The 57671-nt window shown below is 42.6% G+C and carries 53 protein-coding genes and 4 tRNA genes (1 of these 57 only partly in view); 44 read left to right on the forward strand and 13 right to left on the reverse strand.

What is annotated here, in order from left to right; all coding sequences use genetic code 11:
• From AC58P7_RS10170 to glpX, 4 genes are all read left to right on the forward strand, one after another.
• Nucleotides 1–1206: the 3' portion of a four-carbon acid sugar kinase family protein gene (locus tag AC58P7_RS10170; protein WP_497342367.1), read on the forward strand. Its footprint begins 225 nt before the window's first position; only the last 1206 of its 1431 coding nucleotides appear in the window; the start codon falls outside the window, past its left edge; its stop codon occupies nt 1204–1206.
• A gap of 111 nt (nt 1207–1317) precedes the next feature.
• Nucleotides 1318–2151: a class II fructose-bisphosphate aldolase gene (locus AC58P7_RS10175; RefSeq protein ID WP_497342369.1), complete on the forward strand. Its 834-nt coding sequence runs from the start codon at nt 1318–1320 to the stop codon at nt 2149–2151.
• A 53-nt stretch (nt 2152–2204) separates the two neighbouring features.
• Nucleotides 2205–3563 carry a GntP family permease gene (locus AC58P7_RS10180; protein WP_497342371.1) on the forward strand — a complete coding sequence of 453 codons (1359 nt, stop codon included), beginning with the start codon at nt 2205–2207 and terminating at the stop codon, nt 3561–3563.
• A 13-nt stretch (nt 3564–3576) separates the two neighbouring features.
• Nucleotides 3577–4545, forward strand: a complete 969-nt coding sequence (glpX, locus tag AC58P7_RS10185; protein WP_497342571.1) for a class II fructose-bisphosphatase — start codon at nt 3577–3579, stop codon at nt 4543–4545.
• Between the two features lie 67 nt (nt 4546–4612).
• Here the strand turns inward: glpX and AC58P7_RS10190 are convergent, their stop codons facing one another.
• Complete coding sequence (locus AC58P7_RS10190; protein WP_497342373.1) at nt 4613–6574, reverse strand: ABC-F family ATP-binding cassette domain-containing protein; 1962 nt, start codon at nt 6572–6574, stop codon at nt 4613–4615.
• A 283-nt stretch (nt 6575–6857) separates the two neighbouring features.
• Here AC58P7_RS10190 and AC58P7_RS10195 point away from each other — a divergent pair, with 283 nt between their 5' ends.
• The 8 genes from AC58P7_RS10195 to groL all read left to right on the forward strand — a co-directional run bounded on the left by AC58P7_RS10195 (nt 6858) and on the right by groL (nt 13373).
• Nucleotides 6858–7490 carry a 5-formyltetrahydrofolate cyclo-ligase gene (locus AC58P7_RS10195; RefSeq protein WP_497342375.1) on the forward strand — a complete coding sequence of 211 codons (633 nt, stop codon included), beginning with the start codon at nt 6858–6860 and terminating at the stop codon, nt 7488–7490.
• Between the two features lie 16 nt (nt 7491–7506).
• Entirely contained in the window at nt 7507–8001 is a 495-nt protein-coding gene (gene moaC / locus AC58P7_RS10200; protein ID WP_497342377.1) for a cyclic pyranopterin monophosphate synthase MoaC, read from the forward strand.
• Between the two features lie 136 nt (nt 8002–8137).
• Nucleotides 8138–8629, forward strand: coding sequence for a MogA/MoaB family molybdenum cofactor biosynthesis protein (locus AC58P7_RS10205; RefSeq protein ID WP_056608535.1), 492 nt, complete (start codon nt 8138–8140; stop codon nt 8627–8629).
• 39 nt (nt 8630–8668) lie between these two features.
• Nucleotides 8669–9682 (forward strand): molybdopterin-binding protein, encoded by a 1014-nt coding sequence (locus AC58P7_RS10210; RefSeq protein WP_497342379.1) that lies wholly within the window; start codon nt 8669–8671, stop codon nt 9680–9682.
• 45 nt (nt 9683–9727) lie between these two features.
• The gene (locus tag AC58P7_RS10215; protein WP_497342381.1) at nt 9728–10318 is read left to right on the forward strand and encodes a twin-arginine translocase TatA/TatE family subunit; all 591 of its coding nucleotides are present in this window, start codon (nt 9728–9730) and stop codon (nt 10316–10318) included.
• An 89-nt stretch (nt 10319–10407) separates the two neighbouring features.
• Complete coding sequence (gene tatC, locus AC58P7_RS10220; protein ID WP_497342573.1) at nt 10408–11148, forward strand: twin-arginine translocase subunit TatC; 741 nt, start codon at nt 10408–10410, stop codon at nt 11146–11148.
• A 238-nt stretch (nt 11149–11386) separates the two neighbouring features.
• On the forward strand, nt 11387–11668 hold the full coding sequence (groES, locus tag AC58P7_RS10225) for a co-chaperone GroES (RefSeq protein WP_028553854.1): 282 nt from the start codon (nt 11387–11389) through the stop codon (nt 11666–11668).
• Between the two features lie 76 nt (nt 11669–11744).
• A complete protein-coding gene (gene groL, locus AC58P7_RS10230; RefSeq protein ID WP_497267536.1) occupies nt 11745–13373 on the forward strand; it encodes a chaperonin GroEL in 1629 nt (542 codons plus the stop codon).
• Between the two features lie 143 nt (nt 13374–13516).
• On the opposite strand, the gene AC58P7_RS10235 is transcribed toward groL, so the two are convergent.
• The gene (locus tag AC58P7_RS10235; protein ID WP_497342383.1) at nt 13517–13840 is read right to left on the reverse strand and encodes a hypothetical protein; all 324 of its coding nucleotides are present in this window, start codon (nt 13838–13840) and stop codon (nt 13517–13519) included.
• A 282-nt stretch (nt 13841–14122) separates the two neighbouring features.
• Here AC58P7_RS10235 and AC58P7_RS10240 point away from each other — a divergent pair, with 282 nt between their 5' ends.
• The 3 genes from AC58P7_RS10240 to AC58P7_RS10250 all read left to right on the forward strand — a co-directional run bounded on the left by AC58P7_RS10240 (nt 14123) and on the right by AC58P7_RS10250 (nt 19084).
• Nucleotides 14123–14365, forward strand: a complete 243-nt coding sequence (locus AC58P7_RS10240) for a hypothetical protein (protein ID WP_171632523.1) — start codon at nt 14123–14125, stop codon at nt 14363–14365.
• Between the two features lie 118 nt (nt 14366–14483).
• Nucleotides 14484–16064: an SWIM zinc finger family protein gene (locus tag AC58P7_RS10245; RefSeq protein ID WP_497342385.1), complete on the forward strand. Its 1581-nt coding sequence runs from the start codon at nt 14484–14486 to the stop codon at nt 16062–16064.
• Nucleotides 16061–19084: a DEAD/DEAH box helicase gene (locus tag AC58P7_RS10250; RefSeq protein WP_497342387.1), complete on the forward strand. Its 3024-nt coding sequence runs from the start codon at nt 16061–16063 to the stop codon at nt 19082–19084. The genes AC58P7_RS10245 and AC58P7_RS10250 overlap by 4 nt, the downstream gene beginning before the upstream one ends.
• Before the next feature lie 64 nt (nt 19085–19148).
• Here AC58P7_RS10250 and AC58P7_RS10255 read toward each other — a convergent pair whose 3' ends face one another.
• On the reverse strand, nt 19149–21668 hold the full coding sequence (locus AC58P7_RS10255; protein ID WP_497342389.1) for an O-antigen ligase family protein: 2520 nt from the start codon (nt 21666–21668) through the stop codon (nt 19149–19151).
• A gap of 161 nt (nt 21669–21829) precedes the next feature.
• On the opposite strand from AC58P7_RS10255, the gene AC58P7_RS10260 reads away from it, so the two are divergent.
• The 17 genes from AC58P7_RS10260 to rfbC (AC58P7_RS10340) all read left to right on the forward strand — a co-directional run bounded on the left by AC58P7_RS10260 (nt 21830) and on the right by rfbC (AC58P7_RS10340) (nt 39819).
• On the forward strand, nt 21830–22639 hold the full coding sequence (locus tag AC58P7_RS10260) for an ABC transporter permease (protein WP_497342391.1): 810 nt from the start codon (nt 21830–21832) through the stop codon (nt 22637–22639).
• 7 nt (nt 22640–22646) lie between these two features.
• Complete coding sequence (locus AC58P7_RS10265; RefSeq protein ID WP_497342393.1) at nt 22647–23987, forward strand: ABC transporter ATP-binding protein; 1341 nt, start codon at nt 22647–22649, stop codon at nt 23985–23987.
• Nucleotides 23977–25404 (forward strand): glycosyltransferase family 2 protein, encoded by a 1428-nt coding sequence (locus AC58P7_RS10270; protein ID WP_497342395.1) that lies wholly within the window; start codon nt 23977–23979, stop codon nt 25402–25404. Before AC58P7_RS10265 ends, AC58P7_RS10270 begins: the two co-directional genes overlap by 11 nt.
• Nucleotides 25405–25422: 18 nt before the next feature.
• Nucleotides 25423–26334 carry a class I SAM-dependent methyltransferase gene (locus AC58P7_RS10275; protein ID WP_497342397.1) on the forward strand — a complete coding sequence of 304 codons (912 nt, stop codon included), beginning with the start codon at nt 25423–25425 and terminating at the stop codon, nt 26332–26334.
• Nucleotides 26335–26346: 12 nt separating this feature from the next.
• A complete protein-coding gene (locus tag AC58P7_RS10280; RefSeq protein ID WP_497342399.1) occupies nt 26347–27696 on the forward strand; it encodes a hypothetical protein in 1350 nt (449 codons plus the stop codon).
• A 6-nt stretch (nt 27697–27702) separates the two neighbouring features.
• Complete coding sequence (locus AC58P7_RS10285) at nt 27703–29514, forward strand: glycosyltransferase family 2 protein (RefSeq protein ID WP_497342401.1); 1812 nt, start codon at nt 27703–27705, stop codon at nt 29512–29514.
• Nucleotides 29504–31333 (forward strand): glycosyltransferase family 2 protein, encoded by a 1830-nt coding sequence (locus tag AC58P7_RS10290; RefSeq protein ID WP_497342403.1) that lies wholly within the window; start codon nt 29504–29506, stop codon nt 31331–31333. Before AC58P7_RS10285 ends, AC58P7_RS10290 begins: the two co-directional genes overlap by 11 nt.
• A gap of 44 nt (nt 31334–31377) precedes the next feature.
• Entirely contained in the window at nt 31378–32316 is a 939-nt protein-coding gene (locus AC58P7_RS10295; RefSeq protein ID WP_497342405.1) for an NAD-dependent epimerase/dehydratase family protein, read from the forward strand.
• Between the two features lies 1 nt (nt 32317).
• Entirely contained in the window at nt 32318–33061 is a 744-nt protein-coding gene (locus AC58P7_RS10300; RefSeq protein ID WP_497342407.1) for a sugar phosphate nucleotidyltransferase, read from the forward strand.
• 15 nt (nt 33062–33076) lie between these two features.
• On the forward strand, nt 33077–33622 hold the full coding sequence (gene rfbC, locus AC58P7_RS10305; protein WP_497342409.1) for a dTDP-4-dehydrorhamnose 3,5-epimerase: 546 nt from the start codon (nt 33077–33079) through the stop codon (nt 33620–33622).
• A gap of 19 nt (nt 33623–33641) precedes the next feature.
• Nucleotides 33642–34664 carry a dTDP-glucose 4,6-dehydratase gene (rfbB, locus tag AC58P7_RS10310; protein WP_497342411.1) on the forward strand — a complete coding sequence of 341 codons (1023 nt, stop codon included), beginning with the start codon at nt 33642–33644 and terminating at the stop codon, nt 34662–34664.
• Nucleotides 34661–35506, forward strand: a complete 846-nt coding sequence (gene rfbD, locus AC58P7_RS10315; RefSeq protein WP_497342413.1) for a dTDP-4-dehydrorhamnose reductase — start codon at nt 34661–34663, stop codon at nt 35504–35506. The genes rfbB and rfbD overlap by 4 nt, the downstream gene beginning before the upstream one ends.
• Before the next feature lie 73 nt (nt 35507–35579).
• Nucleotides 35580–36542 carry a glycosyltransferase family 2 protein gene (locus AC58P7_RS10320; protein WP_497342415.1) on the forward strand — a complete coding sequence of 321 codons (963 nt, stop codon included), beginning with the start codon at nt 35580–35582 and terminating at the stop codon, nt 36540–36542.
• 98 nt (nt 36543–36640) lie between these two features.
• Nucleotides 36641–37507: a glycosyltransferase family 2 protein gene (locus AC58P7_RS10325; RefSeq protein WP_497342417.1), complete on the forward strand. Its 867-nt coding sequence runs from the start codon at nt 36641–36643 to the stop codon at nt 37505–37507.
• A 6-nt stretch (nt 37508–37513) separates the two neighbouring features.
• Nucleotides 37514–38920: an undecaprenyl-phosphate glucose phosphotransferase gene (locus AC58P7_RS10330; RefSeq protein WP_497342419.1), complete on the forward strand. Its 1407-nt coding sequence runs from the start codon at nt 37514–37516 to the stop codon at nt 38918–38920.
• 82 nt (nt 38921–39002) lie between these two features.
• Nucleotides 39003–39128 carry a hypothetical protein gene (locus AC58P7_RS10335; RefSeq protein ID WP_497342421.1) on the forward strand — a complete coding sequence of 42 codons (126 nt, stop codon included), beginning with the start codon at nt 39003–39005 and terminating at the stop codon, nt 39126–39128.
• A 145-nt stretch (nt 39129–39273) separates the two neighbouring features.
• Nucleotides 39274–39819, forward strand: a complete 546-nt coding sequence (gene rfbC / locus AC58P7_RS10340) for a dTDP-4-dehydrorhamnose 3,5-epimerase (protein ID WP_497342423.1) — start codon at nt 39274–39276, stop codon at nt 39817–39819.
• Between the two features lie 280 nt (nt 39820–40099).
• Here rfbC (AC58P7_RS10340) and AC58P7_RS10345 read toward each other — a convergent pair whose 3' ends face one another.
• Nucleotides 40100–40399: a nucleotidyltransferase family protein gene (locus tag AC58P7_RS10345; protein WP_497342425.1), complete on the reverse strand. Its 300-nt coding sequence runs from the start codon at nt 40397–40399 to the stop codon at nt 40100–40102.
• A complete protein-coding gene (locus tag AC58P7_RS10350) occupies nt 40380–40805 on the reverse strand; it encodes an HI0074 family nucleotidyltransferase substrate-binding subunit (protein ID WP_497342427.1) in 426 nt (141 codons plus the stop codon). The genes AC58P7_RS10345 and AC58P7_RS10350 overlap by 20 nt, the downstream gene beginning before the upstream one ends.
• A gap of 164 nt (nt 40806–40969) precedes the next feature.
• Here AC58P7_RS10350 and AC58P7_RS10355 point away from each other — a divergent pair, with 164 nt between their 5' ends.
• From AC58P7_RS10355 to AC58P7_RS10380, 6 genes are all read left to right on the forward strand, one after another.
• A complete protein-coding gene (locus AC58P7_RS10355; protein WP_497342429.1) occupies nt 40970–42145 on the forward strand; it encodes a LolA family protein in 1176 nt (391 codons plus the stop codon).
• A gap of 175 nt (nt 42146–42320) precedes the next feature.
• Complete coding sequence (locus AC58P7_RS10360; protein ID WP_497342431.1) at nt 42321–43646, forward strand: YecA family protein; 1326 nt, start codon at nt 42321–42323, stop codon at nt 43644–43646.
• Between the two features lie 23 nt (nt 43647–43669).
• Nucleotides 43670–44860 carry an alanine racemase gene (gene alr / locus AC58P7_RS10365; RefSeq protein WP_497342433.1) on the forward strand — a complete coding sequence of 397 codons (1191 nt, stop codon included), beginning with the start codon at nt 43670–43672 and terminating at the stop codon, nt 44858–44860.
• A 216-nt stretch (nt 44861–45076) separates the two neighbouring features.
• Complete coding sequence (locus AC58P7_RS10370; RefSeq protein WP_028553892.1) at nt 45077–45358, forward strand: CopG family ribbon-helix-helix protein; 282 nt, start codon at nt 45077–45079, stop codon at nt 45356–45358.
• A gap of 3 nt (nt 45359–45361) precedes the next feature.
• Nucleotides 45362–45712, forward strand: a complete 351-nt coding sequence (locus tag AC58P7_RS10375; RefSeq protein WP_028553893.1) for a type II toxin-antitoxin system PemK/MazF family toxin — start codon at nt 45362–45364, stop codon at nt 45710–45712.
• Nucleotides 45713–45899: 187 nt separating this feature from the next.
• Nucleotides 45900–48053 carry a Tex family protein gene (locus AC58P7_RS10380; protein ID WP_497342575.1) on the forward strand — a complete coding sequence of 718 codons (2154 nt, stop codon included), beginning with the start codon at nt 45900–45902 and terminating at the stop codon, nt 48051–48053.
• 112 nt (nt 48054–48165) lie between these two features.
• Here the strand turns inward: AC58P7_RS10380 and AC58P7_RS10385 are convergent, their stop codons facing one another.
• The 3 genes from AC58P7_RS10385 to AC58P7_RS10395 all read right to left on the reverse strand — a co-directional run bounded on the left by AC58P7_RS10385 (nt 48166) and on the right by AC58P7_RS10395 (nt 49415).
• Nucleotides 48166–48597 (reverse strand): hypothetical protein, encoded by a 432-nt coding sequence (locus AC58P7_RS10385; protein ID WP_497342435.1) that lies wholly within the window; start codon nt 48595–48597, stop codon nt 48166–48168.
• A gap of 226 nt (nt 48598–48823) precedes the next feature.
• Nucleotides 48824–48988 carry a cortex morphogenetic protein CmpA gene (cmpA, locus tag AC58P7_RS10390; protein ID WP_497342437.1) on the reverse strand — a complete coding sequence of 55 codons (165 nt, stop codon included), beginning with the start codon at nt 48986–48988 and terminating at the stop codon, nt 48824–48826.
• Nucleotides 48989–49061: 73 nt separating this feature from the next.
• Nucleotides 49062–49415, reverse strand: coding sequence for a hydrolase/acyltransferase (locus AC58P7_RS10395; RefSeq protein ID WP_436238575.1), 354 nt, complete (start codon nt 49413–49415; stop codon nt 49062–49064).
• A 137-nt stretch (nt 49416–49552) separates the two neighbouring features.
• Between AC58P7_RS10395 and AC58P7_RS10400 the strand changes: the two genes are divergently transcribed.
• The 6 genes from AC58P7_RS10400 (at nt 49553) to AC58P7_RS10425 (ending at nt 52441) form a co-directional block, all read left to right on the forward strand.
• Nucleotides 49553–50026: a SprT family protein gene (locus AC58P7_RS10400; RefSeq protein ID WP_497342439.1), complete on the forward strand. Its 474-nt coding sequence runs from the start codon at nt 49553–49555 to the stop codon at nt 50024–50026.
• A gap of 19 nt (nt 50027–50045) precedes the next feature.
• Nucleotides 50046–50121, forward strand: a tRNA-Asn gene (locus AC58P7_RS10405).
• A 5-nt stretch (nt 50122–50126) separates the two neighbouring features.
• A tRNA-Ser gene (locus AC58P7_RS10410) sits at nt 50127–50215 on the forward strand.
• Between the two features lie 142 nt (nt 50216–50357).
• A complete protein-coding gene (locus tag AC58P7_RS10415) occupies nt 50358–52100 on the forward strand; it encodes a methyl-accepting chemotaxis protein (protein WP_497342441.1) in 1743 nt (580 codons plus the stop codon).
• Between the two features lie 173 nt (nt 52101–52273).
• Nucleotides 52274–52345 (forward strand) — tRNA-Glu (locus tag AC58P7_RS10420).
• 14 nt (nt 52346–52359) lie between these two features.
• Nucleotides 52360–52441 (forward strand) — tRNA-Leu (locus AC58P7_RS10425).
• Nucleotides 52442–52566: 125 nt separating this feature from the next.
• Here AC58P7_RS10425 and AC58P7_RS10430 read toward each other — a convergent pair.
• From AC58P7_RS10430 to AC58P7_RS10450, 5 genes are all read right to left on the reverse strand, one after another.
• A complete protein-coding gene (locus AC58P7_RS10430; protein ID WP_497342443.1) occupies nt 52567–53745 on the reverse strand; it encodes a tyrosine-type recombinase/integrase in 1179 nt (392 codons plus the stop codon).
• A 194-nt stretch (nt 53746–53939) separates the two neighbouring features.
• Complete coding sequence (locus tag AC58P7_RS10435) at nt 53940–54185, reverse strand: helix-turn-helix domain-containing protein (protein WP_497342445.1); 246 nt, start codon at nt 54183–54185, stop codon at nt 53940–53942.
• Between the two features lie 246 nt (nt 54186–54431).
• Nucleotides 54432–54833 (reverse strand): TubC N-terminal docking domain-related protein, encoded by a 402-nt coding sequence (locus AC58P7_RS10440; RefSeq protein ID WP_497342447.1) that lies wholly within the window; start codon nt 54831–54833, stop codon nt 54432–54434.
• Entirely contained in the window at nt 54830–57109 is a 2280-nt protein-coding gene (locus AC58P7_RS10445) for a phage/plasmid primase, P4 family (protein WP_497342449.1), read from the reverse strand. The genes AC58P7_RS10440 and AC58P7_RS10445 overlap by 4 nt, the downstream gene beginning before the upstream one ends.
• A 322-nt stretch (nt 57110–57431) precedes the next feature.
• The gene (locus AC58P7_RS10450) at nt 57432–57626 is read right to left on the reverse strand and encodes a hypothetical protein (protein ID WP_497342451.1); all 195 of its coding nucleotides are present in this window, start codon (nt 57624–57626) and stop codon (nt 57432–57434) included.
• Between the last annotated feature and the right edge of the window lie 45 nt (nt 57627–57671).

The raw sequence follows: 57671 nt of genomic DNA on the forward strand, positions 1-57671 counted from the left end.
GTTTTCTATATTTTAACCAACACACGCGCTTATCAAGCGGCCGAGGCGGAACGGATCAACCGTGAAATTGCCCAAAATGTACAGGCTGTAGCAAGTGAAACGGGTATCGACTTCGTCTTCGTCAGCAGAGGCGATTCTACATTGCGCGGGTATTACCCCTTGGAAACCGATACGTTGACGGAAGAAATTCGCGGAATGACCGGACTTGCATATGACGGGCATTTGATCATCCCGGCTTTTTTTGAAGCAGGTCGTATGACTTATCACAATACCCATTACTTAAAAGAAGGCGACGAACTGCTTCCTGTTCACGAGACGGAGTTTGCCAGAGATAAAGTCTTTGGCTATGAGCATAGTGATCTGACACAGTGGGTTGCGGAAAAAACAAACGGACGAGTCAAGCCAGAAGATTGCGTTGTAATTACGCTTGAACAAGTGCGCCGCGGACCAGATGCAGTGGAAGAAATGCTGTTGAAGGTTGAGGGAAATGTGCCGGTCATAGCAGACTGCTTATCTTACGCAGATTTGGATGTCCTTTCCTTAGGACTATTGCAAGCTGAGGGAAAAGGCAAAAAGTATATCTTTCGTACGGCAGCCTCTTTTGTTAAATCGTATGGGGGCATCGAAGATCAAGATATTTTGCCGAAAGCGAAGCTAGTGGCTAAAGGACAAGAATCACACGGAGGGCTTGTGGTGGTCGGCTCCCATGTGCAAAAGACAACAAGACAATTGGAGCAATTGCTTGCTGGCACCAACATGATTTCGTTGGAAATGGATGTAAATAAAATTTTAAATCCAGTTGAAAAGGCGAATGAATTGGAGCGGCTCATTTCGAAAGTGAATGAACACATTGCCAATGGACAAAATGTGGTTGTATTCAGCAGCCGCAAACTAGTTGCCGTTGATAACTCCGATGGAAATCTATCCATCAGCCAAACCGTATCTGAATCACTGGTTAAAATAGTTAGTTCATTGGATATTGTACCTAAATTCATCATTGCAAAAGGAGGAATCACCTCAAGCGATGTTGCAACGAAAGGGCTTGGCATTCGCAAAGCGAGAGTCATTGGACAGGCTGCAGCAGGTATTCCAGTTTGGCTCACGGGTGAAGAGGCCAAATTCTCGGGCATCCCGTATATCGTATTTCCGGGTAACGTAGGAAGCGATACAACGCTGCTGGAGACTGTTCAAAAAATTGAAGGCTAGTATTTATGGTGGCGTATATCACTGTGTTCATATTTGCGGGTATACGCCAATATGAACTTGCCAGTTTTGAAAACGAATACAAACATTCTGATATTGAAGGGGCTTATAAAGATGCTAGTGAATACCAAAGATATATTAAAAGAAGCTCAAAGAAAAAGGTTTGCTGTGGCTGCTTTTAATGTATTTAACCTAGAAACCGTTCAAGCTGCTATTCAGGTAGCTGAACATGAACATCAGCCAGTCATTATTGCATTGGGAGAACGCTACTTTCCAACGGTAAATGTTGAAGGATTTGCTGCCATGGTTAGAGCGCTGGCTTCCAAAGCAAGTGTGCCAATTTCGCTTCATTTAGATCATGCTTATGAGAAGGAATCCATCATCCGGGCCATTGAGAATGGGTTTACATCGGTCATGTATGACGGTTCTAAATACGACCTTCACGAAAATATTTGGCGGACAAAAGAAATCGTAGACCTTGCTCATCAGGCAGGCGTGTCGGTGGAGGCCGAGATCGGATCGTTGGCAAGAGGCGCTTTTTCGGACGAGGAAGAAGGGGATGGAACCCTGACAGATCCGCAATCCGCGAAACAATTCGTCGCAGCAACAGGGGTGGATTTCTTGGCAGCCGCGATTGGCACGGTACATGGTATGTATCAAGGGGAGCCTCATATTGATCTTCCGCTTCTAGAGAAAATTCGTGAAGTTGTTGAAATCCCGCTTGTCCTTCATGGGGGGTCTGGAACACCAGATGAAATGATCAGGCAAACGATAAAAAGAGGTATAAGCAAAATTAATGTCAACACGGAAGTATCGATGGCGGCAGTTACCTACTTGCAAAACCTGTCTGAAAACAAATCAATGGTACATCTTTCTACCATAATGTCAGATATGCAAGCTTCTATGGAGCCTGTGATGACTAAATTCGTCAGATTATTTTCTAGCTAAGATGATCCAAATCCAAATAGTAATCGCATACAAATAATAAGGAGGCAACAAAAATGGTTTCTTTGTTTGGATTAAGCCATGACACTAGTTTATTGCTATATGCTTTGATTTCCATCTTAGGTTTAATTGTATTGATCGCAAAGTTTAAAACTAACCCATTTATCGCACTGATCGTCGCTGCGTTGTTTATGGGATTGATTTCCGGAATGAAGCTGCCCGACATTGTGAAGTCCTTTCAAGATGGAGTTGCCAGCACGTTAGGTTTTATTGCCATCGTTATCGGACTCGGAACAATGCTCGGGAAAATGATGGCCGAATCAGGGGGGGCTGAACGTATCGCCCGAACGCTTATACGTGCTTTTGGCGAGAAGAATGTTCACTGGGCGATGATGGTCGTGGCTATCATTTGTGGAATTCCTGTATTTTTCCAGGTCGGGGTTGTCTTGTTGATTCCGCTTGTATTCGTGATTGCCAAGCATACCGGCACTTCGCTAGTTAAAATCGGTCTGTCTTTAGTTGCTGGACTTGCTGTTGTTCACAGTCTTGTTCCACCGCACCCAGCTGCGATGTTGGCGGTTGGTATTTTTCACGCAGATTTGGGTAAGACGATCTTGTTATCTATTTTAGTAGCTTTCCCTGCTGCTGCGGTAGCAGGTCCGATTTATGGCTCATATATTGCTAAGAAAGTTCTTGTAGAACCAACGGGTGAACTGGTTGAGCAATTCACGAAGGCTCAGCAAAAGGAGCTGCCTGGCTTTGGCATCACGCTGTTTACGATTTTACTTCCAGTTATGTTAATGCTGCTTGCTACACTCGTAGATGTTACGCTTCCTGCTACGAGCGGATTACGCATCGTTGTTGATTTTATTGGAAGTCCGGTCGTAGCACTCCTGATTTCACTGGTATTTGCTTTTTATTCATTTGGTTTTGCCCGCGGCTATGATAAAAACGACCTTCTAAAGTTTACGAATGAGTGTCTGGGACCTGTCGCTTCTATCATTTTGATTATTGGCGCAGGGGGCGGCTTTAATAAAATATTGATTGCAAGCGGAGTGAGTGACGCGATTGCTAAACTGGCTACTGGCGCACATATCTCGCCTCTTGTATTAGCCTTTGTCATCGCCGGCATCATCCGAGCTGCGGTTGGATCTGCCACAGTAGCTATGACAACATCAGCAGGTATTGTTGCCCCGCTTGCTGCTACAATACCTGGCACTAGCCCGGAACTCTTAGTGCTTGCAGTAGGAGCAGGTTCTATCATGCTTTCTCATGTGAATGACTCCGGGTTCTGGTTGATTAAAGAGTTCTTTAATATGTCGGTGGCCCAGACGCTAAAAACGTGGACCGCTATGGAAACCATTTTGTCCTTCGTTGCTTTTGGCATTGTTTTGCTACTTAGTTTGGTTATGTAAGGGAGGAATTCCTATCGAAAGAGAACTTGCATTAGAAATCGTGAGGGTCACGGAACTTGCCGCATTGGCAGCTTCCAGATGGATGGGAAGAGGCGATAAGAATAGCGCAGACGGGGCTGCTACTTCGGCAATGAGGGCTATGTTCGACTCGGTATCCATCAAAGGCACCGTTGTTATCGGAGAAGGGGAGATGGACGAAGCTCCTATGTTGTATATTGGGGAGCAGGTAGGCAATCAGGACGGCCCAGAGGTTGACATCGCAGTAGATCCCTTGGAAGGAACGGAACTAGTTGCGAAGGGCATCAATAACGCATTGGCTGTTGTCGCTGTTGCGAGCAAGGGAAATTTGCTGCATGCTCCGGACATCTATATGGAGAAACTGGCTTGCGGACCTTTATTAAAAGGACGGCTTCGATTATCAGAGCCATTAGAGACAACCTTGCTTAAGGCTTCTCAAATTTTAAATAAATCGATTTCAGAGTTAACGGTCGCTATTTTGGATCGGGAAAGGCATGCCAAACATATGGAAACGCTGCGAGGCTTAGGTGTGCGTATCAAGCATCTAAGTGACGGAGACGTTGCCGGAGCTATGGCGCCGGCCTTTCCTGAGTCAGGCGTTGATCTATATGTAGGTTCTGGAGGGGCGCCAGAGGGAGTGCTTGCAGCAGCAGCATTATCATGTCTTGGCGGTGAAATACAAGGCCGATTAATGCCATCTTCTCCGGAAGAAGAGGAGCGTTGCCGGCAAATGGGGCTGCAGGATCCATTAAAGATCTTGTCGATGGAAGACATGGTAGGAGATGGTGATGTCATTTTCGCGGCAACGGGCATAACACCAGGTGATTTTTTAGGCGGGGTGCTTTTTTTACCCGGACATCGTGCCGAAACACAATCTATCGTCATGCGGGCAAAAACAAAAACGATCCGCCATATCCGAACAAGTCACTTCTTGCCCAATAAACCGTTTCTAAACCATGTCTGACTGAAGTGCTGTAAATGCAAAAAAAGTTTGGTTGAATTTTCAACCAAACTTTTTTTGCATACCCGCTCTAGGCAAGGAGTGCTTCCCACTCCTCATAACAAGCAGCAAGCGCACTCTTCCGTTGATCAACCGCAGCCGTCTTTTCCTGGACAAGCACGTAGTTGTTGTACACAGCTGGATCCGCAAGTTCGGCTTCGAGAGCTGTAACTTCCTCTTCAAGTCGAGCAATATCTAGCTCCAACTGTTCTAGCTTCCGTTGACGACTGCGTTCTTCACGCTTGGCCAGCTTGTCCGCTTCGTAACTGCCACCGCTAACAGGCTCACTTTTCACAGCAGTAGCGGAAGCCGAAGAGTAGCTTCCAGCAGCTTTCTTCTCCGCCTCTTTCGCCAAACGCTTCTCTTCCATTTCAGCAAGCTCCGCTTTTTTTTCCACATAGTCGTCATAGTTACCGAGATAGCTTGTTAAGCCATCCTTCTGCAGATCCAGCATGCTCTCGGCCATCTTATTCAGGAAGTAACGGTCATGGGAGATGAAGAGGAGGGTGCCCTCGTAATCCATCAAGGCCGATTCCAGCACCTCTTTACTGTACAAATCCAGATGGTTGGTAGGCTCATCGAGGATCAGAACGTTAGCCTTCTGAAGCATAAGCTTAGCCAAGGAGACGCGGGCTTTTTCGCCGCCGCTCAAAGCAGCAATTTTCTTAAACACGTCCTCACCGCTGAAAAGAAAGCTGCCAAGTACGGTACGAATGCGCGCTTCCTCTAGGTGAGGATATGTGTTCCACACTTCTTCCAGTACGCTATTGGACGGATTTAGACCTTTTTGCTCTTGATCGTAATAGCCGATCGTGACGCCAGCACCCCACTTGAAGGTACCTGCGTCCTGCTTGTGCGCACCGATCAAGGTTTTGAGCAGGGTCGATTTCCCTACCCCGTTAGGTCCAATAAGCGCAGCGGTTTCGGAACGGCGAAGCTGGAAGGAGACGCCGTCGAGAAGACGGTTTTTGCCATCGTACGAAAGGGATAGCCGGTCTACTTGCAGGACTTCCTTACCCGAGGTTTGCTCGATTTCGAAAGAGAAGGAAGCACGTTTTAGATCGCCCATCGGCTTATCTAATCGGTCCATTTTCTCTAACTGTTTACGGCGCGACTGCGCTCTCTTGGTTGTCGAAGCACGCACAATGTTGCGCTGCACGAAATCCTCCAGCTTTGAGATTTCCTCTTGCTGCTTTTCAAACTGTTTCATTTCAATTTCATAATTCGCTTCTTTAATTTCGATAAAACGGGAATAATTGCCCGTATATCGTTTGGAAGCATGTCGCTCAATTTCATAAATCGAAGTAACCAACGCATCAAGGAAGTAACGGTCATGGGAGACGACGAGAATGGCGCCTGGGTAGCCGCGTAAATAACCTTCCAGCCAAGTTAACGTGGCGATGTCCAAATGGTTGGTAGGCTCATCGAGCATCAGTAGATCGGGTTCCTCTAGCAACATTTTAGCCAAAGCCAATCTCGTTTTCTGGCCCCCGCTAAGCGTATTAACCAAGGTATCTGGAGAGAACTGTCCGAAGCCCATCCCGTGTAAAATACCGCGAATTTTCGCCTCAATTTCATAGCCGCCATGCTCACGAAACCATTCGGAGCGCAGCGCATACCGATTCATTGTGGACTCATACTTTTTCTCATCGGAGATGAGGTCAGGGTCAGCCATAAGGGCTTCCAGCTCTCGCAACTCTCGTTCCGTCTCTAATAAAGAACTGAACACGCTGAGCAGCTCATTCCAAATGGATTTGTCCGTATTAAGTCCGCTGTTTTGCTTTAAATAGCCGATTTTGGTTTCTTTCGCTTTGAATAGATCGCCGCTATCATACGACATCTCACCCGCGATGATTTGAAGAAGGGTCGATTTACCGGCACCATTGACACCGACTAACCCGATGCGTTCCCGATTTTCAATCTGAAGCGTTATATTAGAGAGTACGGAGCGTACCCCATAGCTTTTGGAAATGTTAGAAACTTGTAATAGCATGTTGCTGCTACCTCCTGCATTTTGGCTGCGTATTCATATAAGAACCTTTTTTTAAGTTGACCTAAGGGTGCTATTTCCAGTCCCATCAATTCATTAGTATACACGAAGAATGAGGGCAACGCCTGCTTAATTTAGGCATGGAGTGACTAGCCATAGGTGAAATATAGTGTCAAATGACCTGAAATCATGCGGATTCGACAGGGTCTCGGGCCCGAGTATAGTTTTTTACTTTATTTATGTTAAAATGGGGGAAACCACTCCTCGCTAGGAAGGGCTGTAACTTATGATGAACATCCGAGAGCGGAAAATAGAATTACGCAAGGAAATGGAAATACGACGTGCGTCGATTGTTGCTGAGTCGCGTGATGAGAAGCAACAACTGATACACCAGAGAATGGTCAAGCTATGTTCAGATAAGTTGTTCGATCAAGGACCTATGCAGTCCAATCCACAGCCCACGCTGATGAGCTATATGCCTTTTCGTTCAGAGCCGGACGTTGCGCCATTAATGGAATGGTGCTGGCAGCAGGGAATTCGTGTGCTGATACCGAAGGTAGTGGCGGATACGAAGACGATGAATTTGCATATCATAAACCGTTATGAAGACCTCGAAAGTGGCGCCTATGGGATCAGAGAGCCGCGAAGTGATGTTCCGATTGAACATGATTTGGGTACGATCTCGATGATTGTAGTACCAGGGCTGGCGTTTGATCTTGATTTCGGACGTTTGGGATACGGCGGCGGTTTCTATGATCGCTTTATGCAATTGTTTGCTGCGCGTGGTCTGAAAAGACCGTTTGCTGTTGCGGCTGCTTTTGATAAACAATTGATTCCTGCTGTACCTTCTTCTTGGCATGATTTCCGGGTGGATGGCATCGTAACCGAAAGCAAGATGGTGTTCAAAACAGAAACCTAATATAGAGGTGATTGCAGTGCCCGATTCTTCACCATTGACGCATTTTAATGATCAGGGAAGAGCGCGAATGGTCGACATATCGGATAAAACGGAGACGAAACGTACAGCCACCGCGCGCTCTACCTTATTAATGAAGTCTGAAACTCTGGATTTAATCCTGCAGGGTAAAATGAAAAAAGGCGACGTCCTCGCCGTGGCGCAAGTGGCTGGCATTATGGCCGCCAAGAAAACATCAGATTGGATACCGATGTGCCATCCGATTGCCCTAACAGGGGTTGATATTCAGTTTTCGAATAACGGCATCAATGAACTATACATAGAAGCAACTGTACGAACAACGGGTCCTACAGGCGTAGAGATGGAAGCTTTAACAGCTGTATCTGCCGCGGCATTAACCGTATATGACATGTGTAAAGCCGTAGAGAAAGACATGATCATTAACTCGACCCTGCTTGTTATGAAAACAGGCGGTAAAAACGGGGATTTTTACAGGCAAGACAATAAAGCGTGATTTCACAAGCAAGACATAAGGCGTGATGCGGCTCTAATCGAGCTTCGCAAAAGCGGGGAATTTCGTGCAGTGTTCTAGCAATCACGCAGGTTAGTGGGGTTATCTCATTCAGTGAACAAGGGAGAGGTGACGAAGGATGCACTGGAAAGTTGCGATTTTGACAGCCAGTGACCGCGGTTACCGAGGAGAACGAGAAGACACTAGCGCTCAGGTAATCCGCGAGCTGATTGAAGAGGAAATTCAAGGCGAAATCATCGAGTATCGGGTCGTTCCGGACGAGATGGACGAAATAATGGCTTCCTTAATAGAAATGACTGATTATTATCAAGCTGATTTAATTCTAACAACGGGTGGGACCGGACTGGCTCCGCGGGACGTAACACCAGAAGCAACGCTGAATGTCATTGATCGTGTTGCTCCAGGCTTTGCTGAAGCGATGCGGATGATCTCGATGCAGAAAACGAAGAAAGCGATGCTTTCCAGAGCGGTTTCTGGTATTCGCGGACGTACGCTGATCATTAATTTGCCAGGCAGTCCTAAGGGTGTTCAGGAGAATTTGATGGCCATTATTGATCAACTTCCACATGCGCTGGGGATTCTGACAGGTAAAGAAGGCGATCACGGATGAAGAGCAGAGTGATGGAGATATGTCAGAAGGTGACTTGCGATGAGTAAAGACACTTCCATGTTGCGCGAGGTGAAGGTGGAAGATGCCATTGGCATGATTCTCCCGCATGATCTCACACAGATCCTCCCTGGCGAGTTCAAAGGTCGCTTGTTCCGCAAAGGCCACCAAGTGACGGAGGCTGATATCCCTGCCTTGCTGAGCATCGGCAAGGAACATATCTATGTGATGGAGCTACAGCCAGGTTACCTCCATGAGGATGAAGCTGCCTTGCGCATGGCGAAGGCGATTGCGGGAGATAACCTCAGGCTGACGGAGCCGCATGAGGGTAAAGTGAACGTGAAGTCGGAGATTCACGGCTTGGTGAAGATCGATAAGGCGTTCGTAGACAACGTGAACGCCATCGATGAGGTCGTGTTGTCGACGATTCGCAGCAACACGGTCGTTCAGGCTGGCGCTTCGTTGGTCGGTACGCGGGTGATCCCGCTGATCGTCGACGAAGCGAAGGTTGTGGAGGTCGAGCGGTTAGCCGCGGCTCGACGTGAGGAGGGCTTCACCTTGCTGGAGGTGAAGCCGTTTCGTAAGCTGCGCGTCGGCGTAATCACGACGGGCAGCGAGGTCTTCAAAGGCCGAATCAAGGATAAATTCGGCCCGGTCGTGAAAGAGAAGGTCGCGCAGCTCGGCTCCGAGGTTGTGGATCAGCGCTTCGCGCTCGATGACAGCGAAGCGATTGTGGGTGAGATCCACGCGCTGCAAGCGCTGGGTGTGGATCTGGTGTTGGTCACGGGCGGCATGTCCGTGGACCCGGATGATCGCACACCGGGTGCGATCAAGATGGCCGGCGCCCGCGTGGTCAGCTACGGAACGCCGATGCTGCCGGGCTCGATGTTGATGATCGCCTATCTGGGCGATCTGCCGATCATGGGCTTGCCGGGTTGTGTGATGCACGACCCGTACACGTCCTTTGATGTGCTGCTGCCGCGCATCTGTGCGGGTGAGCAAATCGTGCGTAGTGACATCACGGAGATGGGCTACGGCGGATTTTATCAGTGTTAGATTAGATGTGTATTCGTAACGCAACACAAAATGGAGATGAAGTCCATGTTTCAAAATATAGGATTCACCGAGCTCTTATTGATTGCGGTTGTCGCATTAGTTCTGTTCGGACCGCAGAAGCTCCCAGAAATTGGCCGTATGCTCGGCAAGACACTGCGGGATTTCAAGCAGGCCACGAACGAGCTGATGAAGGATGAGCCGAAAGCACCACAGGTATCCAATGCTCCTATTGCACCGAGTTCTCCTATCGCTCCAGATCCGATTACGCCTGTTTCGATCGCAGGAAATGATGTGGCAGATATAACGGATGAGTCGGTTTCTGAAGAACCAACGGCGGCTACTACCATGCCGTCACAAGTACAAGATTCAGTGAATGTGGAAACCTCGGCTGGACCACCGAGTTCACCCGAAGTTAAGCCTGCTGTAGCTTTCGTAACAAACAAGTCTTCCGAGGTCGTTCATGTTACCGTTTCGCCGGTTGAAGCTGTAGAAGTGCTGTCCTCATCAGCTGCAGAATCCGCCGCGCTAGCAGCAACCGATGTGTTGTCCGCCGCTCCTGCACATGCCTCGGCCCCTACCCCGGCGCCAGCGCAGAAGCCAGGCAGCACAAGCAATTCACGGCGGTTACCGGACTAAGTTTTACATTTTGCAGCATAGCAAGTGATTCAGCCGTAGAGGTTGTATTCACTAGATTAGGTAGGTGAAATAGGTTGAAAAATGAAGAAATGTCACTCGTAGAGCACCTTGGTGAGTTGCGCAAGCGAATCATGTGGATATTAGTTGTTTTGGTCATTGGCATGGTGGGTGGACTCGCAGCTGCGAAACCCGTCATTCGTTATCTTAAAAGTATCCCACCAGCGAGAGATATTGGTTGGAACGTTTTCTCGCCTTGGGATGCGCTGCGTTTGTATATGAATTTCGGCTTAGCCGTAGGTATTTTGATCACCTTACCCTTTATTCTGTATCATATATGGGCTTTCGTTAAGCCAGGCCTCCGGGAAACGGAGCAAAAGGCTTCGATTATTTATATTCCGTATGCGTTTCTACTCTTTTTAGTTGGATTATCTTTCGGGTATTGGGTTGTTTTTCCGATGGCCTTTTACTTCACTTCGTCTATTAGTAAGAGCCTTGAAATTACGGAGATGTACGGGGCAGCGCAGTATTTTACATTTATGTTTAACATCATTCTTCCGCTCGCGTGTGTTTTTGAGATGCCCATCGTAGTGATGTTTCTCACTAAGATTAAGCTTCTGAACCCGAAGCGCCTGCATAAGTTTAGAAGATATGCTTACATGTTGATGGTGGTGCTGGCCACTGTGATTACCCCGCCAGATGCGATTTCCGCCATTTTAGTTTCGGTTCCGCTCATAATTTTGTATGAATTCAGTGTGTTTATGTCTGGGTTCATTTATCGCAAACAGCTTGCAAATGATGCGGCCTGGGAGCTGGAGTTTGGTCCTAAATGAGCTAAAGTGTGAAAATAGTCTGCCTTTTGGGTGGGCTATTTTTCATTTTTATAGGGAATATTTGGTTATGAATTGGGTAGAATGAGGGGGGTGTCCTAAAGAATGAAAAATGTGTAAAAGGACTTGCAAATTACTCCCAGAATGAGTATCATAAGAGGTGTTGTTAGCACTAAACACATTCGAGTGCTAATAAATGAAATTTAACTAAGACCAATTTTCTAAAGGAGGCTATTTTTCCATGATCAGACCGTTAGGTGATCGAGTTATCATTGAAGCCGTTGCGAAAGAGGAGACTACAGCAAGTGGCATCGTGCTGCCAGATACAGCTAAAGAAAAACCACAAGAAGGTAAAGTTGTAGCCGTTGGCGCTGGCGCGTTGAAAGATGGCGTACGTGTTCCGCTTGAAGTAAGCGAAGGCGACCGCATCATTTTCTCCAAATACGCTGGAACTGAAGTGAAATACGAAGGCCGCGAACTGTTGATCTTGCGCGAAAGCGACATTCTCGCTGTATTAGCCTAAGTTAGAGCAGCATATAGATCGGCTAGACGTTTTAACAATTGATATTTAGGTTTTTAATTAGAGGAGGTTTCCTATCGTGGCAAAAGAAATTAAGTTCAGTGAAGACGCACGCCGCGCGATGCTTCGCGGGGTAGATGCTTTGGCGAATGCCGTTAAAGTAACCCTAGGTCCAAAAGGCCGTAACGTTGTACTTGAGAAAAAATTTGGCAGCCCGTTGATCACGAATGACGGTGTAACGATCGCGAAAGAAATCGAGCTTGAAGATGCTTTCGAAAACATGGGAGCTCAACTTGTTAAAGAAGTTGCTACCAAAACAAACGATGTTGCTGGTGACGGTACAACAACTGCAACGGTTCTAGCGCAAGCGATGATCCGTGAAGGTCTGAAAAACGTTACTGCAGGCGCTAACCCAATGGTTATCCGCAAAGGTATCGAGAAAGCTGTTAAAGCGGCTGTAGAAGAGCTTCAAAAAATTGCTAAGCCTATCGAAGGCAAACAATCCATCGCACAAGTTGCGGCAATCTCTGCTGCTGACGAAGAAGTAGGCGAATTAATCGCTGAAGCTATGGAAAAAGTAGGTAAAGACGGTGTTATCACAGTTGAAGAATCCAAAGGCTTCTTGACGGAGCTTGAGGTTGTAGAAGGTATGCAATTCGACCGTGGATACACATCCCCATACATGATCACAGATACGGATAAAATGGAAGCTGTTCTAGACAACCCGTACATCTTGATCACTGACAAAAAAATCTCGAACATCCAAGAAATCTTGCCTGTTCTTGAAAAAGTGGTTCAATCCGGTAAACAACTTCTAATCATTGCTGAAGACGTTGAAGGCGAAGCACAAGCAACGCTTGTTGTGAACAGACTTCGTGGCACATTCACTTGCGTAGCTGTTAAAGCTCCTGGTTTCGGTGACCGTCGTAAAGCAATGCTAGGCGATATCGCTGCTCTAACAGGTGGCCAAGTGATTACAGAAGAGCTTGGATTGGATCTGAAATCCACAACTCCTGATCAATTGGGTAGCGCTCGTCAAATCCGTGTTACCAAAGAAAACACAATCATCGTTGATGGTGCTGGTAACCCTAAAGATATCGCAGCTCGTGTTACACAAATTCGTTCCCAACTGGAAGAAACAACTTCCGATTTCGATAAAGAAAAACTTCAAGAGCGTCTGGCTAAACTTTCTGGCGGCGTAGCTGTTATCAAAGTTGGCGCAGCGACTGAAACTGAATTGAAAGAGCGCAAGCTTCGCATCGAAGATGCTTTGAACGCGACTCGTGCAGCAGTTGAAGAAGGTATCGTTTCTGGTGGTGGTACTGCTCTAGTTAACGTATACAACGCAGTAGCAAAAGTTGTTGCTTCTGGTGACGAGCAAACGGGTGTTAACATCATCCTTCGTTCCCTTGAAGAACCAGTTCGCACAATCGCAGCTAACGCTGGTCAAGAAGGCTCCGTTATCGTTGAGCGCTTGAAAAACGAAAAAGTAGGCATCGGCTACAATGCAGCAACTGGACAATGGGTAAACATGTTCGAAGCTGGTATCGTTGACCCTGCAAAAGTAACACGTTCCGCACTTCAAAACGCAGCATCTGTTGCAGCTATGTTCTTGACAACAGAAGCGGTTATCGCTGATAAACCAGAAAAAGACAAACCAGGTATGCCTGATATGGGCGGCATGGGTGGAATGGGCGGCATGATGTAAGAAGTTCTTCAGAACTTCTACATATGCGGTGAGAAAGACTCCTTCGGGAGTCTTTTTTATATTATGTTGCAAAAAAGTAGGCATTTCAGAGAGGTTATCGAATGTATGTTCGTTTTTGTGGTAAAAATAAAAGCCCCTTGGGCCTAATGCTTTTGTTTCAATAAATATAGGTCTTCTTCGGTTTTGGAGATCTTGTCCCTTTGGAAGTCTAAGCGACCATTGGTAATGTGAATCGCTTCGAGTAGTTGGTTATCTGATTCGATGTTTTCGATATGATGTGAATCCAATGTAAGCTGAATTTTGTCAACTTTAGTGTCCACTGCCTCTAGTCTTGTGTCCATAGCTTCTAGTTTTGTTTCCATTGTTTGTAGACTTGTGTCCATAGCTTCTAGTTTTGTTTCCATTGCTTGTAGCCTTGTGTCCATTGTTTCCAGCTGCAGTATCATTTTTTTAAGTAATTCTTCCATGTGCTTCACCTCTTTCTATTTTCAATGTATGAATGTCAAGGTGTGACAAGCACCTATACCTAATTATACAGGGTAATTCCAAGACTGTGAATGATAACTTATTATTACTTATGTTCACTCATAGGTATTTACCACATAGCCTGGTTACCTCAAATCTGCTTGGACATTTACCTGCTTGGCCCACGTGTATCAGCCTAATTATGGAAAGATAGGCATTGGTACACTCTCTGGACTAGGGATAGACGTATACTATCTCAAACTAACAGAGGAGTTGACTCATTCATGGCTTTACAACCGAATCAAGGAAAACAATTTCAGTGTCCACCGGCTGACCCGATAATGACTGATCCAGAAAGAGTAGTTAGAGATTTCTACCATCCGCAAAAGGTTCAAGTCATTCATCCGATTCAAATTGTGAATCGCCACCACTGTGTTCCGGTTTATGAGCATGTGTACACATGTTCCGAAACGGATGAGTATTGTGGAACGCACCCGCATCCACATCAAGGTATGCTAAGGAAGTAACGGATAGGCACTTCTCGCGAAGAATCATTTATGATTCTGGCGGGGGGTGTTTTTTTGCAAGGGGAAATAATTATATAATGAGGGAAGGAAGTTGATTGGGTAACGGGGGATAAGTATCATGCAAGAGTTAGAGATGGATTGGTCGTTCTGGCTAGAACGGATACGTCCTAAATTTGATAAAGTCATCCTCGCGAGAGGTTGGACATATTTTAACGAAGGTGCTGTAAGGGACATTCAAGTGGAAGGCACCTCGATTATCAAAGCAAGAGCAGACGGAACAAGCAGGTACAAGGTCATTTTGGATCTCAAAACCTTCACGCGGAGCAGCTGCACTTGTCCGTACGGCTACTATTGTAAACATATGGCTGCAGTGCTTTATGAGGTAGCAAAGATGAAGGGCTTCGATCCAGAAGAACTTAGATGGGGCGCCAAAAAGGTGACGCAGATAAAGCAGTTGGAACTGGATGTTCCAGTTCCAACTGCGCTTAAGCAAGCGGAGAAGCTGCCCCAACCTACAGATAGCTGTGAAATGTGGCGGACTTATTTTAATAAAAAATATGGCAATGCCAAGATTTATAACGCTTTTAGCCTAGAGGAAGTCTGCTTGCGCGCGTGGCGGGAGCTTAATAAGCTAGCGGATACGTGGGAGCCGACGATTCGAAGTTTGTATGACATTCAGGTGGCGCTGTATGTGATACGCCTGTGCGATACGATGGCGGGATCCAAGGCGATCACTTATGATTTTTATCAAAATACGGATTATTATTTCAAGCGGGTTGTTAAGCATTGTCGCGAGCAGTTGGAAGCAATACTTTATCGGATTGATGTTAACAAAGCGCTGGCACAGTATGGCGAGCATTTGGATGAGATAGCAGCTTACGTGTCTGATCTCTGTGAAAATGGCTCTTCGAGAAATCTGCCGGATTGGCTGGGTTTGTATAAATGGTTATGGTCGCAGTTGTTTCAGGATAAGGAAATGATCGAGGTAGAAACGACGAGGCTCAGACAGCTGCTTTCGGATCCCCATGCCAGTCATCAGGCCCGCCAAGTAGCTACGCTAGGTTATATCCATTTGGATATTAGCAAGGGTGAGGATGAGAATGCCTGGGAACGGGCAGAAACAGGGATGTTTGAGATTGAGCTGGATTATTGGTTCGATTATTTGAACGGATTTGTTTTTGATAGTCAGTGGGATCGTTTGTTGAATTGGCTGCGGTGGTTAAAACCGAAGATGGAGGGTGTATTTGCGACTGATTTTCTGAATTTCTGGCGATTGGCAGCGGCGCATCGAGATGTTGAGACAGAGCACAGGGAAGCGATGATTTCGCTTTTACCTGCGAGTTACGATCACTATGCGAAATTTTTAATAACGAAGGGGGAGTATCAGGCTTGGGCGGATCTTTGTCTGCTCCTGGATCTTACCACAGTACACATCGATTCAGCGCAGCTAAAGCTTGTGGAAAAAGCGAATGTTCGCTTTCTTTTGCCCATTTATCACCATGCTGTAGAAGCTTTTATTCAGGGTAAAAATCGTCCCGATTATATACAAGCTATTAAGTTGTTAAAGAAGTTGTCGGCTGCTTATAAAAAGCTGAAGCTGACACCTCGTTTCGAGGCGTACTTGGGGCAGATCGTCAAGCAATACGCTCGGTATCGCGCTTTCAATGAGGAATTACGGAAAGGAAACTTGATTCCATGATCACCTTGTCACCGATTTATATGAGAATTCAGAGGCTGCCTTCGGGGAGTTTTGCCGTATATGGAGAAACAGAGCAGGCCAATGCGATTCCTGGCTATATGCTGCGGAAGCTGTTGTTTGCTTGGCATGAGCGCTCGTTCTACGGGACGCAGCTGGAAGTGACTCGCATTGAATATGGCGATGCTATTGTGCTATCACCTGCAATGACTTTGGATTATTTGTGTGCGCCTGGCGTGCTGCTGCATAGCAGATTAACTTGGGAAGATGGTTTTGTGCAACTGCAAAAAGGGTCAGTTATTCTGAGGGAGGCGCTCGATCATAGTTGGTATGTGCCTTCTTATGAGATGTGGCGTGAGGGAAGACATGGCTGGAAGCTCCGGCTGCCTGTGGAACAGACAGAGAGATTTAATGAGTTGAGTTCTTGGAGGTATCCTGAGAGCTTTTGGCAGGGGTGGTTTAATAGCATTGTTGAAGAGCTGTTGGGGACGGATCCTGATTTTGGGTTAGCGCCGGTTTGGCAAGGATTACTGCAGATGCATCGGTTGTTGCGAGTTAACGAGCCAGAGTTCCTGGCCTTGCTAGCGGAGTCGGCTTGGATGGTGGAGGAGGACTGGCTCTTTGCGATTGGATGGCAGCAGGACCAAGCTCCTTATCGGATTTGTGTGCAGCTCGTTGAGCCATATGCGGAGACGTATGTGGATGGAACAACGACGGCTAAGGATAACGCTGCGGATTGGCGGCTGCGTTTTATTGCGCAGGATCGCCGGGATGCGAATCGATTCGTTGAATTTAGCTCAACGGGGAATGTCTTGAGCGGGCAGGTGCCTACTGCTTGGCAGGATGATATTGCGAACAAGATTCTGGAGCAGACGAAGCGATTTCTTCGGATACTGCCCGAGCTTGAGAGTGCCTATCAGCCAGGAAAAATTAATGAGCAATTGTCAGACGATGAGGCGTGGGAGTTTTTGACCGAATCGAGTTTAAAGCTAGTGGCGGCGGGGATTTCTGTTTTTTTACCGTCATGGTGGGAAGAGATTCAGAAGATGCGTCCGTTATTAAAAGCGAAGATCAAAAGCTCCGTTGGTCAGTCGCGCAAAGCGATGTTTGGGATGGATCAGATCATGAAGTTTGACTGGCGAGTGGCGCTGGGGGGCATCGATCTCTCTGAGGAAGAATTTGGGCAAATGGCATCAGAGAAGAAGCGGTTAATCTATATTCGAGGCAAATGGGTGCAGCTGGATCCTGCGTATTTGGACCAAATTCGGGATGCTATGCGGCATGTTGAAAGGAAAAGGGGACTCTCCTTCCGGGATGTGCTTGAAATGCATCTTTTAGAGGGGGAGGGAGAGTTAGCGTCAGATGGTGATGAGAAGGACAAGGCTGTGGAGGTCAAAGTAGAGCTCAATAGTCATCTGCGTGGCCTAATCAAGCAGTTAAATCAGACGAAGTCTATTCCGCTTGTGGAGCAGATTAAGGATTTAAGAGCAGAGCTTAGGCCGTATCAGGTGCAGGGAGTGTCTTGGTTGTTGTTTTTGCGAAACATGGGGCTGGGTGGATGTTTGGCTGATGATATGGGGCTTGGGAAGACGATACAGTTTATTGCTTATTTGTTGAGGGTGAGGGAGTTAAAATCAAAGTCCAAACCATCGCTCCTCATTTGTCCGACCTCTGTGCTTGGTAACTGGCAGAAGGAGTTGGCTCGATTCGCGCCTACCTTGCAAGTTTATTTGCATTATGGCACGCAGCGGGCCAAAGGGGAAGCTTTCGAGGCATCGCTTGGAGATGCTGATTTGGTGATCACCTCCTATAATCTCGCTCAGCTGGATGAGGAGGAGTTGGCTGGTGTGACCTGGGATGCGCTTTGCTTGGACGAGGCGCAAAATATCAAGAATGCTTATACGAAGCAGTCGCAGGCGATTCGTAAGCTAGAAGCGGGGCAGCGTATTGCATTGACGGGAACGCCGATTGAGAATCGATTGACGGAGTTATGGTCGATTTTTGATTATGTGAACCCAGGGTATCTCGGGACACTGACCCATTTTAATCGACAGTATGTAGGACCGATTGAGAAAAATGGTGATGGTGCGAGGGAGCTGACTTTCCGCGTTCAGCGTTTGATTCGCCCGTTCTTGTTGAGGCGATTGAAGAAGGATCCGGCGATTCAACTGGATTTGCCGGATAAGTACGAGGGTAAGGCGTATGTGCGTTTAACCCCTGAGCAAGGGGCTTTGTATGAGAATGTCGTGCAGAGCTTGATGGAGAAGATCGAAGGTTCAGGTGGGATGGGAGAAAGTCTGAGCGGTATTGAGAAGAAAGGCTTGATCCTTACCGCGTTGATGAAGTTGAAACAGATTTGTGATCATCCGGGCTTGTTTTTGAAGGAGAAGGATAGTGCGGGTGCAAGGGTAAGTGCAAGTGCAAGTGCGGGGCGCGGCTCACTTCCCACCGCGGAGGTGAGAGCGCGCTCAGCGAAGCTGGAGCGGCTGGTTGAAATGATAGACGAACTCAGAAGCGAAGGAGGCAGCTGCCTCATCTTCACCCAGTTCGTCGAGATGGGTCACCTGCTGCAGGCTACGCTTGCGCAGGCGTTGGGAGAGCCCGTGCAGTTCTTGCACGGGGGGTTAAGTGCAGCGAAGCGCGATGCCATGATCGCGCGCTTCCAGGACGAGGCGCTCCCTGCGGAGGAGCGCTGCCATATCTTCATCCTCTCGCTGAAAGCAGGAGGAACGGGTTTGAACCTCACAGCGGCGAATCACGTGTTCCATTACGACCGCTGGTGGAATCCGGCCGTGGAGAATCAGGCCACGGATAGGGCTTTTCGCATTGGGCAAACGCGCAACGTGCAGGTGCACAAGTTCGTCACACTCGGCACGCTCGAAGAGCGGATTGACGAGATGATCGAGCGTAAGCAAGGCCTCAGCGACCAAATCGTAGGCACCGGCGAGAACTGGGTCACGGAAATGTCGACAAGCGAGCTGCGCGAGCTTTTTGCCTTGCGGCGGGAATGGATTGAGAAATAAGCTAAGAGTGATCACTATCCACTTAGACACAGTAAAAAAGCGCCACATCGCTGTGGCGCTTTTTCTATTTTACAGGGAAACTCGTCGCTAGTATTGCGTCAATATTTTGCTTCTCAGCAGGGTCCTTAGCAATCAGCTTGTCCATGAGAGCTTGATCCTTGGAGCCTTGCTTCTGTAAGGAAGCCAAATACCATTGGATTAATACACGGTTCGTTTGGTCATCCATTTTATCTGTTATAAATGGCTGGATCCCCGCAGCGGCACCTGCATAATCGCCACGCATGTAATTGATTTGACCTACATTCAATGCCATATTCGGAGTGACAGCAAACTCACGTCCTTGAGCTTGTTCCTTTGGAAGATTCTTTAGAGAATCGATTCGTGCCAGAACCTCTTTATATGTGGTGAGCGCCTGATCAAGTCTAGCGTTGAAATCCTTCGTATCGCCCTTTTGCATGGCTTGATTCGCTAGATCAATGTTCAGTCCGATACTCTTTTCATACATTTCGGTGTACCAAGGATAATTAGGAATCTGAGCATTCGACCAGTTCAGCGCATCCTGCTGCTTCCCTTTCATAAGAAGCATGTTTAGCTGCTGCATCGCTGCGATGCGGTTATGCGGTTCTTTTTTCAAAAGCTGATTGAGTAGATCCTGTGCTTGATTGAAAAAAGTGTCACTTTTCGTAGGATCTTCCTTCTGCATTTGATTATAAACACTAAGGAGAACACTGATTCGACTGACCTGACCAGTCAACAAATAGTCCGGATGTCCAGGATGCAAAGAAATTGCTTTGTCGAGCGGTGTCACGATTTGATTGTAATCTTTGCTCGTTTTGACGACTTCTAAGGTTTGTCTATAAGAGCTATTCGCTGAAAGAAGTTGAGCGGAAATAAAGAACATAACAAGAGATAGCAAACCAATAACGGCAGGAAATAGTTTGTGTATCACAGCTGATTTCGACTTCCAGCCAAGCGCGCCTGTGGAACTGTTGCTCAGCATCCCCCCAAGAGCAAGGAACAGGATTGCGCCCAAGTACACATAGCTCAAATCAAAGTCAATCATACTGTGAACCAAGAGCGAGATCATGATAATAAAAAATAAGAAATGCAGGTCTCGCTTCTCTTGCGAACTCTTGATATAGCTTCGAATATAGAAAACACTTACTGCTATCACGAAACCAATAAAAGCAAAGAAACCAAGTGCGCCAGCTTCAACCAAATATTGAAGAGCAAAGTTGTGAGCCTGACGGCTCGTGTAAGGATTGTTTTGATATTTTTCATAAAGGGAAGCCCAAGCGCCACCACCGGCACCGATGATTGGATAGTCCTTCCAGAGTTTCACAGCATCTTTATAGAATGTTCCACGCTCCAAAACACTATGTTGTTGGAAGTTGATATTTTCAACTCGCGTTTTCACGTTATCGGGAAGAATATTCTTAAAGCCTGTGTCACTTAGAATAAGAATGGCTCCAAGCACTCCAATCACAACAGCGGCGATCGGAAGAATAAAAGTTGCGTATTTCTTGGCATCAAAACGAGCAGTAATGCGCTCTAACCAAGGTAGAGCAAAGCGTTGAATAGCGACAGAGACTCCAGCGAAAACTAATGAAGCTAGCAGCAGAATCCACCAACCATGCCAAGATTCAGAGGCGCTAGGTTGCTTCTGGAGTCCGATTCCAATATCCGTAACTTTCTCCAGAATAATAAGGGAAGTGCCGAACGCCAGTCCTAATTGAACGAGCGCTAAAATTTGACGACTCATTTTGAAGAAGAACAGCATAATGAGTAACACAACGGGGATTACAACAATCGCGCCGCGGGATAGTGTCAACCAGAACGAGACAATCGTTGGAACTAACAAGAAAGCATTTACGAGAACTACATACCATTTACTAGATTTAACAATGAAGAATAAGGAGCTAAGTGTTAATGTAATAAGAAAGGCTGCATATGTGTTGGCGTATTGGAAGACAGAGGTTAAACGTAGTCCGTTGGAGTCCGTCATAATGGCATCGCGGTACAGATTCGAATTCGTTCCATCCATCAGAGCGAACCAGCCGACAAGCTTGCCAGCAAAGGAACCATTACCTAACCAGTACAATAGTCCGAATAAAACAATGAAATATCCCGAGACCATGAATAAACGTGCAACAATCGACGTACCAAGCTTGTTTTTTGTCAAAAATACACCTAAAATGAAGAAAGTTGCATACAGCATCTGGATGTAAACCATATTTGTTGCCAAATAGTGTGAGGCGGAATTCGACAAAGAAATGACATACGTAAGAGGCATAATGAAGACTAGTATGGTTAGGAGATCTTTCTTGTCTTCAAGCTTAAACACAAAAAATGCTAGGATCGCAACAAGCAATAAAATGATGGATGACCATACGGATGCTGAGTAAATGCTTCTCTCAAAATCATATGTACCCCCATTGAACAACCCGCGCTGAAACGGCGCCCAGAACATAAACAAGCCCGTAAAAACAGCCAATACCCAAAAAATCACAGAGCTCTTCTCTGTCGTTATCGTTCCATTCGATTTTGCACGCGAAGCCGCGTAGGCGCTCTTACTTGCACTCATTCCAGATAGTCTCCTTCTTCGCTAAAGTTCGACTTTATTTTAGCATAGATGGGAGGGGGTTTCCAAATTACATTATTTATTGAATTATTATTCTATCATTTTTCATAGATGAAAAATATGTGGATATTGAGTTATTGAAATAGTTAGGAGATCTGATTGTAATGAAAATAATAAAGACAGGTGCTAGTTTTATTGAAAATATTTCGAATAATAGAAAGCTTATTTATACACTTGCGGTAAAAGATTTTGAACAAAAGTATTTGGGTTCATATTTAGGGATTATATGGGCATTTGTGCAACCTATTATTATGATTTTGATCTATTGGTATCTTTTCCAAGTTGGATTTAAGTCAGTTCCAGTTGATAATTTCCCTTTTATACTCTGGTTTATAACCGGAATGGTACCATGGATGTTTTTTTCGGACTGTATTTCAAATGCTACTAATTCCATTCTAGATAACAATTATTTAGTGAAGAAAGTGGTTTTCCCATTAAGCTTATTACCTATCATCAAAATAATATCCTCATTATTTATACACATTTTTTTCATTGTAATTTTATACATAATGTTTGTTATATATGGTTACAATCCAGAGATATACTCATTTCAATTTATATATTATTCATTTGCATTAATATTATTTATTTTAGGTCTCTCTTGGTTGACTTCCGCTTTAGTAGTTTTCTTAAAAGATATTGGACAGTTTATAAGTATGTGTTTGCAATTTATGTTTTGGCTTACACCAATTCTTTGGAGTTTTAATATTATCCCATCTAAATATGAAGTTTTTTTCAAATTAAACCCTCTTTTCTATATAATAGAAGGTTACCGAGACACTTTTATTTACCATAAATGGTTCTGGGAACACAGTAAGTTGACGCCATATTATTGGCTTGTAACAGTATTTCTGTTGATATTAGGAGCAAGTATATTCAAAAAATTAAAGCCGCATTTTGCGGATGTATTGTAGGTGTAATGTGGAGGATTTAGTAATTGATGTCCAAAATGTATCTAAGATTTATAAACTCTTTAATAACCCAATCGACAGATTAAAAGAATCCTTACACCCACTACGGAAGAAGTATCATAATGATTTTTATGCATTGAATAACGTGTCATTTCAAGTAAGAGAAGGTCAAAGTTTAGGGATAATTGGAATGAACGGTGCAGGAAAATCTACATTACTTAAGTTAATAACGGGAGTCTTAACACCAACTTCTGGGAGTATTAAAATTAACGGCAAAATATCTGCACTATTGGAATTAGGGGCTGGATTCAATCCAGAACTTACTGGAGTTCAAAACGTTTATTTTAATGGGTTAATTATGGGTTACGATGAAAAATTTATTGACAGCAGGTTGGACGATATATTGGCTTTTGCTGATATTGGAGAACATATTAATCAACCTGTAAAAACTTATTCATCTGGAATGTTTGTTAGACTAGCATTTGCAGTAGCTGTATGTATTGAACCAGAGATATTGATTATTGACGAAGCCTTAGCCGTGGGTGATGTTAGATTTCGGCAAAGGGCACTTAGAAAAATGAAAGAACTTATGGAAAAATCTAAAGCAATATTATTTGTTTCACATGACATGGAATCAGTGAAAAATTTTTGTTCAGATATAATTTGGATGAAAGATGGTAGTATTTATGATAAGGGTAATCCCAAAAGTATTATCCCTAGATATTATGATTTCATGATCCATGGGACTTTACAAAGTTTAGAAAACGATAAAAAAACAGAATCTCAAACTTCGATAAATGCACTAGGACATTATATTGACGATAGTCTTGTCAAATGGTCTGATGTTAATGATTTTGAAATTGTAGGCGGACAGGGGATAGAAGTTCGCAGAGTTACGTTTTTCAATGAAGTAAGTAATGAAAAAATTGATATTTTGACGCATGAAGAAGAGGGCAAAGTTGTTTTTATAGCTGATATTAAGATTAATCAAGATATAGATGAGCCGTTAATTGGTATAGCTATATATAATCAATATTCAGTGCCAATTGTGCATTATAATACAAGCACTATAAAAAACAGTGAAAAAAGAAGTTTATTAAGTGGAGAAACTTTAATGGTTACATTTACATTTACACTACCAAAATTACAAAATGGCACATATTCAGTAGCAATTGGTGTGAATGATGGGACTTTAGATAATAATTTTTTGGTTCAGCACATAAGAGATTGTTGGTTCTTCAAAGTTGCTTCAACTAAAGTGGAATCTAGACAATTTGGGTTGATTCAAGTAGAAGATGCGACAATCAAGATGAGTAATTCTAAAGAAGGGGAGTCACAAAGTGGAAAATAATTTAAGTCCTTTTTTTTCTGAATTGACCAATTCTGATAATGGTGATATTAATCGGAATGAACTTTTTGAATTTATTGGTTATTTAGCTGGCCGTTCAAAAGCAAAATATATAATTCATTTTGGAAATGAAGATCTCTTATCTTTAAATAAATTATCTAAGGAATTCGAAATTATTAATATTGTAAATAATGCAATTGGTTCTTGTGAAATCAATGAAAATTTAAAATACCTTGAGTATAATTTAGAACTTGGATTTCCAGTTATCTCAAATAATATCTTAAATAGATCTATTGTAATAATTCCAAATATTCTTGAAGGTCTAATTAATCCACATAGTGCCTTAGCGAAATTGTCAGAGTGGAGTTATCAGTGCAATTATATGGTCATAACAACTGTAGACCGTCTAAGAACAAGCGGGATTGAAAGAAACGCTTCATCAGAGAATATTAAGGAATGGGAAATTAATGAATTCTATAATTTATTAAAATCCTATAACTTTAATAAACCTATGTTTGGATATACAGTCCAAAATGAATTAGATCTTTCTAAAAAAAACATTCTAGCTTTGACTGGGAAGTTTTCTGGTATAGACGCAAATGTCCATCAAGTAAAGACACTAGCTATAATAAATTTGTACAATGAAGTGGATATAATTGAAGAAGTTATTAACCATTTATTAGGACAGGGTATAGACGTAAAAGTAATTGATAATTGGTCTACTGATGGATCATATGAAGTTGTCACAAAAATTGCAATCAAAGATAGCAGAGTTAAAGTGCTTAGATACCCAGATAATCCAAGTCAGTATTATGAATGGGGGAAATTACTCGAAAATCTTGAAAATATTTCAGCTTATAGCGAATATGATTGGATTATTCATCATGATGCTGATGAGATAAGATTGTCCCCATGGGATAATGTTACGATGGCTCAAGCTATCTCTTTTATCGATTCACTAGGGTTTAACGCTATTGATTTTACAATATTAGATTTTAGGCCAGTACATCAAACTGATTCTAATTATAATAAAACCATTATAAACTTTGAATTTGGAAAAAGACGTGGTCATTTCATACAGGTGAAGGCATGGAAGGTGAACATAGGGCGAAAAGTAGATCTTGTTTCTTCAGGTGGTCATGAAGCTGTATTTGATAATAGAAAAATTTATCCGCTAAAGTTTATTACAAAACACTATCCCCTTAGAAATACAGAACAGGCAAAAAAGAAGATTTTCAAGGAACGTTTAAATAGAATTTCTCCTGAAGAGAAGGCCAAAGGATGGCATACCCAATACAATACGTTTCAGGAAGAAAATAATTTTTTATGGGATAAAAATTCACTTATACCATGGAATAGAAAAATATTTGATTTAGAGTTCTTTATTGAAAGAATTAGTGGAATAGGTGTTAATAGATAATTTAATTGGGGGACATAGATGGAACTTATAGGAAAGGTGAAAATTAATCTAGACTACTATGCAGGTGAGGATTCATATAGTGATGGATCAATTGAAGATGAGATCCTGGATATTGTTAAATTTGACAAAAATATTCATGAAATTCTGCAACATGATAATAGATGGCCTATTCTGTATCATTTATCACCGATCAGAAGAAATCTACTTGAAGGATTCGATTTTGGTAAAGAATCATCAGTGTTAGAAATCGGCGCGGGCTGCGGGGCATTGACTGGTTTATTATGTGAAAATGTGAAAGAAGTTGTATCAGTTGAGTTATCAAAAAAAAGAGCGGAAATTATCGCGCATAGATGTAGTAATTTTGATAATTTGGAGATATTAGTTGGTAACTTAAATGACATGGATATCAAAGAGGATTATTTCGACTACATCACTTTAATCGGTGTGTTAGAATATGCGATACAATTCACGAAAAGTATGTATCCTGAGGAGACTTTTCTAAGTAATATCGCTAAAAAAATGAAAAGAAATGGAAAATTAATTATTGCAATTGAAAATAAATTTGGACTGAAATACTGGAACGGGTCTTCAGAAGACCATACAGGGCGTTTGTTCGATAGTATTGAAAATTATCATGCCTCACCAAATAAAGCTAAAACATTTTCTAAGAAAGAATTAACACAAATGTTATTAAAAGCAGGTTTTAGTAACGTTTCTTTTTATTATCCTGTTCCTGATTATAAAATGCCAATTCAGATCTTTTCTGATGATTATTTACCTAAAATAGGAAGTATCCTACAATACTCCCCAAATTATGATATGGATAAATTTAGTTTTTTTAACGAGAAGTTAGCGACTGATAATTTGATCGAAAGTGGCTATTTTGATATTTTTGCAAATTCGTTTTTAATTGTTTGTGAAATCACATAAAGGAGATCTGATATGAAGGTTTTATATTCAAAGAGTAGTAGAGATAGAAAGCCAGAGTTTCAGATTCAAACTATAATTTATGAACAAGCGGGTATGAAAAAGGTAAAAAAAAGACCTCTCACCAATAAGGCAATAACTCATGTAAATTCTATCCATGAAAATTCAAAAAAATTGGAAAAAGCATATAGAAATTCGAAAATTGTAATTGGTCAATTAGAAAATAATGATCTAATCTTTCCATTCATTGAAGGTAGAAGTTTGGATGATATTCTTATAGAATACATACTTCATAATGATAAAAATGGATTTATTAAGAAATTAAATGAATTTGTCCATTTTTTACACAGCTTGCAGAATAATTTGCATGAGACTTTTATTGCTGATGATTTATTTAAGAATGTTTTTGGTGTGAGTCTTAAATTGGAAAAAGTAGCATGTCTAAATCCAGCCAATATTGATATTATTTTTGATAATCTTCTTGAAGGAAATAGTGGGGAAAAATTCATTTTGGATTGTGAATGGGTTTTTCCTTTTAAAATTCCAATTTTATATGTAGTATTCAGAAGTATTTATGCATTTTGGATCAAACATCAATATTATATAAATCCAATGTTTAGTTATGAGGAAATCCTCTTACTGGTAGGTATTGATAATAATAAAAAAATGATTTTTGAAGAAATGGAAGAGAATTATTTCCAACAATATGTACATGGCCAAAAAAAATATTTGAACTCCTATTTGAAAAATAACTATAGATTAAGTGAATTACAAGAAGCATTGCGGCTGAGTCACATATATAACATTAAAAATTTTGAAATATCTATTTTAAATGGATCAGGAGAAATATATGAGACAATTCCTACTTATTGTTCAGAAACTTTCATGGAATATAACCTAATTATCCCTGAAAAGACCGAATTTATTCTTAAACCAGTAACTATATCGTCTTTTGTTGAAATAACTTCAATTGAGTTATCGAATCAAATAATTAATATAAGTGATATTGATTTTTCTAATATTATAATAATTAGCATTAAAGAAAATAAAAGCATAAATTTCATAGCAAATTCTTACTCAGAAATTAAATTTAAAAATAGTATAGGCAATGTCCAAGATTTGAAGATAATAATAAGAGTTTCACCAGTAAATGAATCAATAATTGAAAAAATTAAATATGCCGATAAGACGGAAAGTATTATTCATTTATTAGAAGAAAAAATAATCAAGATAGAAGAAGAATTAATACAAAATAAAATACTAATTCGTGAAAAGTCATTTGAATTAGAAGGAATCAAATCATCAAAATCATGGAAATTAACTAAGCCTTTAAGAAGTATCAAGCAATTCAAAAAGAAAAGGTGAGGAAATTTGGACAATTTTGATATAATCATAGTTACTTTTAATTCTGAAAAATGGATCAATAATTGTCTAAAGAGTTTACTAAATGTGTGTTATTCGTTAGAAAAATTATTTATAACTATCATAGATAATGGGTCAGAAGATAAAACAATAGAATTAATAAAAAATTTCCCTAGTGAAACATTCGGGGGATTACAATATATAGTACTAGAAGAAAATATGGGATTTGGTTATGCTAACAATAGAGGTGTAAATGCAACAACTAATCCATATATATTATTTTTAAATGTGGATACTGAAGTTACAGAAAATTGCTTTACTCATCTAAAAGAAGCAGTAGAAAATAGCGGAGAAAACGCTGCAGCATGGGAGCTTAGACAATTTCCATATGAGCATCCCAAACATTATAATCCAATCACATTAGAGACCTCTTGGTGTAGTGCCGCGGCTCTTCTTGTTCGAAGGGATTATTTTACAAAAGTAGGCATGTTTGATCAAAACATTTTCATGTATTGTGAGGATGTAGATTTGAGTTGGAGATTAAGGGCAAATGGTTATAAATTAATTTACGCACCACGTTGTATTGTTAATCATTATACTTATGATAAGAATCGTAAAGTAAAGCCCAATCAATTTTATATGTCTACATTTTATAATTTAATGTTGAGATATAAATACGGAAACTTTAAAGATATTATGATTGGATATTGCCTATATGGTTTATTATTTTTTAAAAGTATAGATCCATGGGCTAAACAAAGCAAGCAATTGATTGAAAATTTTATTAAGAGTTTCCCAACTGGGCGTAAATTTAGAGAGTGGAAAAAAGATTATGGTATTTTATTGAAATTTAAGCCTCTATTTATGAAATGGGATTACGACTTTTCTCGCGTTGGAGCTTTTTATGAAAATTTTCAACTCGAAAATCAACCATTGGTCTCAATTCTTATAAGAACTATAGGAAGACCTGAGATATTAAAAGAAGCTTTGAGCAGTATTCGTAATCAAACATATTCAAATATTGAAGTGATAGTAGTAGAAGATGGAATGCCTGTATCTCAAGATCTTATTAAAGACCAGTTTTATGATTTAAATATTAAATATATAGCTTCTAATGAAAGAATTGGAAGATGTAAAGCTGCAAATTTAGCTTTAAATTTAGCAACAGGAAAGTATTTTAATATCTTAGATGATGATGACTTATTTTATGCTGACCACATTGAAGTATTGGTTAGTGAATTACAAAGAAATAATAGCTACCAGGCAGCGTATAGCCTGGCGTTTGAAACACCAATTAAGGTAATAACTGATTCAAGTGAGTTTCAATACTTTGAAGAATCATATTATCTGAACTTCAATGAAAGATTTAATTATCTTGTTTTATTACATCATAATTACTTGCCAATACAAACAGTCTTGTTTTCAAGAGAGTTATATGATGTTCATGGAGGTTTAGATGAAGATTTTAATTATTTAGAAGATTGGGACCTATGGATTAGATATGCTTCTAAAAATACATTTCTTTATGTTGAAAAATTAACATCTATATACAGAGTTCCTGCAAATGCCTCTCAATATATCAAAAGAAAAATTGTATTAAGTAAACAGAAAAATAAATTATTGGAAAAGCATGCTAATACAGAAATAAATTTAACAATTAACGATGTGAGTGATGGCCTTATTGCATTAAAGCAATTTTCTTTTTGGGGAAAGTTAAAAGCAATCACAATTTACAATTTAATTTTCAAAATCAAAAGAATCATTTTTCTTTTGATTTTGAAAATTAAAAATAATATTTCGGGGGTTAAGAATGTCGAATGATATTAATGAACAAAAAATAGCAGAACTTGAAAAAGAAATTGAAAAACTTAAATCTTCGATTTCTTTTTATAAATATATTACAGAAGATTTAGAAAATCATATTAGTACTATTCATAATTCAAAGGGATGGAAGTTACTTTCCAAATACTATAGAATTCGTGACAAATTAAAATTACATAAATATTACAGAAAGAAAACTCAAATATCAAAAAATATCGCATCAAATAAAGATTCACATAAAGTAACAATAATAGTGCCTGTATTTAATAATGCTCAATATTTAGTGAAATGTCTAAACAGTGCTTTAAATCAAACTTACAGTAATTTAGAGGTAATTGCAGTCGATGATTGCTCAACTGATCCTGAGGTATTAGAAATCCTTAAAGCATTTCAACAAAATAATAAATTCAAATACTACAAAAATGAGTCGAATTTAGGAATTAGTGAAACTATGAACCAAGCTATAATAAAATCACAGGGAGAATGGATTGCATTTTTGGATTGTGATGATTGGCTTGATTCGAATGCAATTGAAGATTTAATGACATGCATACTTTCTAAAACAGGAAGTGTCTATGGATACACAGACAGAATAAATGAAATTCAAAAAGATGGATCTTCTCATATAGAATCGTTCCGGAATAGACCTACATCGAACTATTTAGAGGAACTTCATAAAGGGATGTACACCACTCATTTAAAAATAATAAAAAAAGAAGTATTTGTGAAAATTGGTTTACACGAATCTAGATTTGATGGAGCTCAAGATTATGATATTGCTTTAAAAGTGGCGTTTCACTTTGGAGACGCTTTTGCATATTTACCAGAAGCTGTTTATCATCATAGAATTCATGATAAACAAACTACAATTGAATCGGCACGAAAAATTGAAAATATAGTTCAAAATATAAAAAGAGAAACAAAATTGAGAATAGATATAAGAAATGGTTTATTTGATAAATTTATCTCTATTGTTATTCTTTCATTTGAAAAAAAAGAAATGACACTTAAATGTATTGAATCAATCAAGCATACTGTAAAAGTTCCTTTTGAGATTATTGTATTTGACAATGGATCATCAGAGTTAACTAAAGAATATTTGAAAAAAAATATAGAGCCTTTAGAAAAAGTTAAAATATATTACTCTACCGAAAATCTTGGATGTCCTGGTGGTCGTCGGGAAGCGACAAAGTTAGCAAAAGGTGACTATATTATTAATTTAGACAACGATATTGTCGTTACTGAAGGTTGGATAGAAGAATTAATTGTTAGATCTGAGCAAGAAAGTACTATTGGTGCAGTATGTTGTAAAACTGTTTTTCCAAATGGAATTGTTCAATTCAATGGGGGCTCATATTTAATTAAAGATGGTTTTATCACTTTCTTTTTAACAGATAATAATAAGGACGAAAATCAACTAGATACTGCTCAATGGCATGAGTGTTTATGGGTTCCTGGAGGAGCAACTTTATTTAAACGCGTTATAGTGGATCAATTAGATTATTCTTCAGAATATATTAATGCTTTTGAAGATAATGATGTTGCTCTGCAAATTTCTAAGTTAGGTTACAAAATGTATAATTGTCCTTCTGCTAAAGTTTATCATCATCATATAATGTTCAACGATAAGCAAGAAAAACATGAGAAAGACTATATGCGAATTCGATATAATAATGAAGGTTTTATAAGATCACTTATAAATTTCTATAATAGAAATAAATTGATTATTAACGATTCCTTTGTTCTTAGATTAATGGAGGTTGAAGGATTTACAAACGAACAAATCAAAACAAAAGTGCAGACGTTAGCAAATGAATAGTAGGTAAGTGGGTAACCTCAATCTAAAGTAATGGAGACGCTATTATGAAGGTATTAGTTACTGGGGGAGCAGGCTTTATTGCTTCCCATGTTGTTGATGCACTTATTGGACAAGGACATGAGGTCGCAATTTTAGATAATTTCTCTACTGGAAAAGAAGGTTTCGTAAATCCCAAAGCAGTTGTATTTAAACAAGATATTTTAAATGAACAGATTACTGATATCTTATTAGGGTTTAAGGCTGAAATTGTTATTCATCATGCTGCCCAAATCGATGTTCAGACATCCATTAATCATCCTGCCCTAGATGCACAAGTAAATATTGTAGGAACAATAAAATTGCTGGAAGCTTGCAAAGTAGCAAAAGTTCGTAAATTTGTATATGCTTCTTCGGCTGCGGTTTATGGAGACCCTGAGTATTTGCCAGTAGATGAGAGACATCCAATTGCCCCTTTATCCTGTTATGGGATATCAAAACATACTCCTGAACATTATTTAAGTGTATTTTCTGAACAGTACGATATTGATTATACAATACTTAGATATGCAAATGTTTATGGTGTTAGGCAAGATCCTAAGGGAGAAGGTGGGGTTGTCTCTATTTTTATAGATAAAATATTACGTGATCAACAGCCGATCATTTATGGTGATGGAGAACAAACTAGAGATTTTATTTACGTTAAGGATGTAGCAAATGCAAATATTGCAGCACTTTGTTCTGGGAGCAAAGGTACTTATAATATAAGCTGCAACCATCAGACTACAGTTAGTGAATTATTACTTACACTTTCAAATTTATATAATTATAAAGGTATTCCTGCTTTTAAAGAAATGAGATCTGGTGATATACTTCGCAGTTGTTTAGATAATTCAAAAGCAAGAAATGACTTGCATTGGGAGCCTAAGTATACATTAAAAGAAGGTTTAAAAGAAACCTATGAATATTATCAAATGATCAAACCTATGGAGATAACTGGAGGATAGAATGAAAGGAATAATATTAGCAGGTGGCACTGGATCACGACTTTTTCCTTTAACTAAGGTTACTAATAAACATTTACTTCCAGTTGGGAAATACCCAATGATATTCCATTCGATCTCTAAACTAAAAGAAGCTGATATCAAGGATATCCTGATTGTAACGGGTAGAGAACACATGGGTGACGTTGTTAATCTACTTGGCAGCGGAAGAGAAATGGGAGTAACCTTCACTTATAAAGTTCAGGACGAAGCTGGTGGTATTGCCCAGGCACTCGACCTAGCAGAGCACTTCGTTGGCAACGACCAAATCGTTGTTGTCCTTGGTGATAACGTATTCGAAGAAAGCATCGTGTCATTTGTAAATAACTTTAGGACTCAACAATATGGTGCTAAAATTCTGATCCAAGAGGTCCAAGACCCTCAACGTTATGGTGTTCCTGAGTTAGAGGGAGACAAGATCGTTTCAATTGAAGAGAAACCTAAGCAACCGAAAAGTAATTATGCGGTTACAGGCATTTATATGTATGATAGTTCTGTTTTTGAAATTGTAAAGACTCTTAAGCCATCCCATCGTGGTGAGCTTGAGATTACAGATGTGAATAACGCATATATCGAAAAAAATCAGCTTACCTATGATATCCTGCAAGGCTGGTGGACAGATGCTGGTACTCATGCTTCTTTGGCTAAAGCGAATGAGTTAGCTAAAGATGTGATGTTTGGCGAAGAGTTTGGGAAACTTAAATTGTAAGAGGTGCCAATTCGGATGAATATCATAACAACGAAGTTAGAAGGGTTAGTAATCATCGAACCCGATGTCTTTGGTGACAATCGGGGCTTTTTTATGGAAAGCTACAGTAGCTCGAAGTTTGCTGAACTTGGTGTGGATCATCTGTTTGTTCAAGATAATCATTCCCTGTCAGTGGAAGCTGGTGTGCTGCGTGGACTTCACTATCAGTTGACGCCGAAATCACAAACGAAGTTAGTCAGAGTGGCGTCAGGTGCCATATATGATGTAGCGGTTGATATCCGCAAGAGTTCTCCTACTTTCGGGCAATGGGTAGGCGTCATTCTTAGTGATTCAAATAAGCGTCAGCTGCTCGTTCCTCAAGGTTTTGCTCATGGTTTCTGTACGATTGTACCGAATACGCAGGTCCTGTACAAAGTGGACGAATACTATTCACCTGAGCATGATCGCGGTATCCTCTGGAGTGACCCAGAACTAGGGATTGATTGGCCGACCTCCAAACCAATCTTGTCGGATAAAGATCAGAAGCACCCATATCTTAAAGATGCGGATATTAACTTTTAAAATAGGAGTCTTACATACTATGAGAATTCTTGTAACAGGCGGTGCCGGCTTTATTGGTAGCAATTTTGTACATTATATGCTAGATCGATATCCTAGCTATGAAATTATCAATTTGGATGCCCTAACTTATGCTGGAAATTTAGAGAATTTGACTTCGATTCAAGACAATAGTCAATATACCTTTGTAAGAGGGGATATTACTAATTCTGAACTCGTGGGTAGTTTGTTCGATAAGGGAATCGATACGGTTGTTCATTTCGCCGCGGAGTCGCATGTTGATCGTAGCATTCTGGAACCAGATGTTTTCGTCAAAACAAATGTACTGGGTACACAGGTTTTGCTGGAAGCTGCCCGGAAGCATGCTGTTAAGAAATTTGTCCATGTCTCAACAGATGAAGTGTACGGATCTCTTGGTGAGACGGGGCTTTTCACGGAGGAAACGCCGATAGCTCCAAATAGTCCGTATTCTGCGAGTAAAGCAGGTTCTGATCTATTGGTGCGCTCCTATCATGAGACATTTGGACTCAATGTGAACATTACACGTTGCTCCAACAACTATGGTCCCTACCAGTTTCCAGAAAAGTTAATTCCTTTGATGATTGCTAATGCCTTGAGTGACAAGGCTCTGCCTGTTTACGGTGACGGACTTAATATTAGAGATTGGCTCTATGTTGAGGATCACTGTAGCGCAATTGATTTGGTTCTACATAATGGAATCAGTGGTGAGGTTTATAATATCGGCGGAAATAATGAGCGAACGAATATTCAAATTATCCAAACGATTCTTCGCGAGCTTGGTAAGCCTGAGTCTCTGATGCATTTCGTCAAAGATCGCCCAGGTCATGACCGTCGTTATGGGATTGATGCCACGAAAATTACGGGTGAGCTCGGCTGGAAGCCTAAGCATAATTTTGAGACTGGTATTCAGAAGACGATTCGTTGGTATTTGGACAATCAAGATTGGTGGAAACGAATACAGACGGGTGAGTATCAAAAATATTTTAATGAGCAGTATGGTACTCGATTAGGTACAAACTCATGAGAATTGTCGTAACCGGCGCTAATGGGCAACTTGGGCAAGATGTGGTTAAGCTACTAGAAGCTCAGAATGAGGTTCACGGTTTAGGAAGAGATACACTGGATGTTACCAATTTAAATCAGTGCCTTGAGCTCATTAAGAAACTAGAACCAGATGTCATCATTCATAGTGCGGCTTACACAGCGGTGGATCTAGCAGAGACAGAAGAAGAAATTGCCTTTCGAGTAAATGCAACTGGAACCAGAAATCTTGCAGTTGCAGCTGAGACCATTGATGCGAAATTCGTCTATATCAGTACGGATTACGTTTTTGATGGAATGGCTATGAATGCCTATCGAGAAGATGATGAAACGAATCCTCAAAGTGTGTATGGGAAGTCAAAAAGAGCAGGGGAACAACATGTACTATCTCTATTAAAGAAGCATTTTATCGTAAGAACTTCTTGGGTATATGGTATGCATGGTAATAATTTCGTGAAAACGATGTTGAATTTAGCTAAAACACGAGATTCATTAAAGGTTGTCAGTGATCAGCTTGGTTCACCTACGTACACTGTTGATCTTGCCTCATTCCTTGAACAACTGATTCAAACGGATCATTATGGCATTTATCATGCCTCTAATTCGGGTGTTTGTTCATGGTATGACTTTGCGTGTGCCATTTTTGAAGAAAGTGGCGTATCGATGAAGGTAGAACCATGTACAACGGAAGAGTTTCCGAGGCCGGCTCCGCGACCTCGGAATTCAGCGATGGAACACGAAGCGATCCGTACGAATGGTTTTGAAGATTTACGTGCATGGCGGGAAGGGCTCAGGGCTTTTTTAAAGGAGCTTGGGGAGAATTAACTAAGTGGAATAGCTATCATGATGCTTAGGTGCATAGTGATGGCTTTTTTGGAGTAAAGGAGACTGATTTAGTTTGGAAGCTCGTAAACGGACAGTCAGTGTCCATATTGTTACTTATAACTGCGCTGAACATATCGAGGATTGCTTGGATGCGGTTCTGAGACAATCCCAGCGAATTGACCAAATCATCGTCATAGATAATGCATCCAAGGATCATACCCTTCATACGTTGGCAAAATGGCAAGATACGTGCACCATCATTAGAAATGAGCGGAACAATGGTTTCGCCGGCGGGCACAATCAAGCTATTCGGCTAACGGAGACCGATTATTGTTTAATCCTCAATCCAGATGTCGTCCTTGAGCCAGATTATGTACTTAACACGATAAGTGCGATGCGAGGTCATACTCGTGCAGGCAGTGCAACAGGCAAATTACTTTTCAAAGCAGCCCCTAATCACATCGATAGTACGGGGCTCATCATAAATAAAGCACGAAGAGCCTTTGACCGCGGCGCTTATCAAACTAGCGATCATTTCCAGCACTCAGAAGAGGTATTTGGTGTTTCTGGAGCTGCTGCCATGTATTCTCGTGAAATGATTAATGATATTAGCCTGAATGGCGAATTCTTTGATGAGGACTTTTTTGCCTATAAAGAAGATGTGGATGTGGCTTGGCGTGCACAATTACTAGGTTGGAAGGCTGTGTACGAACCGTCTGCTATTGGCTATCATGAAAGGGGCTGGAAGGAAGGCGGGAGAAGAAGCAAGCTACTCTTTGTTAGAAGACTATCCTATATCAATCGATATAAAATGATGGTGAAGAACGACCAAATATCTAAGCTGTTCAAGAATTTTATAACTCTGATGGTTTATGAGTGTCTCAGTCTTGGCTACGCCCTATTAAGAGAGCCCAAACTATTAGGGGCTTGGTTGGATTTATATCGCAAGTTGCCAGACCTGAGGCATAAAAGAAGCATAATACGTAATAAGCAGAAAGTGGCGTCATCAGAAGTGGATAAATGGTTTGTCAAATGAATCCCCTAAGATTAGCAGTAGCTAGTCTTATTTTTTAGGCTTTTTTTAACATACCCGTGGTATAATGACAGATATCAACCAACAAATGAGGTCATCTCTTGGATTTATCCATTATCATCGTGAACTACAAAACGAAAAACCTGACGTTAGCATGCATCGCATCTGTTTTTGCGTCTATTACATCATATATATATGAAATTATTCTTATTGATAACGCATCTAACGACGGTACAGTCCAATCCGTGAACGAGCGGTTCCCACAGGTGACCACAATCACGAACACCGATAACGTCGGCTTTTCCAGAGCAAACAACCAAGGCATCCGCATCGCAAAGGGCCGATATGTCCTGCTCCTGAACTCAGATACCATCGTTCAACCAGACACATTAGACATCATGCTGCGTTTCATGGACGAGAACCCTAATGTTGGGGCCAGCGGATGCAAAATAGTGCTTCCCGACGGTTCGCTCGACAAAGCATGCAAGCGAGGCTTTCCAACACCCTCAGCATCATTCTACTACGCATTTGGATTTGCCAAGCTATTCCCTAACATCCCAAGGTTTAATCAATATCAATTGGGGTATTTAGATCCTAACAAACCCTATTCCATCGACTCCCTAGTAGGAGCCTTCATGCTCATCCGTCGAGAGACGATTGATCAGGTCGGAATGCTGGATGAGGAATTTTTTATGTATGGAGAAGATATAGATTGGTGTTATAGAATTAAGGAAGCGGGTTGGATAAATTATTATTATCCTCGTACTCAAATTGTCCATCACAAAGGGGCAAGCAGTCGTCGGAAGCCGTATAAGATCATCTACGAGTTTCATCGGGCGATGATACTATTTCATAATAAGCATTACCGTAGGAAGTATTCATGGCTAACGAATGCCATGGTGTACATAGGTGTAGGTGTGAAGTTCGGCCTGTCACTAGCTAGAAATAAATTACGTCCAGCGAGGTGATCCTGTTTGATACGTCAAAGCCAAGGTTTCTTGACCCAACTATATGCTTTGGCCGACTTTGTGTGCATTCAGCTCGTGTTTCTCTTCTCTTGGTGGCTGAAATTCAAAAGTGGTTGGATTCCATACGATTCTCCTTTGCCACTTAAGCACTATGTGATGTGGAGTGTCACTTATGCGATTATCGCGATTTTTATTAGCTATTTAGTAAATTTCTATACGCCTAAGCGTAGAAAGCAGTTTTCGTTCGAGGTTCTGAAAATCATTCAAGTCCATACCTTCAGCCTTCTGATGCTGCTCAGTGTTCTCTTTATTTTAAAAGAAGTCGATGTTTCCCGGTCTTATCTTTTACTATTCCTAGTTAATAACATCCTACTCATCAGCTTTTATCGTTATATGGTCAAAATCTCACTCAAACGAGCCCGTCAAAAGGGGTATAATAAGCAATTCATTCTCATTCTTGGTGCAGGCTCACTAGGGCGCAAGTTCTATACGAAACTTAAACAGCATCCCGAATTGGGTTATGAAGTGGTAGGTTTTCTAGATGACTATCAGGAAAAGCATGAGATGCCCTATCAGAGTTACAAACCGATCATTGGAAAGATAGATGAGCTGGAGTCGATTCTGAATAAGGTGATCGTGGATGAGGTTATTATTGCACTTCCATTGGATGCTCATAAGAAATTCGGCAGTATCATTAATGTGTGTGAAAAAATAGGGGTAAAAACGCTGATCATTCCCGATTTTTATGATTTCCTGCCTTCACGGCCGTATTTCGACAATTTCGCGGATATGCCGCTGATTAATGTACGTGATATACCTTTGGATGAGTTCCGAAATCGTCTGTTTAAAAGAGCTTTCGACATCATATTCGCAACAGCCGCGATTCTAATCACACTACCAGTTATGCTGTCAGCAGCCCTAGCGATCAAACTTACCTCTGAAGGCCCCATCATTTTCAAGCAAGAACGCGTGGGATTGAACCGCAGACGCTTCATGATGTACAAGTTCCGCAGCATGAAGGTGCTAGGAGAAGCAGTCGCCAATACGGAGTGGACGGTTGAAAATGATCCGCGGCGAACGAAGGTCGGGACCTTCCTCCGCAAAACGAGTCTCGATGAACTGCCACAGTTCTTCAATGTGCTGTTCGGGCATATGAGTGTTGTTGGCCCTAGGCCGGAACGTCCTTTTTTCGTGGAACAATTTAAGGAAGAAGTGCCGAAGTATATGGTGAAGCATCACATCAGGCCTGGTATTACGGGTTGGGCGCAGAGCAATGGTTTGCGCGGAGATACGTCGATTGAGGAACGGATTAAACACGATATTTTTTATATCGAAAACTGGACTTTTTTATTTGATATCAAAATTATTTGGAGAACGGTTAGGAACGGTTTTATGAATAAGAACGCTTATTGAAATTTTTTCTAATGACCCGCATGATTCGCCAACATTTTCCCCATACTATTGCATATACTGAGTAGGCGGGGAGGTTTTGGGTATGATTGATCATGAAGACGCTTACCAAGATGATCATTTGTCGATCGGCAAAGGCTTGATAGTCGGTGTGGTGTTCGGTTCCCTGATTTGGGCAGGTATTATCGCGTGTATTGTGTATATGTGGTAAATGCTTTTTATACAGGAATAGGCTGCTGGGGCTACGCTGAAGCTCTTGGCAGCCTTTTTCGCATAGTAGGGGTCGCCCCCTAAACCTCTGTCCGAGACTTTTATTCATACTCTCGCATAAGTTAGTAGTAGAGGTGAGAGGAAGGATGAAAATCACGACAACAACTTTATCAGGACTTGTGATCGTTGAACCTGAGGTCCATGCGGACCATCGGGGATTTTTTATGGAAAGCTATCATGCAGCGAAGCTGGCAGAGCAGGGGATTACGATCGATTTTGTGCAAGATAATCATTCGCTTTCCGAAGAAATTGGCGTGCTGCGCGGGCTGCATTATCAGCTGAACCCGTATGCACAAACGAAGCTTGTCAGGGTAATAGCTGGAGCGATCTACGATGTGGCGGTGGACATTCGTCCAAGCTCCCCCACATTCGGCCAATGGATGGGTGTTACGCTCAGCGCTTCCAATAAGCGCCAGTTGCTTGTTCCACAGGGCTTCGCCCACGGTTTCTGTACATTAGAACCGAAGACGCAGGTGCTGTATAAGGTCGATGCTTATTATTCACCGAAGCATGATAGAGGGATTCTGTGGAATGACCCGGCTATTGGGATAGAGTGGCCGACGGCGTCCCCGATTTTATCGGCTAAGGATGGAACGCACCCTTTGTTGAAGGATGCGGAGGTTAATTTCTAAACTAGGATATTTCAAGAAGGGGCATCCTTTTTAGTGGGAGTCTGAGTTATAATGAGTAAAGGACGCTTATTATGACAAGGAGTGGTTGTCGTGGATGAGATGACAAATCGTCAGTATTTTAATGAAATGATGGCAAACTGAATGAAATTGGTGCTGATGTAACAGCGATTAAAGATATAGTTGAACGTATGGATAGAAGATTAGGCAATATGGAAGAGAGATTAAATAAAACAGAGGATTCTGTAGAAGAAGCCTATAAAGAGCAGGATTAGAGAATTTTCTAATCCTGCTCTTTTTCGTACAGAACTACTGCGTCGGCCTCAATGTTTGCCAAGAGCAGATCGTTATCAACCTCAGATATTCGCACAACATCGATCGTATATAGCCCTGCTGCTTCTTGCAGACGCGTAATGACACCGGAGCGAATGTTGTCACCATAAACAGCAATGTCAATATCTGAGTTATATTTGCAATCACCTCTTGCTCGAGAGCCAAATAGGGAAGCTTTCTTTATAGATTTTTCGTTAACTAAGGCATTAAATAACCTATCGAATGTACGTTCAGGAAGACCGTATCTCATTATTAATCACTCCCGTTAACTGGGTAGATAGATGTTTGAATTCGTTAAAGTAACTATCACAAATAGATCGATATACCTGTTCAGCTGTCCTGGATTTATAGGTATGACTGGTTAGGTTTCTATCGTCGATGATGTCTTCCCAAAGATCAACAGACTGGATCCACCCGATTTTGAAACACTCTCTCAAGACCTCTTTAGGGTGTACCAAAAATAAGCCTCTCGCCGACAGCACATGTTTTGCTAATTTCCATGCTAGTTCATACGTGTATTCAAATCTTTGAATGGTTGCGTCTTTAATGAATTGATTAATAGGTGGTTCATTAACTGCTTCTTTAAGGGTTTCTAATGCAGCTAAATATTGACTTTCAACAAACAAGACTTTTTGTTTCAGGATCTTGTCTTTCATGGGTAAAAGCCTCCTTAAACTGATCATGCTTGTTACTATCATAACATGATGGCACCTGACTGCAACTCTTTTCCGGCCAAGCCCTAACTCGTCTGCATAATCGAACAAGTCCCCTCATATGCATGTACTATGTTGATGTTAATCATGAGTGAGGGGATGATCGAATGCGCCGGGTCACATGGGTGGTAGCAGTGGTAATGTGCGTAGCATTGGTTCTCGCAGGATGCGGGATGGGCAAAAAGGATGCAGGATCTATCGTAAAGGATTTGGATCATGTGATGGGCAAGTCGAGCAGCTATCAAGCATCAGGAAGCATGATTCTAAATACGGGGCAGCAGCCTCAGGAGTATCAAGTTGAGGTGGCGTACTCGCCAGATCATTTCTATCGGATCTCCCTTACAAATGCAACGAAGGATGTCACTCAGATTGTTCTTCGTAATGAAGAAGGCGTGTTCGTTTTGACGCCGCATTTGAAGAAGAGCTTTCGCTTCCAAAGCGATTGGCCAGAGAATCAAGGTCAAGTGTATCTCTTCCAATCTTTAGCGAAAAGTATCATTGCCGATAAGGATCGCCAATTCACGACGGACAAGGATGCCTACGTGTTCGACGTTGCCGCGAACTATCAGAATGAACAGCTTTCCCGCCAGAAAATTTGGCTGAATAAGAAAACACTCGCGCCTTCGCAAGTTCAAGTGTCGGATGCGAATCAGAATGTGTTGGTGCAAGTGAACTTCTCGAATTTTGAATTCGATACGAAGTTCGATAAGGACTATTTCCAAATGGAGCGTAATATGACCAGCTGGAATTTGCAGCAAACGATGCCTACGTCGTCTGATGTTGCGGTGACAGATGCGGATCATCCAGCTACAATTGGGGGCAAATCGGTAACGGACAAAAACCTGTCCGCGACAGGTGGACAATCCGATCAATCCAAAGATGGAGCAACGAAAGCAGATGCGACGAAATCGGCGCCAGCAGCTACCAAAGCGCAAAGCATTGGTATTGTTGAGCCGTACTACCTGCCTAAGGATGTTGTGAAGCAAGACATCAGTGATATGAAGCTAGGCGAGGATGCCGCGGTGCTTTTACGATATAAAGGGAAATATAGTTTCAATCTGATCGAGGTTAGACCTCAAGCTAAATCCGTTGCGTTGCCGCCAGGGGATATTGTGGATCTCGGGTTCACGGTCGGGGTGATCACGGGGAATGCGTCGAAGGATGAGCCTAGAACGCTTACTTGGACGAATGATGGCGTCGAGTTCCGGATGTTCACGGGCGATATGCCAGTGAGTGAAATGATTCAAGTGGCGATGGCGACAGATGGACAGTCCGGGAAATAATTTCATTCTCTAAGTAAAATGAGAAGGCTCTGCTACCTTAGGTAGCCGGGTCTTTTCGCATATAATGCCAAGCAATTTGTGAATAAATTACAAGAAGATTTAACCAACTCCCACGAACGGCCGTTTTTTTGGTATAATGCAACTTTGGAGCGAATAGATAATTGGAGTGTTTGTGATGAAAAAAGTAGAAACGTTAACATGGGAAGAGCAACAGCTTTTCTGGGAAAATGAAACGATTGCCTTCGCGAGGTATTTAACGGAAGAAGGTAAATTAAAAGCAGAGACCACCCAAAAGCATGTAGATCGCATACGTTTTGTGACGACGGAATATTTTGTTCGTTATGAGATCAGTTATGAGGACCTGCAAGGCGATACGATTGTTGATTTCGTAGGCCGCTTCTTAATCAGCCATGTGCTTAGCACAAAGGAATCCGATATCGGTGCTTATTTGACTTCTTTTAAAAAGTGGATTCTATTCCTTCAGATGACATCTAGAATTTCAAAAGAACAATACTCTTCACTGAATGAAGTATGTAAGTATAAATCTTATTTCGAAGAGCGATTCGAGCAGTACATGGGAGCAGACAATGACTACGCGCTGGTACGTTGGCTGAACTCGAATGATATAGAAGCACATATTGAAGAACATACGCCGTCTTCCAAGCGGAAGTTGAAACCACTTGTGGTTGACCCGAAGCTGCTTCAGCTCTGGATGGATGGACGGACGCCTGTACCACAAATCGTTGGGGAATTTAGAGCCTTCTTGGAAGCTGTTCAAAATGGAAAAGATGTTAAGCTATCTGCTGCGCGCAAACATTTGCCGCGTAAATTCTGGAAAGAGTTTGACGAGCAGATAAACCTACAGCTTTTCCGTAAACCAACATTGAATCAGGATCAAGAGCCAGTGTACCAATTCTTTTTCTATGTAGCGCTAGTACTAGGGATAACGGATGAAGGTACGCAATTAACGGTAAATGCGAAACAATTGGCCAATTACTTGGCGCTTTCAGAGCAGGAACAAGCCGCTATTCTCTTGGATGCGCTCTGGAATCGAGTGAACTGGGGGATTCTGGAGGAAGTTAACGAGGGTGGCCGCCCAGAAGATATTCAGGCTTGGCGAAGAGCGATTGCAAGTGTTTTAGCGAGTTGGCCTGTAGGCAAGGAACACAATGTGAGACAAGAGTGGAAGACACATAAAGAATCAGGGATCTTGCTAAACACCAGCGTTGATGTGTTCTTACATGCGGTAGCAACCATAATGGTGCGTTTCGGGTTAATCCGTGCCGTGTATCTCCCTGATGCTGAAATGAAGTATGCTTTTGAAAGACAACCGGTTGAAATGACGGTACTAGAGTCAGGGAACCGCGTATTCCGCTATTTTGTGAACGAAGCAGCTTACGTGCTTACCAACACTGCGAATACTGCAGCTGAACCTAAAATCGGACGCAATGAACCATGCCCATGCGGCAGCGGCAAGAAATATAAAAAATGCTGTTTGTAATTAGATAGAAGAGGTGAACGCTGGTGGATGCTTTTTATCGGCCCACGTGGGTGGAAATATCGTTAGATGCGCTGCGAAGCAACATTGAGCATTTTCAGAAGGTACTGCCTGCGGGAATGAAGCAGATGGCAGTCGTTAAAGCGGATGCTTACGGACACGGGGCAGTAGAGGTTTCCAAAGAGGTTCTTGCAGCGGGTGTGGATTATCTGGGGGTGGCGTTTTTTGATGAAGCGTTGGAGCTTAGAAATGCAGGGATTACGGCCCCTATTCTAGTTCTCGGCTATACGCCGCCTGAAGGAATTAATCGTGCTCGGGAGCTCGATGTGACGATTGCGGTATATAGTCGTGATGTGTTGGAAGCGCTGCGTGCGCAAGGGCGTAAGCAGGAGAACGCATCGCAGAAGAAGCTGAAAATTCATATCAAGCTGGATACTGGCATGGGGCGACTCGGCTTGCACACGGAAGCAGATGCCATTCCTTTTATAGAGGAAGCGCTCACGCTGTCGAATGTTGAAGTCGAAGGCCTGTTCACGCATTATGCGAGTGCAGATGAAGTTGATAAAAGCTATACGATGGAGCAATACGGCCGGTTTGAGCGGATCGTGAGCTATTTTACAAATGAAGGGGTAACGTTCCCCTATATTCACGCGGGTAATAGCGCTGCAGCTATAGATTTGCCAGGCTTGACCTATTCGATGGTGCGTCTTGGGATTTCGATGTATGGCCTGTATCCCTCCGAAGATGTCGATCAAACGAAGATTGAGTTGAAGCCGGTACTGAGTCTCAAAACAGGGATCGTTCACCTCAAAACGCTGCCAGCCGGCTCGGGGGTTAGTTACGGAACGATTTATCATACCAAGGGTGATGAACAAATTGGGACACTGCCGATCGGCTATGCAGATGGATATTCGCGGATGCTTTCGGGTAAAGCGGAGGTGCTGGTTCGAGGCAAAAGAGTGCCAATCGTTGGCCGAATCTGTATGGATCAGTGTATGATCAACGTATCGGACGTACCGGATGTTCAATCTCTAGATGAGGTTGTTCTCATCGGGGAGCAAGGTGAGGAGAGGATTTCCGTGGAGGATGTTGCTCGTCAGCTTGGAACAATAAATTACGAAATCATTTGTATGATTTCACACCGTGTTGCACGTGTATATGTGCGAAATGGGGAACGGGTTGAGGCTTTAAATCCTCTCATGCGGCACCGTTATTAGGACGGGGGGAAATACTTCATGAATTTACCATGTAAATTTTGTGGGTATTGGAGAGGATTTTCAGAATAGGTTATAGAATACTATGTAGTAACAATCTTATATCTTATGGTGTAACATATTTGATATACCGGAGGCATATATTCTATTGTATAATTTGGTTTTTGGAATGACATACTGGTAATATTGTCTTTGTATCGTTTCTGGGGGTGCGAGAGTGTGAGCAATGCGCATAATACGAAAAGGATCATGATTAGCTTGCCTGACAATCTGTTGCAAGAAGTGGACGGAATTGTCGAGAAGGAGAACTCCAATCGGAGCGAATTCATTCGTCAGGCAATGAAGCTGTATTTAATTGAACGCAAAAAGCGCAGTCTACGCGAATCCATGCAGCGTGGGTATATGGAAATGGCGAAAATAAATCTCAGCATGGCATCTGAAGCTTTTCAAGCGGAGGAAGAAGCGGACGGTACGCTTGATCGCTTAGTAAGCGGGGTGTAAGACGTGATTGTGAAACGTGGCGATGTATTTTTCGCAGATCTTTCGCCGGTCGTAGGATCGGAGCAGGGAGGAGTCCGTCCTGTTCTAGTGATCCAAAATGATATCGGCAACCGCTTTAGCCCCACTGTGATTGTTGCAGCGATTACAGCTCAAATCCAAAAGGCAAAGCTTCCCACGCATGTGGAAATCGATGCGGAGACGCACGGTTTCGATCGAGATTCGGTCATTCTGCTTGAGCAAATCAGAACAATCGACAAGCAAAGGCTGACGGACAAAATTACGCATTTGGATGAGGAAACGATGCGAAAGGTTGACGACGCTTTGCAAATTAGTGTGGGACTGATAGAATTTTGAATAAGGTCTGGAACGGACGAGGGAGATAGGTACCCTCGTTTTTTGGTTTGTACATACATATACATACGATTAATAGAAGCGAGGTATGACTGTGGCGAATGTGGAGACGGAAAATCTAAAACCAAAAGCAAGTGAGTATGAGGAACCGAAAGAGAAGGTTCAGGTATCTGCAGAGAAGAAAGCGGAGATTCAGGAGCGGATCCTGAAGCAAATCTCCGCTGAATTGCAGCTGCCCACCGGCAAAGTGAAGACGACGATGGAGCTGCTGGATGAGGGCAACACGATTCCGTTTATCGCGCGTTACCGGAAAGAAATGACCGGCGAGCTCGATGAGAATCAGCTGCGAGATATCGAGGAGCGCTTGCAGTATCTGCGTAATCTCGAGGATCGGAAAATCGAGGTTGTTCGTTTGATTGATGAGCAAGGCAAGCTGACGGATGAGCTGCGCAGTTCGATTGAGCGTGCAGTGAAGCTGCAGGAAATCGAAGATCTCTATAGACCTTATCGCCAGAAGCGGAAAACGAGAGCTAGTGTTGCGAAGGAGCGCGGTTTGGAACCGCTTGCAGCGTGGATTTGGAGGCAGCCTCGCCAAGGCTCGCTGGAGGAAGAGGCTGCGCGTTATATGAACGCGGACAAGCAGGTTGGAAGCGCCGCAGAGGCGATTCAGGGCGCGATGGATATCCTAGCGGAGAATATCGCGGATGATGCGAAAATACGGGCCTGGGTGCGTCGCTACACGCAGGATAACGGCATTATGCGGACAGAGGCTAAGGATGCAAAGGCAGAGTCGGTCTATGAGATGTATTATGCCTATCAAGAGCCTGTGAAGCGCCTGCCGCCTCACCGTATTCTCGCGATTAATCGCGGAGAGCGGGAAGAGATTCTGAAGGTTGGACTGGATGTACAACCGGATAAAATACACGACTACATGCTGCGTCAAATCGTGCGAGGCGATTCGGTGGTAAGAGATGTGTTGCGCACCATTGTTGAGGATGCGTACAAACGGCTTCTAGCCCCTTCCATCGAGCGCGAAGTGCGCGGTGAAATGACCGAGATGGGCGAAGAGCAGGCGATTAAGATTTTCGCGGAAAATCTGCGGAATCTCCTGCTGCAAGCGCCCATCAAGGGCCATGTGGTGCTTGGTGTCGATCCAGCGTACCGGACAGGCTGTAAGCTGGCCGTCATCGACGACACCGGTAAAATGCTTGAAATCGCCGTCACCTACCCAACACCACCGAATAATAAGGTGGCGGAAGCGAAGGCGAAGTTCAAGCAACTGATCAGCACATACAGCGTGGAGCTGATTGTGATCGGGAATGGGACGGCTTCCCGTGAAACGGAGCAGTTTGTTGCGGAGCTGATCGGTGAGATCAAGGAGCGGAAGCTCAAGTACTTGATCGTCAGCGAAGCGGGCGCGAGCGTGTACTCGGCGTCGAAGCTGGCGCAGACGGAGTTCCCTGAGCTCGACGTTGCAGAGCGGAGCGCGATTTCGATCGCGCGGAGGCTGCAGGACCCGCTCGCGGAGCTTGTGAAGATCGAGCCGAAAGCGATCGGCGTCGGGCAGTACCAGCATGACGTTTCGCAGAAACGTCTGGACGAGAACTTGAAGGCCGTTGTAGAGTCGGCCGTTAACCATGTAGGGGTGGACTTGAACACGGCGTCCCCGTCCTTGCTTTCGTACGTGTCGGGGGTTAATGCGACACTGGCGAAAAACATCGTGAAGTATCGCGAGGAGAATGGCAAGTTCAGCTCCCGCCAGGAGCTGTCGAAAGTTCCGCGCCTCGGCGCGAAATCCTTCGAGCAGTGTGTCGGGTTCATGCGGATTCCGGGCGGCCGGAACCCGCTCGACAACACCCCGATCCATCCGGAGTCTTACGACGTGGTGGATCGGTTGTTCAAGGAGCTGCGCATCGAGCTCGCGCAGATTGGTTCACAGCAGCTGCTAGCGCTGCTGCAGACGCTGGAGCCAGAGGAGCTGGCTCCTAAGCTTGGCGTTGGTGTCCCGACGATGAGGGACATCCTAGACAGCCTGCAGCGGCCTGGGCGAGATCCGCGGGACGAAGTCCCTGCGCCGATCTTCCGCACGGACGTGCTGCAGCTGGAGGACCTTGTGCCGGGCATGGAATTGACCGGCACAGTGCGCAACGTCATCGACTTCGGCGCCTTCGTCGATATCGGCATTAAGAACGATGGGCTGGTGCATATTTCCCAGCTCAAGAACGGCTTCGTGAAACATCCGATGGATGTGGTTTCCGTTGGAGACATCGTCCAAGTATGGGTACTCAATGTGGACCAGAAAAAAGGCCGCGTCGGCTTAACCATGAAGAAACCGCAACAGTAGGTTAATGAGAGCAGTTCAGTTGGGTTTAGCAGTTAGCAGTTGGTAAAAGGCAGTTGGGAGCTTTTAGGTCCCAGCTGCCTTTTTTGCGGGGGATCGAATTCGTTTGCATCCCCTACTTCTGTGTACTCCCCACCTCCTTCACCAAATAAGTCATCCTATACCGCTGACCGGCGACAAGCGAAAGCATTCCCTCCGTAGAGAGACGTATGAGCCAGTCAGCAGCGATGCGAATGTTCACGTTGCATTCAGCGGCGACTTCTTGGAGCTTGACTTTTCCATTACGACGTTTGGCAATCTGGAGAATAAACTGCTTACGCAGCTCCCACACGTCAGCCTCAAGCTCAGCCATGGTTGCCGTGCTTTTCCTATATTCAGAATGTCTTCTTTGTTCGATAGGAATGACATTATTACCGTTCATCCCCGTCTTAGTTTTCCCCGGTTGCATCTGTACTTCCTCGGGATGCTGCGCATGCTTGTGAATCCCCCAAATCTTACGATGCTTCTCACGCATTCTACGTAACCATTGATTGCTAATTTGCTTCATGTAAATAAGCCCCCTTTTTTATCCAATACGCAAAAAAAGCACAAACGAACTGCAGAAAGAATCTGCGAGCTCGAGTGTGCTTCACTCTGAGAGATCGGTTTTATGTATATATCGGTTGTTTGTTACATTTATTTACAGTATAGAGGGCTCATTTCAAATATGCAACTGTTTTTATGTACCCACGGCAAAAAAGCCAGCACTTGTGGCACAAGTACTAGCTCTTTTATCAAAATTTACGTTTACTCGGTCCGTCGGTCGATTGGCCGTCAGGCCACTCCTCTTGCGAGCGGCGAGTGCGGTAAAAGTACCAGCTATCATTCAATAATCGGATTTGTCTACGGTTTTTGTTCTGGAAGGCACGCATTAATTGATTACAAAGCCATTGAGGCATATGCCCATCCCCTTCTTTGCCATGTACTTATAGCATATGAAGGTTTAGGAAATTGGGTGCAGGTCCCTAAAGATTAGAGATCAAATTCCTCTTCGTACCACTGTTCTAATTGAGCTTGAAGTGCTCGAATTTCCGTCAGCAAGGAGATCAGCGGATACGATTTCTCTTGAATGCCAGCAAACGTTTTTTCCAAACCATTTATGTAGTCCAGGCCTTGAATCAAGGTGTGCGTCGTACCGATTAATTCCAAGTCGTCACATTCAGCAATAACGCGTGGTAGCTGTGGAACATGGTCCGCAGTTAGTTTCTCTAATTCTTTGTGCAAACGTTGGTTGAGAGCTGTTAATTGATAGGAATAGGAGGAAGGCATTTCGACGAATTCCAGTTGTTGATCAAGTTTTAATATCGCATAGCGCATTTGTGGCATGGGGCGGTTCAAATCCTTTCTGAGTAGGGCTTTCGATCTTCTTTTCTACTTGACAGTATAGCCGTACATACGGTACAAATTCAAGTAAGAACTTGTCATTAGCCGTGTTCGTGACATGTCATTGGGAGTGTTCGTGGATGGAAGATCAGGAGCTGCAGCAATGGATTGAGCAGATTTCTATGCAATCGTTTGGAAGACCATTCGTGCATCAAGCACGTTTTAACCGAAGATTACGGTCGACGGGTGGCCGTTATTTTATGAAATCGCATGATATTGAGATCAGTTGGAGCCAGTGGGAGACCTACGGTCGAGACGAAATTGAGAAGATCATTAAGCATGAGCTCTGCCATTATCATTTGCATATTTTGAAGCGAGGCTACAAGCATCGTGATCATGATTTCAAAACCTTACTAGCCCAAGTCGGTGGCACCCGATTTTGCCAATCACTGCCGCGGCCTAAGGCGAAACAAGCCTATAAATATCGGCTGGAGTGCGTGAATTGCAAGACGGAATATTTTCGCAAGCGCAAGATGGATGTTCGTAAATTTGCCTGTGGGAATTGTAGGGGAAAATTGAAATCGTATACACTTGACTTACCGGCCCCTTCATAATAAAATAAAACTTGTTCATTCCCTGATAGCTCAGTTGGTAGAGCACTCGACTGTTAATCGAGTTGTCACAGGTTCGAGTCCTGTTCGGGGAGCCAAATATGGAGAGATACCCAAGTGGCTATAAGGGGACCCTCTGCTAAGGGGTTAGACTGCGTAAGCGGTGCGAGGGTTCGAATCCCTCTCTCTCCGTCACGAAATAAGTTCAATGGCATTCATGCCGTTGGGCTTATTTTTTTGTTGTACTCAACATAAATCTAACAATTTTCTAACACCCATTAAACGTATGTCCTCTATAGTGAAAATAAAAAGAATCACGATGGGGGAACTTCCAGTGGCTAAATTATTCTCGATACGTGTACGTCTCATCTTATTGTTATTGGTTCCTTCCTTGATGTATTTAGGCACGAGTGTGTATCTAATACAGCAAAAAACGTCGAATACGAATGTGTTAACTTCCTCATTATATGAAACGACAGAAAAGAGTACATCTCTCATTCTGAATGCTGATCGTGATATGTATCAGGCCTTAACCGCCTATCAGCTGCTAGTATCTGGAACGTTGACGGCAGAGGAGAAGACGAGTCAGTTAAAGGTTCTGAAAGATAATATTGATCAAACGAATACGAGAGTCGGACAGGCTGTTACCATTTTAAAAGAAAAGCAATTAATGCAAACCGCACATGCGGAGACGAACGTGACGATTGAACAAAGTGCATCGAGCTTCCAGGCTGCTTTCGATCAATGGGTCAAAGAAGCTAATGCTGTGGTGCAAGCGGGTAGTGCTGGCAAAGGGGTCTTGAATGAAGCAAAGCTGTCTGCCACCTTCGAAAAAGGGCGTCAGGGTCTCAATGTTATTGGTGAGATTCTAGATAGCTATGCCAAACAGAGTATTGTTGATATCCAGAAGCAAAATAACAAAACAGCACAAGGGGTTTACATCGCCGTGGCGGTGAATATCCTCATCCTCTTTGTAGTTGGGGGAATCGTAATTCTGAAAATTATGAGAATGGTTCGTAGAATTTTGACGATTACGAGTAAAGTTGCTGGAGGAGATCTGTGTCATGAGTCTCAGACAAGTTATTCGCAGGACGAGCTGGGTCAGATTTCAGAAGCAGTTGATAATATGGTTGCCAAAATAAAGGGCTTGATCGGCACGATCGCGTTCAATACACAATTCGTGCACGATGCTTCGGTGGAGCTCTCGGATAGTTCCAAAGAGTCTGCTCACGCTGCGGAGCATGTAGCTACGAATATTCAAGAGATGACACAGGAAGTCGAAGTGCAAGTGAGAAGCAGTGAAGAGACGAGCCGTGCCATTGAGGAGATGGCGATTGGGATTCAACGCGTCGCGGAGAATTCAAGCGTCATGGCGGATCACTCCTCGCTGACCTCCCAACATGCCACACTTGGTAATGAGCTGCTCTCGAAACTGCAGCATCAAATCGTGAATATGCTGAGCTCGGTTGAACAGCTTTCAGTAACAGTGCAGTCACTGACACGTAAGTCTGATGAGATCGGGCAGATCGCATCTAGCATTACAAGCTTCGCCAACCAGACGAATCTCTTGTCGCTGAATGCTTCCATTGAGGCAGCTAGAGCGGGTGAGCATGGCAAAGGGTTCAATGTGGTTGCTCAAGAAATCCGCAAACTGGCATCCCAATCAATCGAATCGGCTGATGGTATCAATCAGTTGATTCATGAGACTAGAGTCGAGATTGCTAGCGTATCCCAATCGATGAATGCAACTAAGCAGGAAGCTAGCGCAGGCTCACAAATGATGCAAGAAGTGAATCAGAGCTTCGAAACGATCATGCAATCCGTGACACATATCGTCACGCAGATCCATGAGACATCCGCGATTACGGAGCAAATGTCAGCAAGCTCAGAGGAAATTTCGGCGACGATGGATCATTCTGCGGCAAGCTCGTCTCAGATTCTTACGAGATCACAAACGGTGGCAGCAGCCACAGAGGAGCAGCTTGCGATGATGCAGAACATCGCGGCAGCGTCTGAACAGCTAAGGTCTGTGGTGAATACGTTGAATGAATCGGTGTCTTATTTCAAAATTAAATAAAGGGTTGCAACAGGGGGCCTTCATGGTTTGTAAAACGTGGCTATGGGGGCTCCTGCCCTTTTTCAGAAAGCATTGGTTTTTTTCCATTAATTAGGCTTGTCAAAGGAATCAGAATCCTTTATAATAACAGTTGTCGTCCTTAATGGGCTGAAATGTTCAATGACTTTTGTTATGGCCCGTTGGTCAAGTGGTTAAGACACCTCCCTTTCACGGAGGTAACAGGGGTTCGAGTCCCCTACGGGTCATTTTTTCCTCTTATGCGGTCGTGGTGGAACGGCAGACACACCATCTTGAGGGGGTGGCGCTCACAAGGCGTGAGGGTTCAAATCCCTCCGACCGCATCCCAGTTTTACAAGCTTGAAACCCTTGATATATAAGGGTTTTTTCTGTTTTATAACAGATGGAATAAATGCGGTAGTACAGCTTCATAAATCACCTTTGTTGACGAATTGTTGACGAAAAAAAATTAAATTATTTTGTTAGTTAATCGAGGATCGAACTTCTCTAATTTATCCGCGGCTGCTCTACTCACTGACTGCGCGACATGAGCGTATAGGTCAGCAGTAGTTTGATGCTTGGAGTGACCTAATCGTTCTTGGATGGCTTTCATGGACACATCATTTTGAATCAAAATTGTTGCCGCGCTATGCCGTAGATCATGAAGTCGAATGAATTTTAGGTTATGACGCTCTGTGAACTTTTTCCACCAATGGGTTGGCGACGAATGGTACAAGGGTTTGCCAAAACCAATTTGGAACACATATTGATGGTCTTGCCCTTCCCAAAGATCTCCTGCTTTCAATTTATCGACCTTCCAATTATGATGGAAATTCTTCAATTCTTGCATGAACCATTCCGGCATAGTGACAGTTCGTTTGGATGCTTTGCTTTTAGGAGCCTTTACTTGAGCTTGGCCATCTACGGTTAGCGAGATGCTTTTGTTAATGGAGATGCTACATTTATCGTAATCAACATTACTCCACTCCAACCCAATAAGCTCGCCTCGTCTGAAGCCACCCAGGATGGCTGCGATGCAAAACAATCGCCACATGGGTGGTTCTGTATATAATGCTTCGATTGCGAGCTGTGCTTCGTTCTCATCGTAGTACTGCATCTCCATTTGGTTCACTTTAGGCTTTTTAATTCCTTCCATGGGATGCTTCTTGAGCATTTGCCATTCCAAAGCTCGATTAAAGAGGCTCTTGAGAACACGGTATATATACTCGATGGTGCCGCTTGAGAGTACATCACTTTGCCCATCCTTTCGAGCGCCTGGTTTGCTTAGGTCATCGAGAAACGAGACAATGTGCAAAGGTTTGATTTGATCCATCCTTAGATGTCCAAATACAGGAAGAATATGATTTTTTAAATGTAGATCGTAGTTCTTAAGAGTGAGGGGGGCAAGCTCTTTGATTGCATACTTGCTTCTCCACTCACCCACAAATGCCCCTAGCGTCATTTTTTGCGGTTCGATATATTCACCCGACTCAACTTCCGTTTGGAACTCTGCGAGCATCTTACGGGCTTCTCGGATGCCATCAGCTTTAATCGTCTTGGTACGTTTGATCCGTTCTCCCATAGGACCATAACCTGTTTCGACAACAAGTAAGAAAGAATTGTTACCCCGTTTTTGTACACTGGCCATAAGCCTAACCTCCAATATTAAATTTACTCACATGAACTGCGAGCAATTAGAATTTTAGTATGCTTATATTCATCTGTCGTTAACAAAAAAATGGAAATAATTAAATGGGCTAACTAGTTTGTTTCACTCGTTGAAATCGAAAGTAAAAGGCTCGCAAATACATACGAGCCTTCAGCACACTATCTAGAAGTAATTTATCGTAGGTTTAATTGCTCCTGTTGTTCAAACCATGCCTCAAGGGTGTCACGCCGAAAAATTATTTTCGCTCCTATTTTAGTGTGTGGGATTCGGCCTGCGCGCACTTCAGCATACAATTTGTCTTTCGAGATCGCACGTTCGAAAACTTGGTCCCATGCTTCTGTAAACGTAAGGGTATTACGGCGAAGTTGATGCGACTGGTTATGATTGTTGCAGTCAGTTTCAGTGTTCAAATGCTTCATCTAAGTTCACCTCTCATCAGATATACATAACTTTACTTAGCAAAATAATTTATTTTTGAAACTACTTGTGCTGGATGATTATAGGCGCACTCTATTGATTTATTTCGTGTATTCACCAGCATGCCATTTTAAAGATCGCCAGTGACAGATGACAGTAGATGACATTTTTTTTACTCATTTAGTACCAACGAGAAGTAATAAAAAATAATAGAAAAAGTGTGTCATTATCGTCATCTGTCATCGGCCTTAGCTGTTGGCCCATAGAAAATACTTGTTAGCTCGGTCCAAAGCAACATTGAAGTTAGGCGATGTTATAATCGTTTTTTCACTTAAGGGAATTGTCATACCTTCCCTCCACGAACCACGCCAAACAGTAAAGTTGCCATCATCATTCCTAAATATGAATAGATGAGTAATCTCGTTTATCTGTTTGCTGTACATGTCTCCAAAGTTGAAAACGACCCATTCTTGTTGAGAAGCATGTAAATTCTGTATGATTCGCTCTATTAAGTCATTTTTATTATCACGTAGAAGCTGTTTGTACACTTCGGTCATAACCCCTGCAGGAGCATTATAAATGAGGGTATCACCTTCAACTAGTAATAGAATGTCATCTACATAAGTCTGATGTAAAATTGATGTGATCATATCTCACCTACTTCCCATTCACCAAATTTGTCCATGATAGTAAGGGGCATGTCATTTGAAGATGACAAAGGATCGATAGGCTGACGGGTATCTGGCAAATCAGTCTCTTCCACTAACCCAATTCCCTGCCAACCACGATATTTACTATTTCGATACTCGATTAATGAATTTCCAGATGCAGCTAACAGTTCGCGTAATTTCGAAATAAATATTGATCTTGGGATAGGATACTCGCCATTGCCCGTACACCACTCGTGAAATGCACTATACAACTTTTGTGTTGCAACAATGGCTTTTGGGTTAATGACACAGCATTCATCAATAAAACTTTTAAACGAATCCATCTCATTACGATAACCATCCGTAGCTTCGACGATCTCTGCAGGAACTCCAAGACCTTCTCGTTGCCACATTAAGCAACCTGCAACTGCCCAATTTAGAATTCCTGACAATTCCTTAAGAAGCGTTTCAGTTAAGTTCTTATCCATCTCTTCAGACGTAATGACGGCGTTAAATGGAATTAAGCGAATTCGTCGCCAGATTCCTTCGTCCGTACCACGTATTAAAGGAATGTGATTTGTGACTAAAATAAGCTTGAAGGTAGGGAGGAACTCAAAAAATTCATGATGTAGAAATCTTGCAGTTATCGGCTCCCCACCGGTCAATTGTTTCACCAATGATTCAGCCATTCGTTTTCCTTCTTCAATTTCAACAGCCGTAACAAGGCGGGAGCCTTTTAACCTTGCCAAATCATTAGGGATTCCTCCCGAAGCTTGTTTTGCCATGAATGTTTCTGGGTTGGCTTGTTTGGCATAGTCTCCAAGTAATGCCTTTAATATATTTACAAATGTGCTTTTCCCGTTGCGTCCACTTCCGTACATAACGAGTAGTACTTGTTCTTTAATGCTACCTGTTAGGGAATAGCCAATTGCTTTTTGCAGAAATGAAATCGTATTTTCGCGCAAATTCCCATTGTCATCCTGCATAATTCGATTAATAAAAGTTTTCCAATTTGTATAGTCGGCATTAGGGTTGTAATCAATCTGAATTACTTGTGTCATGAGGTAATTTCGATTATGTGGCAGAAATTCTCCAGTTTTCAAATCGATCACCCCGTTTTGGCAGTTTAGCTTCCAGTGATCGCTGTCAAAATCACTTGGATTAATGCTTATCCCGGGTTCTGATTGGGCAAGAGCAATCATATTGATAATTTTTTGACGCGATTCTGAGGCTAGTGCATGCTTGATTAACGATTGTTTTCGTTCGTAATCTTCACGCTCAACTTCAAAATGGATTTTCTTAACAGTATCTTTCGCCAAACTTTCGACTAGACAACCATCGTCTTTTGCCCAGTACTTACCGTTCCAAACGAACCAACAACCAAAAGGATAACAAAACCTCAGATCTTCTCCATGGTGAAATACCAAACGTTGGGCGTTGCCTAGGTCTGAAGTGCTGAATTTAGGAATATTTTCAGGTGCTTCTTTTCGGAGTTCATCGTGTCGATATACCGACGCAATACCGCCAACTGGATAACGGGAAGCACTGCTTAAAATAGTGGCTAATTCATTTTCATCTAGACTTGGCTTACATAAAAATCGTCCTATAAGTAGGATAATTTCATGAAGAGAATTCTCGTCTAGTGCCATTTTCTTCAAACGACACGCATGTGCAAATACTGTACTATTGCGAGTGCCATTTTCAATCGGTAGAGTTAACGGACGTGCTTTTTGCGCCTGACATAATGGATTGAACCACATTGGCATTGGATCGAGGTCATTCTCTTCAATGCGAATCCACATGCGGTTTTCTGTGTTAAACGTAGGCAGTACGATGTAACCGCGCATTTGAAGTCGGTAATCGACTACGAACCCACAAAATGTCATCATTTTAGTAAATTGTTTCTTTACCATACAGGAGTCGAGAAAGATGAATTGATACCCTCTAGGCGTTCGAATTGCATGGTGCTTAACAGCTAGTTGTTCCAGCAACTGAGATGCAATGACACCTTCCTCGATGTTATCAATATCAACAGCAATACAGCCGTTAGGAATTCGAAGTCCAACCCATCCGTTAATCTCATTCACCCAGGAGATCAAGTCATCTTGGCAGTGGCCGTCAAAGGCAGGATTTGTGTAATCAGAATCCAATGGCTTTTTTGCTTCGTCATAGCGTTTTTTCTGATCATGATGCTTATTAGCATGAGAATAGCCACGAAGCTTCAGGAAAACGGCGTTACCTTTGAATAATTCAAATATTTGTTTGATTGAAATCATGAGATCCTCCAATATAGAAATGTATTTTTAATAATTAATACCGATTAGCTTTTTTCCAACATACGCACTTTGGTAGCCGTTTTCACCGTTAAATGAAACTGCTGACATATGTCGAAGAACGCTTAAAACAACTAGCATCAGTTGTCAACACCAAGTAAGCCCATTCGTCAGGTTTAGCAACAATTACTCTTCAGAAATTTCAAAAGGATCCGACAAAGTGTTCGATTGGAGCAGACCTGCTTTTCACATACTATTGCGTTGCATGAATATGTGGAAATGCCAAGGAGTTCCGCTGCCTCAATAACCGAAGGAGTGATCTTCATCAGTCGTATCCCTCCAACTCTGATTTGAACACAGAAATGGCTGCCATAATTCGTGTCTTGTGCTCATCCTCCAGCTCCTTTCGAAGCCAACGGAGAATCGTGTTCTCGCTTACACCTATTTCTTCGGCAATCATCCAAACCGGTATCCCGACCATCATTTTGCGTAATTCCTGATTTCTTCGTTTAATGTTCATATGAACAACCTCTTCTCTATGGTTAGTGGTGGTGATAGAATGAAT

It is taken from the genome of Paenibacillus sp. J22FR5 (assembly GCF_059691975.1).

Excerpts from the sequence above, each read along its gene's own strand:
- AC58P7_RS10205 (WP_056608535.1), top strand. The coding sequence starts at position 8,138 with ATGCACTGGAAAGTTGCGATTTTGACAGCCAGTGACCGCGGTTACCGA.
- AC58P7_RS10385 (WP_497342435.1), bottom strand. The coding sequence starts at position 48,597 with ATGAAGCAAATTAGCAATCAATGGTTACGTAGAATGCGTGAGAAGCAT.
- AC58P7_RS10345 (WP_497342425.1), bottom strand. The coding sequence starts at position 40,399 with ATGAGATACGGTCTTCCTGAACGTACATTCGATAGGTTATTTAATGCC.
- AC58P7_RS10355 (WP_497342429.1), top strand. The coding sequence starts at position 40,970 with ATGCGCCGGGTCACATGGGTGGTAGCAGTGGTAATGTGCGTAGCATTG.
- rfbC (WP_497342409.1), top strand. The coding sequence starts at position 33,077 with ATGAATATCATAACAACGAAGTTAGAAGGGTTAGTAATCATCGAACCC.
- cmpA (WP_497342437.1), bottom strand. The coding sequence starts at position 48,988 with ATGCCTCAATGGCTTTGTAATCAATTAATGCGTGCCTTCCAGAACAAA.
- AC58P7_RS10290 (WP_497342403.1), top strand. The coding sequence starts at position 29,504 with ATGTCGAATGATATTAATGAACAAAAAATAGCAGAACTTGAAAAAGAA.
- AC58P7_RS10445 (WP_497342449.1), bottom strand. The coding sequence starts at position 57,109 with ATGATTTCAATCAAACAAATATTTGAATTATTCAAAGGTAACGCCGTT.
- rfbC (WP_497342423.1), top strand. The coding sequence starts at position 39,274 with ATGAAAATCACGACAACAACTTTATCAGGACTTGTGATCGTTGAACCT.
- AC58P7_RS10255 (WP_497342389.1), bottom strand. The coding sequence starts at position 21,668 with ATGAGTGCAAGTAAGAGCGCCTACGCGGCTTCGCGTGCAAAATCGAAT.
- AC58P7_RS10215 (WP_497342381.1), top strand. The coding sequence starts at position 9,728 with ATGTTTCAAAATATAGGATTCACCGAGCTCTTATTGATTGCGGTTGTC.
- AC58P7_RS10440 (WP_497342447.1), bottom strand. The coding sequence starts at position 54,833 with ATGATCACATCAATTTTACATCAGACTTATGTAGATGACATTCTATTA.
- rfbD (WP_497342413.1), top strand. The coding sequence starts at position 34,661 with ATGAGAATTGTCGTAACCGGCGCTAATGGGCAACTTGGGCAAGATGTG.
- AC58P7_RS10275 (WP_497342397.1), top strand. The coding sequence starts at position 25,423 with ATGGAACTTATAGGAAAGGTGAAAATTAATCTAGACTACTATGCAGGT.
- AC58P7_RS10335 (WP_497342421.1), top strand. The coding sequence starts at position 39,003 with ATGATTGATCATGAAGACGCTTACCAAGATGATCATTTGTCGATCGGC.
- AC58P7_RS10295 (WP_497342405.1), top strand. The coding sequence starts at position 31,378 with ATGAAGGTATTAGTTACTGGGGGAGCAGGCTTTATTGCTTCCCATGTT.
- AC58P7_RS10245 (WP_497342385.1), top strand. The coding sequence starts at position 14,484 with ATGCAAGAGTTAGAGATGGATTGGTCGTTCTGGCTAGAACGGATACGT.
- AC58P7_RS10250 (WP_497342387.1), top strand. The coding sequence starts at position 16,061 with ATGATCACCTTGTCACCGATTTATATGAGAATTCAGAGGCTGCCTTCG.
- AC58P7_RS10190 (WP_497342373.1), bottom strand. The coding sequence starts at position 6,574 with ATGCTATTACAAGTTTCTAACATTTCCAAAAGCTATGGGGTACGCTCC.
- tatC (WP_497342573.1), top strand. The coding sequence starts at position 10,408 with ATGTCACTCGTAGAGCACCTTGGTGAGTTGCGCAAGCGAATCATGTGG.
- AC58P7_RS10240 (WP_171632523.1), top strand. The coding sequence starts at position 14,123 with ATGGCTTTACAACCGAATCAAGGAAAACAATTTCAGTGTCCACCGGCT.
- AC58P7_RS10450 (WP_497342451.1), bottom strand. The coding sequence starts at position 57,626 with ATGAACATTAAACGAAGAAATCAGGAATTACGCAAAATGATGGTCGGG.
- AC58P7_RS10360 (WP_497342431.1), top strand. The coding sequence starts at position 42,321 with ATGAAAAAAGTAGAAACGTTAACATGGGAAGAGCAACAGCTTTTCTGG.
- AC58P7_RS10430 (WP_497342443.1), bottom strand. The coding sequence starts at position 53,745 with ATGGCCAGTGTACAAAAACGGGGTAACAATTCTTTCTTACTTGTTGTC.
- AC58P7_RS10350 (WP_497342427.1), bottom strand. The coding sequence starts at position 40,805 with ATGAAAGACAAGATCCTGAAACAAAAAGTCTTGTTTGTTGAAAGTCAA.
- AC58P7_RS10400 (WP_497342439.1), top strand. The coding sequence starts at position 49,553 with ATGGAAGATCAGGAGCTGCAGCAATGGATTGAGCAGATTTCTATGCAA.
- groES (WP_028553854.1), top strand. The coding sequence starts at position 11,387 with ATGATCAGACCGTTAGGTGATCGAGTTATCATTGAAGCCGTTGCGAAA.
- AC58P7_RS10235 (WP_497342383.1), bottom strand. The coding sequence starts at position 13,840 with ATGGAAGAATTACTTAAAAAAATGATACTGCAGCTGGAAACAATGGAC.
- AC58P7_RS10435 (WP_497342445.1), bottom strand. The coding sequence starts at position 54,185 with ATGAAGCATTTGAACACTGAAACTGACTGCAACAATCATAACCAGTCG.
- AC58P7_RS10395 (WP_436238575.1), bottom strand. The coding sequence starts at position 49,415 with ATGCCACAAATGCGCTATGCGATATTAAAACTTGATCAACAACTGGAA.
- AC58P7_RS10180 (WP_497342371.1), top strand. The coding sequence starts at position 2,205 with ATGGTTTCTTTGTTTGGATTAAGCCATGACACTAGTTTATTGCTATAT.
- AC58P7_RS10195 (WP_497342375.1), top strand. The coding sequence starts at position 6,858 with ATGATGAACATCCGAGAGCGGAAAATAGAATTACGCAAGGAAATGGAA.
- AC58P7_RS10210 (WP_497342379.1), top strand. The coding sequence starts at position 8,669 with ATGAGTAAAGACACTTCCATGTTGCGCGAGGTGAAGGTGGAAGATGCC.
- AC58P7_RS10260 (WP_497342391.1), top strand. The coding sequence starts at position 21,830 with ATGAAAATAATAAAGACAGGTGCTAGTTTTATTGAAAATATTTCGAAT.
- AC58P7_RS10280 (WP_497342399.1), top strand. The coding sequence starts at position 26,347 with ATGAAGGTTTTATATTCAAAGAGTAGTAGAGATAGAAAGCCAGAGTTT.
- rfbB (WP_497342411.1), top strand. The coding sequence starts at position 33,642 with ATGAGAATTCTTGTAACAGGCGGTGCCGGCTTTATTGGTAGCAATTTT.
- AC58P7_RS10300 (WP_497342407.1), top strand. The coding sequence starts at position 32,318 with ATGAAAGGAATAATATTAGCAGGTGGCACTGGATCACGACTTTTTCCT.
- AC58P7_RS10175 (WP_497342369.1), top strand. The coding sequence starts at position 1,318 with ATGCTAGTGAATACCAAAGATATATTAAAAGAAGCTCAAAGAAAAAGG.